Annotated in this window: 57 protein-coding genes and 2 pseudogenes (2 of these 59 cut by a window edge); 28 read left to right on the forward strand and 31 right to left on the reverse strand. The window is 63.0% G+C overall.

Annotated elements, in window-relative coordinates; genetic code table 11:
• The 7 genes from NKJ73_RS09405 to NKJ73_RS09435 form a co-directional block, all read right to left on the reverse strand.
• Window positions 1-170, reverse strand: partial view of a BA14K family protein gene (locus tag NKJ73_RS09405; RefSeq protein WP_352569134.1) — the 5' portion only. Its footprint begins 466 nt before the window's first position; only the first 170 of its 636 coding nucleotides appear in the window; the start codon lies at window positions 168-170; the stop codon falls past the left edge of the window.
• Window positions 171-331: 161 nt separating this feature from the next.
• Window positions 332-1,093, reverse strand: coding sequence for an ABC transporter ATP-binding protein (locus tag NKJ73_RS09410; protein WP_352458208.1), 762 nt, complete (start codon window positions 1,091-1,093; stop codon window positions 332-334).
• A gap of 41 nt (window positions 1,094-1,134) precedes the next feature.
• Window positions 1,135-2,133: an ABC transporter substrate-binding protein gene (locus tag NKJ73_RS09415; protein WP_352569135.1), complete on the reverse strand. Its 999-nt coding sequence runs from the start codon at window positions 2,131-2,133 to the stop codon at window positions 1,135-1,137.
• Window positions 2,134-2,191: 58 nt separating this feature from the next.
• Window positions 2,192-3,040, reverse strand: coding sequence for an ABC transporter permease (locus tag NKJ73_RS09420; protein ID WP_352569136.1), 849 nt, complete (start codon window positions 3,038-3,040; stop codon window positions 2,192-2,194).
• Between the two features lie 40 nt (window positions 3,041-3,080).
• Complete coding sequence (locus NKJ73_RS09425; protein ID WP_352569137.1) at window positions 3,081-4,445, reverse strand: LLM class flavin-dependent oxidoreductase; 1,365 nt, start codon at window positions 4,443-4,445, stop codon at window positions 3,081-3,083.
• 52 nt (window positions 4,446-4,497) lie between these two features.
• Window positions 4,498-5,055 (reverse strand): FMN reductase, encoded by a 558-nt coding sequence (gene msuE / locus NKJ73_RS09430; protein ID WP_352569138.1) that lies wholly within the window; start codon window positions 5,053-5,055, stop codon window positions 4,498-4,500.
• A 575-nt stretch (window positions 5,056-5,630) separates the two neighbouring features.
• Window positions 5,631-6,923, reverse strand: a complete 1,293-nt coding sequence (locus NKJ73_RS09435; RefSeq protein ID WP_352569139.1) for an Nramp family divalent metal transporter — start codon at window positions 6,921-6,923, stop codon at window positions 5,631-5,633.
• Between the two features lie 236 nt (window positions 6,924-7,159).
• On the opposite strand from NKJ73_RS09435, the gene NKJ73_RS09440 reads away from it, so the two are divergent.
• Window positions 7,160-7,465: a hypothetical protein gene (locus NKJ73_RS09440; protein ID WP_023677305.1), complete on the forward strand. Its 306-nt coding sequence runs from the start codon at window positions 7,160-7,162 to the stop codon at window positions 7,463-7,465.
• A 238-nt stretch (window positions 7,466-7,703) separates the two neighbouring features.
• Here NKJ73_RS09440 and NKJ73_RS09445 read toward each other — a convergent pair whose 3' ends face one another.
• Window positions 7,704-8,558 (reverse strand): aldo/keto reductase, encoded by an 855-nt coding sequence (locus tag NKJ73_RS09445; RefSeq protein ID WP_352569140.1) that lies wholly within the window; start codon window positions 8,556-8,558, stop codon window positions 7,704-7,706.
• 229 nt (window positions 8,559-8,787) lie between these two features.
• Here NKJ73_RS09445 and NKJ73_RS09450 point away from each other — a divergent pair, with 229 nt between their 5' ends.
• The 4 genes from NKJ73_RS09450 (at window position 8,788) to NKJ73_RS09465 (ending at window position 11,165) form a co-directional block, all read left to right on the forward strand.
• Window positions 8,788-9,423: an ankyrin repeat domain-containing protein gene (locus NKJ73_RS09450; RefSeq protein ID WP_352569141.1), complete on the forward strand. Its 636-nt coding sequence runs from the start codon at window positions 8,788-8,790 to the stop codon at window positions 9,421-9,423.
• Between the two features lie 145 nt (window positions 9,424-9,568).
• A complete protein-coding gene (locus NKJ73_RS09455; RefSeq protein ID WP_352569142.1) occupies window positions 9,569-9,958 on the forward strand; it encodes an ArsR/SmtB family transcription factor in 390 nt (129 codons plus the stop codon).
• Window positions 9,955-10,488 (forward strand): SRPBCC family protein, encoded by a 534-nt coding sequence (locus NKJ73_RS09460; protein WP_352569144.1) that lies wholly within the window; start codon window positions 9,955-9,957, stop codon window positions 10,486-10,488. Before NKJ73_RS09455 ends, NKJ73_RS09460 begins: the two co-directional genes overlap by 4 nt.
• Before the next feature lie 101 nt (window positions 10,489-10,589).
• A complete protein-coding gene (locus tag NKJ73_RS09465) occupies window positions 10,590-11,165 on the forward strand; it encodes a dihydrofolate reductase family protein (protein WP_352569145.1) in 576 nt (191 codons plus the stop codon).
• 64 nt (window positions 11,166-11,229) lie between these two features.
• Here the strand turns inward: NKJ73_RS09465 and NKJ73_RS09470 are convergent, their stop codons facing one another.
• From NKJ73_RS09470 to NKJ73_RS09495, 6 genes are all read right to left on the reverse strand, one after another.
• Window positions 11,230-12,030 (reverse strand): class I SAM-dependent methyltransferase, encoded by an 801-nt coding sequence (locus NKJ73_RS09470; protein ID WP_352569146.1) that lies wholly within the window; start codon window positions 12,028-12,030, stop codon window positions 11,230-11,232.
• A 152-nt stretch (window positions 12,031-12,182) separates the two neighbouring features.
• Complete coding sequence (locus NKJ73_RS09475; protein ID WP_352569147.1) at window positions 12,183-13,094, reverse strand: DUF930 domain-containing protein; 912 nt, start codon at window positions 13,092-13,094, stop codon at window positions 12,183-12,185.
• 183 nt (window positions 13,095-13,277) lie between these two features.
• Entirely contained in the window at window positions 13,278-14,027 is a 750-nt protein-coding gene (locus tag NKJ73_RS09480) for a glucose 1-dehydrogenase (RefSeq protein WP_352451446.1), read from the reverse strand.
• Between the two features lie 47 nt (window positions 14,028-14,074).
• The gene (locus NKJ73_RS09485; RefSeq protein ID WP_352489989.1) at window positions 14,075-15,079 is read right to left on the reverse strand and encodes a sugar-binding protein; all 1,005 of its coding nucleotides are present in this window, start codon (window positions 15,077-15,079) and stop codon (window positions 14,075-14,077) included.
• A gap of 51 nt (window positions 15,080-15,130) precedes the next feature.
• Window positions 15,131-16,192, reverse strand: coding sequence for an ABC transporter permease (locus tag NKJ73_RS09490; protein ID WP_023677317.1), 1,062 nt, complete (start codon window positions 16,190-16,192; stop codon window positions 15,131-15,133).
• 55 nt (window positions 16,193-16,247) lie between these two features.
• Window positions 16,248-16,988 (reverse strand): ATP-binding cassette domain-containing protein, encoded by a 741-nt coding sequence (locus NKJ73_RS09495; protein ID WP_023677318.1) that lies wholly within the window; start codon window positions 16,986-16,988, stop codon window positions 16,248-16,250.
• 443 nt (window positions 16,989-17,431) lie between these two features.
• Here NKJ73_RS09495 and NKJ73_RS09500 point away from each other — a divergent pair, with 443 nt between their 5' ends.
• The 3 genes from NKJ73_RS09500 to NKJ73_RS09510 all read left to right on the forward strand — a co-directional run bounded on the left by NKJ73_RS09500 (window position 17,432) and on the right by NKJ73_RS09510 (window position 21,136).
• Window positions 17,432-18,865, forward strand: coding sequence for a coiled-coil domain-containing protein (locus NKJ73_RS09500; RefSeq protein ID WP_352569148.1), 1,434 nt, complete (start codon window positions 17,432-17,434; stop codon window positions 18,863-18,865).
• A 132-nt stretch (window positions 18,866-18,997) separates the two neighbouring features.
• Window positions 18,998-20,560: a serine hydrolase gene (locus NKJ73_RS09505; protein WP_352569149.1), complete on the forward strand. Its 1,563-nt coding sequence runs from the start codon at window positions 18,998-19,000 to the stop codon at window positions 20,558-20,560.
• A 255-nt stretch (window positions 20,561-20,815) separates the two neighbouring features.
• On the forward strand, window positions 20,816-21,136 hold the full coding sequence (locus NKJ73_RS09510) for a hypothetical protein (protein WP_352569150.1): 321 nt from the start codon (window positions 20,816-20,818) through the stop codon (window positions 21,134-21,136).
• Window positions 21,137-21,182: 46 nt separating this feature from the next.
• Here the strand turns inward: NKJ73_RS09510 and NKJ73_RS09515 are convergent, their stop codons facing one another.
• Entirely contained in the window at window positions 21,183-22,124 is a 942-nt protein-coding gene (locus NKJ73_RS09515; RefSeq protein WP_352569151.1) for a hypothetical protein, read from the reverse strand.
• Window positions 22,125-22,389: 265 nt separating this feature from the next.
• Here NKJ73_RS09515 and NKJ73_RS09520 point away from each other — a divergent pair, with 265 nt between their 5' ends.
• Complete coding sequence (locus NKJ73_RS09520) at window positions 22,390-22,830, forward strand: lipid-binding SYLF domain-containing protein (protein WP_352451439.1); 441 nt, start codon at window positions 22,390-22,392, stop codon at window positions 22,828-22,830.
• 18 nt (window positions 22,831-22,848) lie between these two features.
• Here NKJ73_RS09520 and NKJ73_RS09525 read toward each other — a convergent pair whose 3' ends face one another.
• A complete protein-coding gene (locus tag NKJ73_RS09525) occupies window positions 22,849-23,481 on the reverse strand; it encodes a TetR/AcrR family transcriptional regulator (RefSeq protein ID WP_023677324.1) in 633 nt (210 codons plus the stop codon).
• A 721-nt stretch (window positions 23,482-24,202) separates the two neighbouring features.
• Here NKJ73_RS09525 and NKJ73_RS09530 point away from each other — a divergent pair.
• From NKJ73_RS09530 to NKJ73_RS09540, 3 genes are read left to right on the forward strand one after another with little or no spacing between them, the layout of a single operon-like run.
• Window positions 24,203-24,688: a (2Fe-2S)-binding protein gene (locus tag NKJ73_RS09530; protein ID WP_031211962.1), complete on the forward strand. Its 486-nt coding sequence runs from the start codon at window positions 24,203-24,205 to the stop codon at window positions 24,686-24,688.
• On the forward strand, window positions 24,685-25,668 hold the full coding sequence (locus tag NKJ73_RS09535; RefSeq protein ID WP_352569152.1) for an FAD binding domain-containing protein: 984 nt from the start codon (window positions 24,685-24,687) through the stop codon (window positions 25,666-25,668). Before NKJ73_RS09530 ends, NKJ73_RS09535 begins: the two co-directional genes overlap by 4 nt.
• Window positions 25,665-27,986, forward strand: a complete 2,322-nt coding sequence (locus NKJ73_RS09540; RefSeq protein WP_352569153.1) for a xanthine dehydrogenase family protein molybdopterin-binding subunit — start codon at window positions 25,665-25,667, stop codon at window positions 27,984-27,986. Before NKJ73_RS09535 ends, NKJ73_RS09540 begins: the two co-directional genes overlap by 4 nt.
• 109 nt (window positions 27,987-28,095) lie before the next feature.
• Here NKJ73_RS09540 and NKJ73_RS09545 read toward each other — a convergent pair whose 3' ends face one another.
• The gene (locus NKJ73_RS09545) at window positions 28,096-29,106 is read right to left on the reverse strand and encodes a zinc-dependent alcohol dehydrogenase family protein (protein ID WP_352569154.1); all 1,011 of its coding nucleotides are present in this window, start codon (window positions 29,104-29,106) and stop codon (window positions 28,096-28,098) included.
• Between the two features lie 105 nt (window positions 29,107-29,211).
• On the opposite strand from NKJ73_RS09545, the gene NKJ73_RS09550 reads away from it, so the two are divergent.
• Window positions 29,212-30,141 carry a LysR family transcriptional regulator gene (locus NKJ73_RS09550; protein WP_352569155.1) on the forward strand — a complete coding sequence of 310 codons (930 nt, stop codon included), beginning with the start codon at window positions 29,212-29,214 and terminating at the stop codon, window positions 30,139-30,141.
• Between the two features lie 171 nt (window positions 30,142-30,312).
• Here NKJ73_RS09550 and NKJ73_RS09555 read toward each other — a convergent pair whose 3' ends face one another.
• The gene (locus NKJ73_RS09555) at window positions 30,313-31,083 is read right to left on the reverse strand and encodes a slipin family protein (RefSeq protein WP_352569156.1); all 771 of its coding nucleotides are present in this window, start codon (window positions 31,081-31,083) and stop codon (window positions 30,313-30,315) included.
• Complete coding sequence (locus tag NKJ73_RS09560; RefSeq protein WP_352457345.1) at window positions 31,080-32,474, reverse strand: NfeD family protein; 1,395 nt, start codon at window positions 32,472-32,474, stop codon at window positions 31,080-31,082. The genes NKJ73_RS09555 and NKJ73_RS09560 overlap by 4 nt, the downstream gene beginning before the upstream one ends.
• A 201-nt stretch (window positions 32,475-32,675) precedes the next feature.
• Between NKJ73_RS09560 and NKJ73_RS34220 the strand changes: the two are divergent.
• Window positions 32,676-33,151, forward strand: a pseudogene (locus NKJ73_RS34220) (hypothetical protein).
• Window positions 33,152-33,227: 76 nt separating this feature from the next.
• On the opposite strand, the gene NKJ73_RS09580 reads toward NKJ73_RS34220, so the two are convergent.
• The 4 genes and pseudogenes from NKJ73_RS09580 to NKJ73_RS09595 form a co-directional block, all read right to left on the reverse strand.
• Window positions 33,228-33,515 carry a hypothetical protein gene (locus tag NKJ73_RS09580; RefSeq protein ID WP_352569200.1) on the reverse strand — a complete coding sequence of 96 codons (288 nt, stop codon included), beginning with the start codon at window positions 33,513-33,515 and terminating at the stop codon, window positions 33,228-33,230.
• A gap of 70 nt (window positions 33,516-33,585) precedes the next feature.
• A complete protein-coding gene (locus NKJ73_RS09585; protein WP_352569157.1) occupies window positions 33,586-34,176 on the reverse strand; it encodes an RES family NAD+ phosphorylase in 591 nt (196 codons plus the stop codon).
• Window positions 34,177-34,524 (reverse strand): antitoxin Xre/MbcA/ParS toxin-binding domain-containing protein, encoded by a 348-nt coding sequence (locus tag NKJ73_RS09590; protein ID WP_023680350.1) that lies wholly within the window; start codon window positions 34,522-34,524, stop codon window positions 34,177-34,179.
• A 145-nt stretch (window positions 34,525-34,669) separates the two neighbouring features.
• A pseudogene (locus NKJ73_RS09595) lies at window positions 34,670-34,864 on the reverse strand (pseudouridine synthase); the annotation flags it as partial.
• 140 nt (window positions 34,865-35,004) lie between these two features.
• On the opposite strand from NKJ73_RS09595, the gene NKJ73_RS09600 reads away from it, so the two are divergent.
• Genes NKJ73_RS09600 through NKJ73_RS09610 form a run of 3 tightly spaced genes read left to right on the forward strand, consistent with a single transcriptional unit; the run spans window position 35,005 to window position 37,562 of the window.
• Entirely contained in the window at window positions 35,005-35,514 is a 510-nt protein-coding gene (locus NKJ73_RS09600) for a hypothetical protein (RefSeq protein ID WP_245274855.1), read from the forward strand.
• On the forward strand, window positions 35,504-36,832 hold the full coding sequence (locus tag NKJ73_RS09605) for a tetratricopeptide repeat protein (RefSeq protein WP_023680353.1): 1,329 nt from the start codon (window positions 35,504-35,506) through the stop codon (window positions 36,830-36,832). The genes NKJ73_RS09600 and NKJ73_RS09605 overlap by 11 nt, the downstream gene beginning before the upstream one ends.
• 10 nt (window positions 36,833-36,842) lie before the next feature.
• Window positions 36,843-37,562 carry a hypothetical protein gene (locus NKJ73_RS09610; protein ID WP_156937484.1) on the forward strand — a complete coding sequence of 240 codons (720 nt, stop codon included), beginning with the start codon at window positions 36,843-36,845 and terminating at the stop codon, window positions 37,560-37,562.
• Window positions 37,563-37,716: 154 nt separating this feature from the next.
• Here NKJ73_RS09610 and NKJ73_RS09615 read toward each other — a convergent pair whose 3' ends face one another.
• Window positions 37,717-38,481 carry a pseudouridine synthase gene (locus NKJ73_RS09615; protein WP_352569158.1) on the reverse strand — a complete coding sequence of 255 codons (765 nt, stop codon included), beginning with the start codon at window positions 38,479-38,481 and terminating at the stop codon, window positions 37,717-37,719.
• A gap of 115 nt (window positions 38,482-38,596) precedes the next feature.
• Between NKJ73_RS09615 and NKJ73_RS09620 the strand changes: the two genes are divergently transcribed.
• The gene (locus NKJ73_RS09620; RefSeq protein ID WP_352569159.1) at window positions 38,597-39,187 is read left to right on the forward strand and encodes a DUF922 domain-containing Zn-dependent protease; all 591 of its coding nucleotides are present in this window, start codon (window positions 38,597-38,599) and stop codon (window positions 39,185-39,187) included.
• A 46-nt stretch (window positions 39,188-39,233) separates the two neighbouring features.
• Here the strand turns inward: NKJ73_RS09620 and NKJ73_RS09625 are convergent, their stop codons facing one another.
• On the reverse strand, window positions 39,234-39,977 hold the full coding sequence (locus NKJ73_RS09625; protein ID WP_352569160.1) for an SDR family oxidoreductase: 744 nt from the start codon (window positions 39,975-39,977) through the stop codon (window positions 39,234-39,236).
• A gap of 264 nt (window positions 39,978-40,241) precedes the next feature.
• Here NKJ73_RS09625 and NKJ73_RS09630 point away from each other — a divergent pair, with 264 nt between their 5' ends.
• From NKJ73_RS09630 to NKJ73_RS09660, 7 genes are all read left to right on the forward strand, one after another.
• Window positions 40,242-40,865 (forward strand): NAD(P)H-dependent oxidoreductase, encoded by a 624-nt coding sequence (locus NKJ73_RS09630; protein ID WP_352569161.1) that lies wholly within the window; start codon window positions 40,242-40,244, stop codon window positions 40,863-40,865.
• Window positions 40,866-41,238: 373 nt separating this feature from the next.
• Entirely contained in the window at window positions 41,239-41,571 is a 333-nt protein-coding gene (locus NKJ73_RS09635; RefSeq protein WP_352457336.1) for an ArsR/SmtB family transcription factor, read from the forward strand.
• 12 nt (window positions 41,572-41,583) lie between these two features.
• Window positions 41,584-42,270: an aquaporin gene (locus NKJ73_RS09640; protein WP_352569163.1), complete on the forward strand. Its 687-nt coding sequence runs from the start codon at window positions 41,584-41,586 to the stop codon at window positions 42,268-42,270.
• Window positions 42,267-42,689 carry an arsenate reductase (glutaredoxin) gene (arsC, locus tag NKJ73_RS09645; protein WP_352457334.1) on the forward strand — a complete coding sequence of 141 codons (423 nt, stop codon included), beginning with the start codon at window positions 42,267-42,269 and terminating at the stop codon, window positions 42,687-42,689. Before NKJ73_RS09640 ends, arsC begins: the two co-directional genes overlap by 4 nt.
• Before the next feature lie 69 nt (window positions 42,690-42,758).
• Window positions 42,759-43,091 (forward strand): ArsR/SmtB family transcription factor, encoded by a 333-nt coding sequence (locus NKJ73_RS09650; RefSeq protein WP_023680363.1) that lies wholly within the window; start codon window positions 42,759-42,761, stop codon window positions 43,089-43,091.
• 50 nt (window positions 43,092-43,141) lie between these two features.
• Window positions 43,142-44,518, forward strand: a complete 1,377-nt coding sequence (locus NKJ73_RS09655) for an NAD(P)-binding domain-containing protein (RefSeq protein WP_502896712.1) — start codon at window positions 43,142-43,144, stop codon at window positions 44,516-44,518.
• On the forward strand, window positions 44,515-45,738 hold the full coding sequence (locus NKJ73_RS09660; RefSeq protein WP_352569165.1) for an MFS transporter: 1,224 nt from the start codon (window positions 44,515-44,517) through the stop codon (window positions 45,736-45,738). The genes NKJ73_RS09655 and NKJ73_RS09660 overlap by 4 nt, the downstream gene beginning before the upstream one ends.
• Window positions 45,739-45,762: 24 nt before the next feature.
• On the opposite strand, the gene NKJ73_RS09665 is transcribed toward NKJ73_RS09660, so the two are convergent.
• Both NKJ73_RS09665 and NKJ73_RS09670 read right to left on the reverse strand, forming a co-directional pair.
• Window positions 45,763-45,987 carry a hypothetical protein gene (locus tag NKJ73_RS09665; RefSeq protein ID WP_031213090.1) on the reverse strand — a complete coding sequence of 75 codons (225 nt, stop codon included), beginning with the start codon at window positions 45,985-45,987 and terminating at the stop codon, window positions 45,763-45,765.
• Between the two features lie 229 nt (window positions 45,988-46,216).
• Window positions 46,217-46,582, reverse strand: a complete 366-nt coding sequence (locus NKJ73_RS09670) for a VOC family protein (protein ID WP_352569166.1) — start codon at window positions 46,580-46,582, stop codon at window positions 46,217-46,219.
• A gap of 144 nt (window positions 46,583-46,726) precedes the next feature.
• On the opposite strand from NKJ73_RS09670, the gene NKJ73_RS09675 reads away from it, so the two are divergent.
• Together NKJ73_RS09675 and NKJ73_RS09680 are read left to right on the forward strand one after the other, a co-directional pair.
• Complete coding sequence (locus NKJ73_RS09675; RefSeq protein ID WP_352569167.1) at window positions 46,727-47,038, forward strand: hypothetical protein; 312 nt, start codon at window positions 46,727-46,729, stop codon at window positions 47,036-47,038.
• Window positions 47,039-47,046: 8 nt separating this feature from the next.
• Window positions 47,047-47,958, forward strand: coding sequence for a sigma-70 family RNA polymerase sigma factor (locus tag NKJ73_RS09680; RefSeq protein WP_352569168.1), 912 nt, complete (start codon window positions 47,047-47,049; stop codon window positions 47,956-47,958).
• Between the two features lie 188 nt (window positions 47,959-48,146).
• On the opposite strand, the gene NKJ73_RS09685 is transcribed toward NKJ73_RS09680, so the two are convergent.
• From NKJ73_RS09685 to NKJ73_RS09700, 4 genes are all read right to left on the reverse strand, one after another.
• Entirely contained in the window at window positions 48,147-49,304 is a 1,158-nt protein-coding gene (locus tag NKJ73_RS09685; protein WP_352569169.1) for a sulfite oxidase, read from the reverse strand.
• Between the two features lie 654 nt (window positions 49,305-49,958).
• A complete protein-coding gene (locus NKJ73_RS09690) occupies window positions 49,959-50,603 on the reverse strand; it encodes a hypothetical protein (RefSeq protein ID WP_352569170.1) in 645 nt (214 codons plus the stop codon).
• Between the two features lie 170 nt (window positions 50,604-50,773).
• A complete protein-coding gene (dinB, locus tag NKJ73_RS09695; RefSeq protein WP_352569171.1) occupies window positions 50,774-52,015 on the reverse strand; it encodes a DNA polymerase IV in 1,242 nt (413 codons plus the stop codon).
• A gap of 331 nt (window positions 52,016-52,346) precedes the next feature.
• Entirely contained in the window at window positions 52,347-52,805 is a 459-nt protein-coding gene (locus NKJ73_RS09700; RefSeq protein ID WP_352569172.1) for a GNAT family N-acetyltransferase, read from the reverse strand.
• A 119-nt stretch (window positions 52,806-52,924) separates the two neighbouring features.
• On the opposite strand from NKJ73_RS09700, the gene NKJ73_RS09705 reads away from it, so the two are divergent.
• Window positions 52,925-53,118 carry the beginning of a hypothetical protein gene (locus NKJ73_RS09705; protein ID WP_023675649.1) on the forward strand. 256 nt of this gene lie beyond the right edge of the window, so the window shows 194 of its 450 coding nt (coding positions 1-194); the start codon lies at window positions 52,925-52,927; its stop codon lies beyond the right edge, outside the window.

Below are 53,118 nucleotides of genomic sequence, written 5' to 3' on the forward strand. Positions count from 1 at the left end.
GCCGGGTTCACCGGTCGCGGGTCCTTGGCCCACAGTTCGGCGACGCTGGAGACCGGGGCGGCCGGCCGTACCGGCTTGGCTATTAGAAGCCAGGTGGCGAAGGCGAGGCCGCTGGCGAATACGGCAAGCGTCAGCACGAAGCCGCCAAAGATTGCGAACAAAGCTTTCATGCCGCGCTCCTTCGCCTCCCGGTTAAGGAAATGCGGGGGCGGGGAATCCGGTTCCAGGAAAGCGCGGGGCAGGGGCACTCAAAGAGCCTCTCCGTCTCGCCTACACCGCGACACCTCTCACCGCTTCGCGGAGCGAGGAACCAAGGCCTCTTAGGCGGCTTTCAGTGCAGGCCGAATTCGCGCAGCAGTTCCTCGCGGTAGCGTACGAAACGGCTTTCGCTGCGCTCGCGCGGGCGGGGCAGGTCGATGTCGATCAGCCGCGCCGCGCCGCCTTTCTCCTTGGGCAGGATCAGCACCCGGTCGGCAAGGTAGATCGCTTCCTCGAGGTCGTGTGTCACCATCACCATGGTGACGTTCTCCTCGCTCCAGATGCGCGCCAGTTCCTCCTGCATGCCGATCTTGGTCATGGCGTCGAGCGCGCCCAGCGGCTCGTCAAGCAGCAGGATTTCCGGCTGCACGGTCAGCGCGCGGGCAATGCCGACGCGCTGCGCCATGCCGCCCGACAGCTGCCTTGGAAACGCATCGCTGAATTCGGCGAGGCCGACGAGCGCGATATAGAAGCGCGCCCGTTCCTCGGCCTCGGCCTTGGGCACGCCGCGCACTTCGAGGCCGAAGGCGACATTGCCGAGCACCGTCAGCCAGGGCAGCAGGCGCGGTTCCTGGAAAATCACCGCACGCTCGGCACCGACGCCGTGCACTGGCTTGCCGTCGATGGCGACGCCGCCGCTGTCGGCAGCCTCCAGCCCCGCAAGTATGCGCAGCAGCGTGGTCTTGCCCGATCCGCTGGCGCCGACGATGACAAGGCATTCGCCCGAGCGGATGTCGAGGTTGAGGGTCCTCAGCACGGCAAGCGAGCGCCCGCCGATGCTGAAGGATTTGGACAGGCCGCGTATGCTGACCTCACCGCCGCTTGTGCCGCTCATCGCGCTAGCCTCCCACCTGATTGTCTTGCCGGTTGGCTTTGTCAGTTGGTCTTGGTTTCGCCGGGCCGGTAGAGGATGTCCGCTGCCTTCAGCTTACCCTTTGGCAGGCGGCCGTCGCGCTCGAGCACGCTGACCCAGAAGTCGATGTCGCGATCCGTCGCCTTGGCCCCTTGGCGCAGCCCGAAGCCGGTCCAGTAGCGCGCCAGCTCGCCGTTTTCGCCGCGCTTGTCGAGGATGTTTGCCAGCACCTTGCGCGCTTCGTCGGGGTTCTGCAGCGACCAGTCAGAGGCGCGCGCCGATTGCTCGACGAAATTGCGGGCGGCATCGGGATGCGCGGCGATGAAGTCGCGCCTGAGCACGACGAAGCCGCCGGCCAGCTCGCCCAGCACGTCGGTGTCGTTGAACACGCCACGCACACCGCCATTGTCGACGAGGGCGCCGGCAAACGTCGCCTGCCAGTAGCCCAGCGCCGCGATGTCGACCTGGCGGGAGCGCAAGGTCTGCTCGAGCTGCGGTCCGGGCACGACGACGAGATTGGCGGCGTCCGGCGACAGGCCGACGCTGTGCAGCGCCTCGCGCACGGTGTAGTCGAGATGGGCGCCGAGCGTGTTGACGGCGATGGTCTTGCCGGCAATGTCGGCGATCGATTTGATCGGGCTGTCGTCGAGCACGTAGAAGACGCTGCGCACCTTGCTGTTGATGCCGTTGCTCGGATAGACGGCGACGAAGTCGTTGCCGCCGGAGATCGAATTGATCACGGCTGCGGTTGCAGCCGAGCCGATATCGACGCTGCCGGAGGCCAGCGCAAACAATGATTCCGGGCCGCCGCCGGAATAGCCGACATTCTCGACCTCGATACCGAGGCCTTTGAAATAGCCGAGCTCGCCGGCCAACTCATGCGGAGAGATGCTGCCACGGCTGGCGAGGGAGCGGAACTTCACTGGTGCCGCTTCGGCAAAGGCGAAGCGCGGCAGGCCGGCGGTGAGAAGGCCGGCGGCGAAGGGCGCGCCGGCAAGCAGGGAACGGCGGGTGATTTTCATGGTCCGGGTCTTTCCTGATTTGAGTTCTGGCCTGGTTGAGATTGGTAAGGGCGGGTGGTCAGTCGACGGCATTGCTCCAGCGGCAGAGCCGGCGCTGCAGGCTGACCAGCGCCTGGTTGGCGATCAGGCCGAGACCGGCGAGGATGACGATTGCCGCAAACATCAGCGGGATCTGGAAGTTGTACTGCGCGTTCATCACCTGAAAGCCGATGCCCTTGTTGGCGCCGATCATTTCGGAGGCGATCAACAGCAGTAGCGCCGTGGTGGCGCTGAGCCTCAGTCCGACGAAGATCGAGGGCACAGCGCCGGGCAGCACGACGCGGCGGAAGACGGTGAGCTGCCTGGCGCCATAGACGCGGGCCATCTCCAGCAGTTTCGGATCGACCTGCTTGACGCCGCCGATGGTGTTGAGCAGCAGCGGGAACAGCGTCGCCCAGAAGATGACGAACACCTTGGAGGCTTCGCCGAGCCCAAGCAGCAGGATGAACACCGGATAGAGCGCCAGCGCCGAGGTCTGGCGGAAGACCTGCAGGATGGGATCGAGAGCGGTCTCGACGGCGCGCACCTGGCCCATGAACAGGCCAAGCGGGATGGCGACCAGCACGGCGGCCGCGAAAGCGAGACCGGCGCGCTGCAGGCTGATGGCGATGTCGCCGAGCAGAGTGCCGCCGGCCAGCCCCTTCCAAAGTGCTGCGACAATCATGTCGATCGGCGGCAGCACGGCCGCGTTGACCCAGCCGGCGCTGCTCGACACTTGCCAGATTGCGAGGAAAGCGATGAGGACGCCGTAGCGTGACAGGAAGCGGATGCCCGCCCGGCCACCGAGGCGCAGGAAGTCGGTGCCGAGGCTCGTCGTGCTGTCACGCGTGCCGAGGCTGGCGGCCTGTTCGATGTGCTGCAAGGTCATCGTCTTGCCTCTCGCTTCGAGGGTAGTGGGCTTCTCGGGATTATTCGGCGGCCAGCACCGCCGAGCGGGCGGCGGTCCAGGGGTTTTCCGGCCGCCTGAGGCCGAGGTTCTCGCGCAGGGTCCTGCCTTCATAGGCGGTGCGGAACAGGCCTCGGCGCTGCAGTTCGGGGATCACCAGCTCGACGAAGTCGTCGAGCCCGCCGGGCAGCCAGGGCGGCAGGATGTTGAAGCCGTCGGCGGCTTCGTCGCCGAACCATTCCTCCAGCCGATCGGCGACCTGCGTGGCGCTGCCGATGACGGTATAATGGCCGCGGGCCGTTGCCACCCATTGGTAGAGCTGTCGGATGGTGAAGTTGTGCTCGTCGGCAATCTGGCGGATCAGCGCTTGGCGGCTCTTCATGCCTTCGGTCTCCTTGCTCGGCGGCAGCGGTCCATCGAGCGGATAGCCGGTGATGTCGAGCGTCTGGCCGGCCAGCCCGTTGAGCAGGGCGACGCCGTCTTCGGGCAGGATGAGATCGTTCAGCTGCTGGTACTTGGCGCGCGCTTCTTCTTCGGTGCGGCCGACGAAGGGTGCCACGCCCGGCATGATCAGCACCTGCTCGCGATCGCGGCCGACGGCCGTCACGCGCGCCTTGATATCGCGATAGAATTCCTGCGCCGACGCCAGGTTCTGATGGGCGGTGAAGATGACTTCCGCCGAGTGGGCGGCGAGCTTGCGACCGTCTTCCGATTGCCCCGCCTGCACCACGACCGGATGCCCCTGCACCGGGCGCGGCACGTTGAGCGGCCCTTTCACGCTGAAATGCGCGCCCTTGTGGTCGATGTCGTGGAGCTTGTCCTTGTCGTAGAAGCGCCCCGATTTCTTGTCGCGGATGAAGGCATCGTCCTCCCAGCTGTCCCACAGCGCCTTGACCGTCTCGACGTGCTCATGCGCGCGGGCATAGCGCTCGGCGTGGGCAGGCTGCGTCTCGCGATTGAAGTTGCGCGCGGTTTCGTCGCCGGCCGAGGTGACGACGTTCCAGCCGGCGCGGCCATTCGACAGATGATCGAGCGAGGCGAATTTGCGGGCGAGCGTGTAGGGCTCCTCGTAGGTGGTCGAGGCGGTAGCGATGAAGCCGAGATGCGTGGTGAGCGGCGCCAGCGCTGCAAACAGCGTCACTGGCTCGAAGCCGGCGATCTTGGCATTGCCGCCTTCGCGGGCGCCGAGCCCGACCGTCAGATTGTCGGCGAGGAAATAGGCATCGAACAGGCCGCGCTCGGCGGTCAGGGCGAGCTGCTTGTGGAACTCGAAATTGGTGGCGCCGTCGGCCGGCGCCTCGGGGTGGCGCCAGGCGGCGATATGTTGTCCGCCGCCGGGCAGGAAAGCGCCCAGTTTGATTTGCCTGGATTTGGTGGATCTGGTCATCGCGGCGTGCTCCTGGACGGATCGGAAAGGGGATCTCGGGTCAGTGGTGCGTTCAGGCGGCAAGGCCGACGCCGTAGGGCACTCCGGTTACACGGCATGCCTCGGCGACCGCCTGCCGGGCGCGGGCGTGGATCGGTTCCGACACCAGAACACCATTGGCAAAGTCCTTGTCGGAGGCGTAGATCGCGGTCGGTACGGTCAGCGCCTCGAAGAAGCCGAACAGCGGCCGCAACTGGTGCTCGACGATCAGCGAATGGCGCTCGCCGCCGCCGGTCGCGGCGAGAATGACGGGCTTGCCCCTCAGCGATGACGGATCGAGCAGGTCGAAGAAGTGCTTGAAAAGCCCGGTATAGCTGCCTTTGAAAGTCGGCGAGCCGGCCACCAGGATGTCGGCGCCCAGCAGCCGTTCGACGATGTTGCGCGCCGCCGGGTCGAGGTCGCCGAGGCGCCTTGCCTGCGGCAGAGACGCGCCGAGATCCTCGATGTCGAAGACGGCCGAGGCCGCGCCGATGCTTTCGGCGGCCTGCCCGACAATGTGGCTGACGAACGCCTTGGTCTTCGATGGCCGGGTCAAATTGCCCGACAGCCCCACTACGAGCTTTTTCGACATTCCTGGCTCCCTCTCAAGCGCTCTATTTTAAGATCTTGGTTCTAGCGATCTATTTTAAGTCTAGAGAGTTTGTAGAATTAAAAGAGCGAGAAAATTTCAAAAGCAGCGCGGTGAGCGAACTGAGTTTGCGGAACACCGCCCGTTATTGGTTCATTCAACGCGGCGTACCGCGCCGGCGCAGTGCATCGACCAGCGATGCAAAGGCCTGCCAGCACCTTGTCCCTCGGGCTACGGTGAGTCAGGCCAATTTGATTCAAATCCGGCTGTGGATATTTGCTTTTAGCTAAATCGAGGCGGTCATCTTGCCGGCGGGCGGGCAACAGGGAGATGCCTATGACAAGCGACTTTGCCGCCGCACACCTGCACCTTGAACGAGCCTGCCACTATTTGAGCGGCGAGGACGAGACGAGCCGCACGGCTCGTGCGGCTCTGGATCTCCTGATCGATGCAATTGTCGCAGCGCAATACAAGCGGCCGGTGGGAGATGTTGTGGAGTTTCCAAGGCCGGCAAAGCTGGGGCAATCCGCAAGCGGGAACGGGTAGTCCAACTGGCGGCGTCCCTTGTCCTGCCGGATTTACATGAACCAGGTGGCCACCAGGCCGATCGTCGCCGAGAAGATAGCGGCGGTCGTTGCCCAACCGAGTATGTTGGTGCTGCGGCTGTTCACCTGCTCCCCCATGATCCTGCGGCTGTTCGTCATCAGCATGATGAGCAGCAGCAAGGGCGGCGTCGAGAAGCCCTGAACGATGCCGGACCAGACCAGCGCCTTCATCGGATTGAAGCCGAGGAAGTTGAGGCCGGCGGCGATCGCCGTAAAAAATCCGATGGCGAGATAAAATTTGGGCGCCTCTCGAGCCCGGGCGTGCAGGCTGTTTTTCCAGCCGATGGCTTGTGCCACATCATAGGCAGCGCCGGTGGTCATGATAGGAACCGCTAGGAAACCGACGCCGATCACGCCTGCGGCGAACAGGACGCTTGCGGCCTGGCCGGCGAGCGGCCGCAGCGCCTCCGCGGCTTGCGCGGCCGTGTCGATATCGTGGTGGCCCGCCTTGTAGAGCGTAGCACCCGTCGACAGGATGATGAAATACATGATGAGATTTGAAAACATCATGCCGATGAGGATGTCCCGGCGAGAGCGACGGAGTTCGCCGGCGGTGGCGCCCTTCCTTTGCCTGAGCGTCGTTCGCCCCTGGGCAATCTCCTCCTCGACCTCCTCATTGGACTGCCACGTGTAGAGATAGGCGGACAGCGTCGTGCCGATGATAGCGACCAGGATCGACAGGAACTCGCGATTGAATTCGATCCTGGGAAGCAGCGTCCCGCGCAGCACCGCCGCGGCGTCCGGCTTGGCCAGAATGGCGGCACCGACATAGGCGAGCAGCGCCAGCGCCAGCCAGCGAAAGATGTTGCGGATCAAAGTATAGGAGCCGAAGACCTGGAGGGCGAAGATGAGGACGGCGACGAACAGCACGATCAGCGGAATGGGAAGCGGCACGAACATATTGATCGCCGCGGCCATTCCGCCGAGATCGGCCGCTGCCTCGATGGTGTTGCCGACGAGCACACCCAACAGCACCGACCAGAGCAGCCACCGCGGGTAGAAGTCCTTGATGACGTGGAACAATCCGCGCCCCGACACCTGGCCGAGCTTCGACGACAGGTAGACGACCGCGTACATCATCGGCAACGTTACCGGAGCCGTCCAGAGCAGGTCGGGTCCGAAACGGGCGCCGGCACTGGCATAGGTGCCTATCGCGGAACAATCGTCGTCGGCCGCCCCTGTTATCAGGCCGAGGCCGAGCGCTCGTCCTATGCCGCCTTTGCCCTCCTTCGGTGGGATGGAATGATCGGAACCGGCCTGCCTCATTGCGACCGGACCGGGTTGCGAACGAAAGACGCGGCCTGCCATGCAATAATGGTAAGGATCGGTCGCGGCGCTGGTCTCATTTTGCTTCCTTCCACAACTTGCCCAAACCCGGCGTGCCATGACTTGTTCCGCGACGACCGGACAGGGGTTTTGGCTCAGGCAAAAAAGTTCGGGTTGACCGCTTCCGAACGCGAAGCGACTATCCGTTCGAGGCGAAGATCGCAGGAGGAAATGCAATGGACGAGCCCGGTCAGTGGCGCCACATGTCGAGCGCGCCGAGGGACGGCAGCAGAATCCTTGTCACGGTTCGGCCGTCCGAACAGGGTCCGGCCGAGGTCGACATGGCTTACTGGGCCCGCGCCGATCAGTTCGGCAGCGAAGGCTGGCGCGCCTCCGACTCGTCTCCAGGACGCATCGTCGAATATGCCGAACCCGAGCTGAAGTGCTGGATGCCGCTGCCGTCGGCCAATCTCAGCAAGGGATCGATGCCGAGCCCCTGGGAGGGCGAAGATGTGCCGCTGGTGGATGGCTCCGGGATATGAGCTAGCGGGAAGGGTAGTTTTGATCGCTGGCGGGACAGCGCCCCGGACAGCGCCCCCCTCTGTCCTGCCGGACATCTCCCCCACAAGGGGGGGATTGGCCCTCATCTCGGCTTTCGCTAGTCTCCAACGTTGCAAGAATGGCGCTGCCGTTGAAGCTGCCAATCTCCCCCTTGAGGAGATGTCCGGCAGGGCAGAGGGGGGTGTGAAGGAATGCAAACGTCCCGGTTGGCCCGCCTCGTTAGAACAGGAATGCGGCCGTGGCGGGGTTCGGGCCGGTGCGGCCGTCGGACGAATCCATGCCCCGGATAAGCTCGAGGTCCTTCGCTTCCAACTCGAAATCGAAGACATCGAAATTGGCGGCGATGCGGTCCTGGTGGATCGACTTTGGAATGACGATCAGCCCTTCCTGAAGGTGCCACCTGACGATCGTCTGCGCCACCGACTTGCCGTGTTTCCTGGCGATGCTTTCAAGCGTCGGATCGCTCAACAGCCGGCCGCTGCCCAGCGGGCTCCAGCTCTCAATGCGGATGTTGTGCCTGTCGTGGAATTCACGTTTGTCACGCTGCTGGAAGCGGGGGTGGAGCTCGATCTGGTTGACGGTCGGCGTGACGCCGGTCTCGCCGATGATCCGTTCGAGGTGGTCCTGGTTGAAGTTCGAAACGCCGATCGACTTGATCCGGCCTGATTGCCTGAGTTCGATCAGCGTCTTCCAGGCCTCGACATATCTGTCCTGGCTGGGCACCGGCCAGTGGATCAGGAACAGGTCGATCTGTTCGATGCCGAGCTTGCTCATCGTCTCGTCGAAGGCGCGCAAGGCGGCGTCGCGCTGATGTGCGCCGTTGCGCAGTTTCGAGGTGATGAACAACTCGCTTCTCGGCACGCCGGCCGAGCGGATCGCCTGCCCGACACCTTCCTCGTTCTGATAGCCTTCGGCGGTGTCGATCAGCCTGTAGCCGGCCTCGATCCCCCAGCGCACCACCTTGGCGGTGATGGCTGGATCGACCTGCCACACGCCGAGGCCGATTTGCGGAATGGCGGAGGCGTCGTTCAATCTGATTTGTTCAGGTCTATTCAGGGTAATCTGTTCAGGCATGTTCAGGTCCTTCTGCATCGCTCCGCCCGGCGCAGGCTCTATCTAGTCTGAATGGCCGCCAAAGCCAGTCGATATCAGGAGAATGTGAGGAGACGGACGTGAAGCGCTGATCCTCCGCTTCGGGCCGACAGCTCTCTGTGACCCACGGGCTCCAGGGAACTCTATACAGGACGACCCCACTATCGCGGATTCTGTGGTATTCTGTGGACTATCCGAGGAGGCGACTGCGTTGACCAACAGCTTGGAAGCCGAAGGGGCAAGAGACTGGTCGCCCCTGCTGGTCGCGGCAGAACAAGGCGATGCGGAGGCGGTTCGATCGGAATTGGCGGCTGGCGCCGACATCAATCAGTCGGACGACGGCGGCTGGTCTGCACTTCACCTTTCAGCCCTCAATGACCGCACAGCTGTGGTGGAGGCCCTGATCGAAGACCCGGAAATCGACGTGAATTCCAGAAACAAGTGGAAGAGCACGCCCTTGAGCCTTGCGTCGGCCAAGGGACATTACGCGTGTATCTCAGTCCTCGTGAGACACCCCCAAATAGAGATCAACGCGCGAGCTGACTACTACGGCCGAACGGCTCTTATCGAGGCGGCGAAGAACGGGCATCTCGAAGTCGTCAAGTTGCTCGTGGAGAATGGCGCGGAAGTAAATCTGACCGACAAGACGGGGAGAAACAACGCGCTCATCGAGGCTATCAAGGGGCGGCACTACGAGATCGCGGAATACCTGCTGGATTCTGGGAAAGTGAGCTTTATCAACAAAGAGATGAGGCTAAACGCCCTGATCTGGGCTGGCAGCTGCCACAACCCTCAGCTTATCGAAAAGCTGGAAGCCGCGATCCACAGTTTCTTCAACGGCAAATAAGGGCCTCGCCCTTACTGTCGCGGGGCGCGTCCGTATCTCCCGTCACGTCGACACGCTTGATGGCGCAAACGGCCCCGCGGCGCTTCACAAAAATTATTCAACCAAACGGTTGACTATCTCAAAGCGTGCGTCTATATTCAACTACATGGTTGAATTAGAGACACCCCAGATGGACGCGGTTTTTCACGCCCTTGGCGACGCCACCCGGCGGCACATGCTTCGCGATCTCGCCGATGGCGAGAAAACGGTAAGCCAGCTGGCGGAACCCTTCGCGATGTCGCTCGCGGCGGCCTCCAAGCACATCAAGGCGCTGGAGAACGCAGGGCTTATTCGTCGAGAGGTGAGGGGTCGCACGCATCTGTGCCGACTAGCCCCTGGACCGCTGGCCAGCGCCCATCAGTGGCTCAGCTTCTACGAGCGCTTCTGGACCGGTCGTCTCGATGTTCTCGAACGCCTTCTTCGCGAAGAGGACGCACGCAAAGCCCAGGATGAGTCCAGGAAATCGCCCAACCCGAAAGAAGGAGACGAGCAATGAACCAGATGAGAACCATCGACGCCTATGGCGAGCTGAGCGAGCCCGCCACGTTCACCATCCAGCGCCTCTTGCCCGGCCCCATCGAGCGCGTCTGGGCCTATCTCACCGAGAGTGACTTGCGCCGGCAATGGATGGCCGCGGGCCAGATGGAAATGAAGGCCGGCAACTCGTTCGAATTGGTCTGGCGTAACGACGAGCTGACGGACCCGCCTGGCCAGCGCCCCGCGGGCTTTCCCGAAGAGCATCGGATGGAGGGCCGGATCACCGAACTCGATCCGCCGCGCAAGCTTTCCATCACCTGGGGAAACACCGGCGGCGTCTCCTTCTTGCTGGAGGCGAAGGGTAGCGATGTGCTGCTCACCGTCGTTCATCGCCGCCTGCCGGAACGTGCAATCCAGCTCAACATCACCGCCGGCTGGCACATACACCTCGACCTGCTGGCCGCCCGCCTGGCGGGCAAGACACCGACCTCGTTCTGGGACGGCTGGAACCGCCTGCGGGAAGAATACGACAGCCGCCTGCCGGCCTGATGTAACTCGCGGCGGCCATCCCTGAGGTCGCCGCCAGCAACACGAAGCAACGATGAACCGATGAAACGTGCTTGCATCCCGCAAGCCTGATGGAGGAAGTCATGCGCAAATTGATCGCTGGAATGAAGATTTCCGTCGACGGCAAGATGGAGGGACCCGAGGGTTACGCCGATTGGGTCGACGCGTGGTCGGACGAATACGGCCTGACGCCGCAAATCGACGCTTGCCTGCTTGGCAGCGTCATGTATGCCGGCTACGAGCGCTACTGGAGCGCCATCCAGAACGAGCCCGACAAGCCGCTGCCGATGACCGGCAAATTGCCGAAGCCGGCCGAGCTCGAATGGGCCCGCTTCGCCGCGCAGACCCCGCATTATGTGCTGTCGAACACAATGACTTCGGCGGCCTGGCCAAAGACGCGCTTCGTGCGGAATTTCGAGGATATCGCTGCACTGAAACAGCAGCCCGGCAAGGACATCTACCTTATGGGCGGCGCCCGAATTACCGCGAGCCTTATCGATGCCGGGCTGGTCGATGAGCTCAGGCTCATCGTCTATCCGCTGCTCGCCGGTGAAGGAAAGCCGCTGTTTGCGACGGCGAGAAATCGTCGTGGGCTCGAACTGCGCAAGGTCGAACAGCTTTCGGACGGCCGCGTCGGGCTGGTCTATGGGATCGGCTAAAGCGCTTCGCGTTCGATCGGCCTCATGCGACGCGCTTTTTGCGCGGCATGCATTAGCGCCAAGGTCAGGCAACGACGCCGCGGCAGGCCCAGGCGACATTGGCAAAGGACCTCGGGCCGTCGGGCCGGCCGGCCTCATAGGCGTCGCGCATGGCGGCGTCGGTGCGCGCCCGCTCTTCCGGGTCGAGCGCGGCCACATACTTGCCGAGCGGCCCTTCGCCGGCGGCAATCGGCGCCCAGTAATCATCGAAATTTTGGTAGTCCATGCGGATCATCAACTGGGTTTCCGTAACGTCGCGGAGACCCTGTTCGACAAAGGTCCGTTTCATTTCACCCGGCTGCATCATCGGCTGCGTGCAATAGCGGGCACGCAGCTGGCGTCCGCCTTCACTGAGCACCGCCACCGTGTCGATCATCATGCGCATCCCCGGCATGCCGCCGAGATGGTCCCATACCGTCGCCGCGACGACGCCGCCCGGCCGCACGACGCGGCGCATCTCGGCGACTGCCTTGGCGGCTTCCGGCACGAAATGGAGCACGAGCAGGGCCAGGGCACGGTCGAACGCGCCATCCTCAAAGGGCAGGGCGCAGGCATCCGCCTGACGGATTTTTATCCGCGGATCGGTGTTGCGCCGGATTGCCTCCTCGACGAAAACGGCCGAAAAGTCGATCGCCGCGACCTCACCGAGGTCAGCGGCCTTGACGAGCGCGAAGGTCAGACTGCCGGTGCCGCATCCGACGTCGAGGATCTTTTCGCCGTCCTTGAGGCCCGCGAAGCCGATGAACAGCGGCGCGAGCTTTTGGCTCCAGCGGCCCATAAGCTGCTCATAGCCGGCAGCATGGTGAACGTTGAAACTTGAAGTCATCGAAGCCTCCTCCCAAAGCCGTATGCTAGACTTCGGCAGCCGCTGACGAAAGCCACTTTTGGCGCGTGTTGGTTCGGCAGCCCGGAGCGCGCGAAGACATCGCCGGCCGGATTTGATGGCGCCGGCCAGCCAGCCTCCGTGGCCTCGACCACCTATTCGGCGGGCAACCCGCGGCGCTTCCATTCGCTGCGCGGCACCGGATTTCCAACACGAAAGGCAAACGACACGACTCTCGTCGCGTCCGGATCGACCTCGCAGCGAAAGCTCAGATCGTACCACTGCCCGTTTGCAGGGAACGGCGCACTGGCGACTTTCATGACCGTGCCGGCCTTCAGCCGATACTCAAGCAGGCTGTTTGGGAAATAGGGGGGCGACGCGTGCACCAATTGCTGTGCGAGTTCCGTGTTGCAGAGCTGACCGATCCGCACGGCGCGCGGCACATTTTTCATCGCGGATGTCGCTACCGGATCACCGGTTGCTGATTTCGAGAACAATCTCTTCGCTTCCTGAAGCTTCAAGGGCCTTTGCACTTTGGCGACATCCGCTGGCTTGGGCTTCGGCGGCGGTGATGCGCCAGGCGACGGAGCCTGGTCTTTCCCCTCGACCGCTGTCACGGCAGGTGGCTGTGCAAGATCCTGGTTACTGGGAACTTGCGGCGCTGGCGGTTGTTCCGAACCATCCTCCGCACTGTTGCCGTCCAGAGACTTGCGAGGACCGGCGTCCTTCTCACCGAATTGGAAGACAGGTCTCTGCGCGGCGACCTCACGGCTCGCCGGGGTCTCGACCTTGGCTTCCGGCTGCTTTTCCGGCTTGGGCGGTTCAGCGGGGGACGGAGGTTTGGTTTTTTCCGGCGGTTTAGGCGGCGGCACGATATCCACTGCGATGGCCTGCTCCTTCTTCGGCTGCGGGGGCGACAGCGGCAGTGCGGACAAAAGAAGCGCGGCGGCGAGCAAATGCACGACCGCGGAGGCAGGCAAGGCCCACCCGAATACCCGGCGCTGATCCCGTATGTCGTCCTTCATCGTAACCGGTGTGTGGAATGAAATATTGGCGGCATCAAGCATCGATGCCGCCGGACGTCGAAATAACCCGTTGCGAATCGAAAGTCGGCGGCTGCAACACGGCGCGGCATCCAATCGTGTGGCGTCGGCGTCCGCGCAGGGGACCGGGCCAGCAGCGCATGCAGCAAGTCGTTATTTCAGGCGGCTAGCAGGCACGCCCTGCCGGCACGGTGTCGCCGGTTGAAATCACAGGGAAACCGATAGCCCGCCGTCAACCGCCAGCACGTGCCCGTTGACGTAAGCGGCAGCGTCGGAGGCGAGAAACACCACGGCTCCGCCGAGCTCCTCAGGCTGGGCCCAGCGGCCCGCGGGGGTTCGTGCCTCGACCCATTTGGTGAAGGCCTCGTCGCGCATAAGTGCGGTGTTGAGCTCGGTGGCGAAATAGCCGGGGGCGATCGCGTTGACGGTGATGCCGTGACGGCCCAGCTCAGCGGCAGTGGAGCGTGTCAGCCCGTGCAGGCCCGCCTTTGCCGCCACATAGGCGTGAATGGTGGGACGGCCAAGGATCGCTGCGACCGATCCGGTGTTTATTATGCGCCCGAACTTGTTTGGCAGCATCAGGCGCACGGCGTCGCGCATCATGCGGAAGCAAGCCGACAGATTGACGGCAACCACATGGTTGAAATCCTCGTCCTGCCATTCGACCAGCGGTTTCCGATGCTGGATGCCGGCGTTGTTGACCAGAATATCGAGGCGGCCGTGGCGTTCGACGATTCCTTCGAGCGACGCCCTTGAGATCGCCGCGTCGGTGACATCGAACGGCAGGGCTTCTGCACCGATCCTTTCGGCGGCCGCGGAAAGGGCGGCCATGTCGCGCGCATTGACGATCACCGTCGCGCCGTTTTCCGCAAGTGCCTTGGCCATGGCAAAACCAAGACCACGCGAGGCACCCGTGACCAATGCGACACGGCCCTTGAGCGAGAACAATTCCGGCATTGAGATCCCCTATGAAAAGGGCGGGAGTTTCCTCCCGCCCAAAAGCACTATTTGGCGACGCAGGTGTCGGCTGTCTCCGGAGTGCAGACATCGAGGCCCGTGTAGGTGGGGTCGGCCGGCGGAGCCTTGCCCTCCTTCATGTCCTTCAGCGCCATCATCGTCTTGTAGCCCATCTCGAACGGCCGCTGGCCGACCTGGCCAAGGGAGAAACCTTCCTTCATCTGGTCGATCTGTACCGGAAGCGTGTCGGCAACGACAAGGGCCAGGGCTTTCGAGGCGATCTTGTCCTTGTACGGTGCGACCGCGGCGCGGTTGGCGTCGGGAATGAACTGCGGGAAGCCACCGGTTGGGACGAATGCGTCGAGGTTCGGGTTTTTCGCCATGATATCCTCGAACTGTTGCACCGAAAGCGGGAAATCATCGTTGGTGTAGAGCGGACAGCCTTCGATTTCGGTCCAGCCGTTCTGGCCCGTCAGCCGATCCCCGGGCGAGGCCGCCGATTTGGTGCCCGAAAGTGTATCGCGAATGCCCTGCATGCGCTCGTTGTGGTTGGCCGCCGCGGCGCCGCCGGACTGGATGCAGATCGTGCCGCCTTTGGGCTTGATCTGCATGACAAGCTTGGCGAGGTTCTCGCCGATCTCATAATTGTGCGTGCCGATATAGGCGACGCGCAGATCCTTGTTTTCGGGCAGGAGGTCGGAATCCCAGGTGAGGACCGGGATGCCGGCTTCCTTGGCGGCCTGCAGCGCAACCGCCATCGCCGCGGCGTTCGATGGCGACACGGCGATGCCGTCCACCTTCTTGGCCACGAGATCCTGTACGATCTGTACCTGCTCGTCGCCGCCGCCATGCTCGCCGGGGCCAATATACATGCACTCCACGGCGCCATTGGATTCGGCTTCGGCCTTCTTGCAGCCGTCGCGTGCCTGGTCGAAGAAAGGATTGTTCATGTTCTTCGGCACCAGGGCGAAGGTGTATTTCGCCTGGGCGCCGGAAACGGCGAGCACCATTGCGCCAAGCGCCACGGCGGCCGTCAGCAGATGTTTTTTCATGTGACGTTCTCCTCCTGGGTGTGATCCCGCAAGCCTCCCGCCGGCGGGTTTCTAGCGGCGTTTTTTGGGCATCAAGACTGCCAGCGACGCGGCGAGAATCGATTTGCCGCCGGTTTGCATGCCCAAAAGAACCGCAAGAACGATGAAGGCGCCGACGAAGGCACCCTGCCAGTTTGAATCGATGCCGGCCATCAGCAGCGCATTCCTGATCACCTCGAGGAAGGCCGAACCGATGATCGCACCGAAGGCCGTGCCGGCGCCGCCCATGAGGCTGGCGCCGCCAATGACTGTCGCGGCGATAACGCGCAGCTCGTAGCCTTGGCCCATGGCATTGATGGCCGAGCCGTTATAGCCGAGGAGCAGGAGCGAGGCGAGCGCGGCGGTGAAAGCCGAGAAGACATAGGCCTGGAATTTAATCCAGTTGACCGGAACGCCGGTGAGCCGTGCCGCCTCCTCATTGCCGCCGATGGCGAAGAGATGCCGGGCCCAGGCTGTGAAGTTGAATACGAAGCCGACAATCAGGGCCAAGATCACCATGGTCCAGAATTGTGACGACAGTTCTGGTATCCAATGCGGTGCCCAGTCGTTCGGACCATGCCGCGGCCATTTCCACTGACCGATTGCCTTCACGATCGGAGCATCGGGCCCGAACTGGTAGAGCATCTGGTTGGCCGAGAATACGACCGCCAGCGAGCGCGCGACGGACAGCATACCGAGGGTGACCACAAAGGACGGCATCCCGACATAGGCGACAAAGAATCCGTTGACCGCGCCACAGGCCAGACCGGAGAAAAGGCCCATGGCGAAGGCGACGTACCAGGGATAATGCCAGGTGAGGAACAGGCCGGCGACGATGACCACGAGACCCATGACGGAGCCGACCGACAGATCGATACCGCCGGTGATGATGACGATCGTCATGCCGAGGGCCATGATGCCGAAAGGTGCGAAATTGCGCGTCACATTGGCGACGTTTTCAGAGGTGCCGAAGCTCGGCTCCATCGCAGTCATCAACATGACGAGCGCGATGAGCGCGATCGTCACCCAGAAGGGCTGACTTGAAATCACACGTTGGAGAACTGTTTTTTCCTTGGTCGGGACGAAATCCGACATGGCCGGCCGGCCATGTTCTTCGACTGAGCCCTGAACGCCAACTGACTCCTGAACACTATTCGCCACGGATGGCCCCCGTTATCAGTCCAGTGATTTCCTCGGGCGATGTTTTGTCAGCTGGCTTGTCGGCAACTTTCGAGCCCCGCCTGAGGACGATAATGCGATCTGCCACGGCGAACACGTCAGGCATTCGGTGACTGATCAGCATGACGCCGACTCCTTGTGCTTTGAGGCGTCGGATCAGTTCGAGTACTTCCGCCACCTGGCGCACGGAGATGGCGGCCGTTGGTTCGTCCATCAGCACCAGCTTAGCATTTGAAAGCCGGGTCCGCGCGATGGCGACCGCCTGGCGCTGCCCACCCGACATCTTCCTGACGAGGTCGCGCGGCCGGGTTTCCGATTTGAGTTCCTTGAACAGCGCTGCCGAGCGATCGATCATCGCCTGCTTGTCAAGAATCCTGATCGGCCAGAAGCCTTTCTTGATCTCGCGCCCCAGAAAGACGTTCTGCGCGGCCGTCAGATTATCGGCGAGCGCCAGGTCCTGATAAACAACTTCGATCCCCTTGGCGCGGGCCTGCACGGGCTGGTGGAAGTGGCACACCTCGCCCTCGACTACAATTTCGCCGTCGCTCGGAGGAAAATTCCCGGCCACAGCCTTGACTATCGTCGACTTGCCGGCCCCGTTATCCCCCATCAGACCAACGACTTCGCCTCGCTCCACCTGGAAGCTGACGTCAGTCAGGGCCTGGATAGCCCCGAAATTCTTGGAGACGTGGCGAACCTCAAGCACCGGCATCGCGGTCCTCCCGGGACAACATTTATCGGTCTTGTCCCTGGTCAATGCACAGCAGCTAATCAGCGAAACGTATTCAACACAATCATTTATTAGGTCAGGCCTCCCGGCCGTAACGCGCCTCGTCCGAGTGTGACTTGTAGCTGCTGCAGAGCACCGAGGCGCTCGGCCGATCCTTACAACAGTCACCAGGCGATCCTCAGGCTTGCGCCGCTTCATATCCGTTTCGGGTGAAATGAGTGGGCATTTTGCGAGCGGTGCCAACGCCTCGGGTATGGAGCGCGGCAGAACATGTCATTCAAACACACGAGGACAGTGGCCAAGCCTGTCCCTAGCGTGCGTCGGCCAGAGCGCACGTCAGGAGATGAACCCGCATTCGGGGGAGGCGAGGGTCAAGTGTTGAAAGTCCGCTCCTTAACGGCGCTGCACGAGAGGGATATTCGGTCATGAATTTCAAGGGTTTGATCAAGCGTGCCGAGACTGTGGAGAGAGCGTTCAAGGAGCTCGAAACCGATTTGGCGGATGCGTTTAGCGAATGTCTCAACGTGGACGATCAGTCGCCGTTGAACGACGTCACTGTGCCGGATGAGACTGTATCGGATGAGAATCTCCCGGCAACGGATGACAGCTCGCAGCTCGAGGCCAATGCGGACGCCTTCGAGACCGCACGGCGGCTGACCCCCCATACGCAAACCCGGCTGGCTGCCTTAAGTGCGGTCGATGGGCTCTTTCACGACGCGCAGGAGTATCTGGGGGAGATCAATGCGAAACTGTCGGAGATCGCGACCTCGCATCATCTGACAGGCGAATTCCTGAAACTCCTCCACGGCGACATTCTTCGCGCCAACGAATTGGAGCTGGCAAATACCGGCCTGACCGCGCAGCAAAGAGTGCTGTCCGAACAGCTCCACGAAGCGACCAGAAAGCAGCGCGAGCGCGACAGCGCTATCGAGGCCCTGCAGCAGCACGAGGCGAGCCTGGTCGAGGACAAGGAAGCACTTCGCGGCGCGCTGGCTGCAGCAAGGCTGGAACTCGTCGTGGCAGGCAATGCGAGCGCAAAACGCGAAGCCGAGTTCGGCGAGCTTGTCAAAACGCTCTCGGCCAGAGCGGTCGAGGCCAACAGACGCTCGCGCGAGAACGAGATGCTGCGGGAGAAGCATGTCAGTCTGTCGATCGATCTCGACAAGGCGCTGAAACGGGAGGCCGAGGCGCGGCACAGGCTGGACGAACTCTCGACTATCCATGCCAATGACGCCGCGCAGGTTTCGGAACTGCTGGCCGCGCTTGGCAAGAGCGAGAAAGAGGAAATGCGGCTGCAGAAATCGCTCGATATGGCGCAGACGAAGCTGTCGGAAATGACGGAAGCGGCCCGCATCAGGGACGGTGACAGGGAAGCCGAACTTGCACGCGGTGTCGCGGAGATGACCGGCTTGCGTTCTGAAATCGAGGACCTTCGATCGCGGCTGGAGGCCGCCTCCAACCAGAACAGCGAAGCCGCCAGCGAGATCGCCAGGCTCAAGGCCCAAGCGAGCGACGCGGTGGCCGAAAAGCAAATTGTCGAGCAAAAATTGTCCGCTCTCACGAAGGAGAGCGAAAACGACAAGATGACCCTTTCCGCGGTCAGCGCGAATTTTTCGCAGCTTTCCCTGCAGCAGGCTTCCGAACAGATACAGTTCGACGTCCAGAGGCAGGAATGCGAGGATCTGCGAGCCGAAGTCGCGTCGCTTCAAGCCCGGGTCAAGGAACTGTTGCCCTACGAGCGGCTCCACAAGGTCACCAACGCCAGACCGCGTGAAGACGGCGTGGTCGAGATCACCGCCGCGGTGGCGGAGAAGGCCCGCGCCAGCAGACGGCGCCTCCGCATGCGTGCCGCATCCTAGCTCAGGCGCGGCTGTCTGAATTTCGACTGGTGTGAAGCGGACATCCGTCAATGGATGGCGGGTCGAGCGTGAGGCTGGCCTTCCCTGCGTCGGCCTGCGATAGTGCACGCCGGTGAAGCGGAGGGGCTGAGCATGCGGCTGTTCACAAACCGGAATCACCTCCGGTGGAGGATGTTGGCCTTCATCGCAATCATGGTGCTTTTGCCGAAGGCGGCGTCGGCCGATACCATTCCACCCGACAGGATCGCCACGGCCCTTGCGAAGCTCGAATTGCTTGCCGAAGGCGTCGTCGCGGATGATAGCGTGCCCGGTCTGGCCATCGGCGTCGTGCACGGCGACGAGGTGATCTTCCTCAAGGGATTCGGGCATCGCGAAGCCGGAAAACCGGAGATCGTCGACGCTGACACAGTCTTCCAGATTGCCTCGCTCTCCAAGCCGGTCTCCGCCACCGTCGTGGCGGCGCTGGTCAGCGACGGGATCGCTTCGTGGGATTCCAAGATCGCCGACCTCGATCCGGCTTTCCGGCTCGCCCAGCCCTATCCGACCAGCGAACTCACGGTCCGCGACCTGTTTGCGCACCGCAGCGGGCTTCCCGGCACCGCCGGCGACGACCTCGAGGACATCGGCTATGACCGCGCGGAGATCCTGCGCCGGCTGCGGTTCGTGTTGCCGTCATCGAGCTTTCGTGCCGGCTATTCCTACAGCAATTTCGGACTGACCGAGGGTGCCGTCGCGGCCGCGAAGCCGACGGGCAAATCATGGGAAGAGGTCGCCGAAGAGAAGCTCTACCGTCCGCTTGGAATGGCCTCGACCAGCTCCCGTCATTCGGACTTCATCAAGCACGCCAACCGCGCCGAGCTTCACGCCAAAATCGATGGCGCCTGGACCGCGAAAGTCCAGCGCTATCCGGATGCGCAGGCGCCAGCAGGCGGCGTCAGTTCCACCGCACGCGACCTCTCGCAATGGATGCGCCTTGTGCTCGGCAACGGGGTCTATGCCGGCAAGAGACTCATTGCCGCCGATGCGCTGGACCAGACACATATTCCCTTGACGGCTCGCGGCAAGAATCCCGTCTCCGGAGGCGAGGCCTTCTACGGCCTCGGCTGGAATATCGAATTCGGCCGGCACGGGCCGATCTGGGGTCACGCGGGCGCCTTCAGCGCCGGCGCACGCAGCCTGGTGATGCTCTTCCCCGAGGAGAAGCTTGGCATCGTCGTCGTCGCCAACGCCTTTCCGACAGGCGTGCCGGAGGGGCTGTCCGACAGCTTCGCCGATCTCGTTTTCGACGGAACGCTGGGGAAGGATAAGGTAAAGGCATGGAATAATATCTATGCGAGCATGTTCGGCCCGGTGATTGCGGCGGCCAAGGCCACCTATGCCGCGCCGCCCTCTCCAGCAAGTCCCGTCGAGCCGGCCAGGGCCTATGCAGGCCGTTACTTCAACGACTTCTTCGGCGAAGCTATTGTATCGGGCGAAGGAGACACTCTTGTCCTCAAGGTCGGGCCTGCCGGTGCGCGGTCCTATTCCCTGAAGCATTTCGACCGCGAGCTCTTCGTGACCTTCCCTGATGCCGAGATGCCGGACAGGCCCTCGGCCGTCAGCTTTGCGGTCGGCCCCGACGGCAAGGCGTCGGCCATGACCGTCGAATTTCTCGACGACAATCATCTCGGCACGCTGCGGCGCGTGGGAGACTAGAGCAATTCCAGGAAAGTGCGGAGCGGCTTTCCGTCCATAATTGCGTAAAAACAGATATTTGGAGCGGGTCAGCGACTATCAAAAGCTGAACCGCTTTAGGTCAAAATTCAATCAGCTGGCTGCCGCCAACAGCCGAGATGGTCAAAAAGCAGTCAAGCTTATTATGGTAGGAATCGCCGATAGCGGATTCGACAAATCATGCAAAGACCGACTAACGAGACCAGTCGGCTTTCGTCCCAAATTGGAGACCAGCAGGTGGCCTGGGTGCAGAATTGGGTCTGGCTAGTTAATTGGAACCCGCTGATCGATGAACTCGGTCACATGGCTGGCGAGGCCCTTGATGTCGGATTGCGTAGGATTCTCGAAGACGAGCTCAAAGAAACCGATACAGATGCATCTCCACAGCGATGGGCATCGTGCCATTTCGATGGTCCCCGACCGATTGCCGCTTTGTTCGGAATTGATCAAGGAACAGACATTTTACTCGTTCGGATCGAGGTGCCAGACAACCTTTCTGTACGCGCCGAGACAACACTTGATCTGATGAAGTCATACGCGTTTGTGGCGCCTGACTGATCGTCCGCAATGGGTCGAACCTGGTCGTTGAGTGTTTGGCTCGTTCTCAACTCAAAGACGCCGGGCCGTACTGAAGCAATTTGAAGCAATCGCCGCTGCCCGATGTCGCCTTCGTCAGGAAGGGTTTCGACCGGTCGAGCCATTCCTGGTGCGATCTGGCATCGGCTTCGATTTCATTGGCCGGTGCAAGCTTGACGAAGCCGCGCCCGTTGCTGAAAAGCCAGCACGCGCGGCCGAGAAACCGCCTGCTGCGCTGGCGCAGCAGATCGGCATCATAAAAGACGTCGAGCACCTCCCGCTTGATCTTCCGCTCCTTTTCGGGATTGGCGATCGCAACCTCGATCGGCTCGCCGCCGATCGCATCCTGCAGGTCCTTGTAATCCAGGGCGATCTGGGTAGTGGCATATTTGATGTCGCTCTCGTCCCGGACGATGTTGAACCATAGCATTGGGTTGAGCTCGTTGACGACGAACGATGCTTCGAAATCGCGTGACAGATTGAGAATATCGAACCCCTGAACATCGACGTCGCGCTCGACCAGAAGGATCTGCGAAACCTGCTTGGCGAGCGCCGTTCCGTGGGCGCTGACGGCGGCATTGTTTCCGCCGTGTTCCGGACTGACATAGGCGCCGCCATCATCCAGCAGCGCGTCGAATTCGCCGAGGGCCTCCACGACAGCGCTGCCGCGGGCAACACGCGCCGCCAGTTTGGCGAGAACCTGCTGGAGCTCCGTTTCGCGTTTGCGCTGGTCCTGATAATTCTGCTGAAAAAAGAAGATGAACAGGGACACGCCAATCCCGATCAGGATCACGCCCAGCTGCGAAAAGATATTGCGATAATATTCCAGCAGCTTTTCACGATGGCGTACGTCGTCACGCACACTGTGCGCCACGCGAAGATTGACGATCAGCGAAACGACCAGGAGCCCGGCACCGACCAGGATCAGGCCACCGATCAGCAGGTAGCCATGTCGTGAGTTGAAGTCCATTCCTTTGCCGCGCTCCCGAAACCCCAGACAGCGCAGACTAATACCATTCCGCCTCAACACCTACGATCATCCCCACCATTCGGCCACTGTTCTTACAGCCAGGACTATGCTCGCCATCCGCCTCGTTTCGTGGCGGTCTTCTCGCAGCCGGATTCAGGCCGCGTGCTTGGAACCAATGACGGGCGAGACTGTTCAGCTATGACTTTGATACGACGCCGACGTGCCCGGCCGGCTGGGCATGCGGCGATCTTGAGGAGTTCTCATCATGAAGATTTCGTCCAGATTTCGTTCAGTCGCAGTTGCCGTCATCGCTGCGGCGGCAGTTAGCTTTGCCAGCGTCGCGCATGCCGACAGCGGTACGATCCGCTTCGCCGTCTACAAGGCGGCCTTTTTCATCGGCGGCTCCGGAGGCGAGGGCACACTGACCTTCCATGGTCGCCGATATCCCATCTCGGTCGGCGGCATCTCGGGCGGCCTCGCCTTCGGCGCCTCCAAGACCTATTTCAAAGGTACCGTGCGCCACATACGCCGCGCCCGGGATGTGACGGGGGTGTACGGTGCAGCGGGCGGTGGCGGCGCGCTCGGCAAAGGAGCCCAGGTGATCGTCATGACCAATGACAAGGGTGCCCAACTCGAACTCACGGGCAGGCAGGTAGGCCTGCAAGTCAATGCCGATCTCAGCGGTATGAGCATCTCGCTGAAATAAGGACAGTCACTGCATTCGTTATTCCTTGGATGGGCCGGATTTGGCCGCTCCAAACCGCAGCCCATCCATCAGCAGCGACACCAATCGGCGCGAGCGGTCGCGCCAGTCCTTGGTGTCCGGGGCCGAATAGATGCCGCCCAGCGCATGCAGCACGTCGGAGGCATCGACATCGCCGCGGATCGAGCCGTCGGCGACCGCGGCATCGATCAGCCGCCGCAAGGCGAGCGTCACCCTGCCGGAAACGTCGGAGAACAGGGTTGAGTTGGTCGTGAGCAGGATGCGCAGGCTTGTCGACAGCCCGCGCTTGGTGGCGATGTAGTCGACGAAGCGCTGCATCCATTGTTCGAGCGCCATGTCGGGCGCATGATCGCGGGCGAGTTCGTCGGCCGCCTGGCACAGTCCTTCCACTTCGCGCCGATAAACCACCTCGACCAGGTGCTCGCGGGTTGGGAAATGCCGGTAGAGCGTGCCGATGCCGACGCCGGCCTGGCGCGCAATCTCCTCCAGCGAGGCATCGACACCTTGCGCGGCAAAGGCTTTTGCCGCGACCTCGACCAGCGCATCGCGGTTGCGCTGCGCGTCGGCGCGCAGCGGTTTTGCAACGGCGGCTTCGGTTTTGTCTCCAGAAATGACGGGCGGCTCCGCGGCCAATTTTTTCTCCAGTGTTGATCCGAAGCATAACCGGACAGGCAGGCCCCGTCTCAAGAACGCAGACGCTTCCACCTTCGTTACGTCTCCGACAAATATAATCGCAAGTAAATATAATCACAGGATCGAGTCTGGGCCGGCGTTCCGGCAGGCGGAGGCATCTTGCCCGCCTCCGGTGCACGGCCGGTGGATGACGTCCGGTGGATGACGACGGAGGATATTTCCTCGCGGCCGGCACTCGTCATCTGTTCGGCCGATGCCGTGGGGCAAAAATGAGCCCACGTTGAGCACGATCCCCTCAGGATCATTGGACTGTCCTGCCCCTACAGACAGTTCAGAGAGCACCACCGGCTTGGGCCGGTGGTGCTTTTTTGTCTCCAGGCATGACGGCCGGCTGCCCTGCCAATTTCCTCCAATTTTGATCATTTTCGATCCTGGGCTTGAACAGGGCGGAGCAGGCCCTTAGGTAATAAGCGGAGGCGCCTCCGATTGTGGAGCGCCTTTCTCATGTAATCACGGGATCGGGTATGTCACGTCTTTCGACCTCGCAAGCCGCAGCCTTCCCGGAGCTCGCGCCAAGTCGAACCGACCCCCCTCTGCCCTGCCGGGCATCTCCCCCGCAAGGGGGGAGATTAGCTCACCTAGCCATAAGCTGATCTTGCCGCTCGCTGGCCGGGCACCAGATTATCCCCTCCCGCGTCAAGCAACTGGAGCCAGACGCCCCATGACAAGCAAAACCCGAACTCCAATCCAACTTCGAATCAACGGACATCGACATGAGCTGGAGGTCGAACCGCGCGTTACCCTGCTCGACGCCTTGCGCGACCATCTCGGCCTGACCGGCACCAAGAAGGGCTGCGACCAGGGCCAGTGCGGCGCCTGCACCGTTCATATCGACGGCCAACGCGTGCTGGCCTGCCTGACGCTTGCCACTCAGGCTGAAAGCAGGGACATCACCACCATCGAAGGGCTTGCCGGGGAGGATGGCACGCTGCATGCGGTGCAGGCCGCCTTCCTCGAACAGGATGCCTTCCAGTGCGGCTATTGCACGCCGGGCCAGATCATGTCGGCGGTCGCCTGCATTCGCGAAGGCCATGCCGGCTCGGATGAGGAGATCCGCGAATACATGGCCGGCAATCTCTGCCGCTGCGGCGCCTATCCGCATATCGTCGCCGCCGTGCGCCAGGCGGCCGTGGAGGCCGCGTCATGAGGGACTTTTCGTATCTCCGCGCCGGCTCCGTCGATGCAGCCCGTGAGGCAGCAGCACTTCCCGGCGCCATGCTTCTGGCCGGCGGCACGACGCTTGTCGATCTCGCGAAATGCGGCGTTGCCGAACCCGAGACCGTGGTCGACATCACCCATCTCAAGGGACTGGACACGATTGCCGTTGATGACCGGGGCGCCACGATCGGCGCGCTGGCCAGGATGAGCCGCGTCGCCGACCATGCCGATATCAAGAGTCGGTTCCCCGCAGTCTCGGAAGCATTGTGGCAGGCGGCGTCGGCTCAGCTGCGCAACATGGCGACGATCGGCGGCAATCTGATGCAGCGTACGCGCTGCCCCTATTTCCGCGATCCGGCGAATTTCCCCGCTTGCAACAAGCGCTCGCCCGGCAGCGGCTGCTCGGCGATCGGCGGCGTCACCCGCGGCCATGCCGTGCTCGGCACCAGCGAGGCCTGTATCGCCACCTATCCCGGCGACCTGGCGGTTGCACTCGTCGCCTTCGACGCGATCGTCCATCTCGGCGACCGTCAGGTCGCCGTCGATGATTTTTTCCTGTTGCCTGGCAGCACGCCCGAAAGGGAACATGCGATCGAGCCCGGCGAGATGATCACCGCGATCAGCATTCCCGTTTCGGCCGCCGCCCGCGGCTCGACCTATCTCAAGGTCCGCGACCGCCAGTCCTATGAATTCGCCGCGGCAAGTGCTGCGGTCGGCATTGAATTCGAGGCCGACGGAAGGACAATTCGCGATCTGCGCGTCGCGCTTGGCGGCGTTGCCACCAAGCCATGGCGCGCCCTTGCCGTCGAAGAGGCGCTGAAAGGCAAAGTGCTCGAGCCGGAGGTCGTCAGGCAAGCCAGCCTGCTCGCCGTCGAGGGCGCCGTCGACCATGGCGCCAACCACTACAAGATCGAACTGGCGCCACGCGTCGTCGCCCGCGCCATCCTCAAAATGGGAGAAACGGCATGACCGTTCACGAGTTGAGAACAAGACCCGGCGATGCCAAACGCGGCGACGCTTCGGACGGTGCCGTCCTCGCCGATCAGGTCGGCGGCCGGCTGTCGCGCGTCGACGGCCCGGCCAAGATCACCGGTGCCGCCAAATACGCCGTCGAGCAGCAGCTCGAGGGGCTTACCCATGCGGTGCTGGTCGAGAGCACCATTGCCGCCGGCCGGGTGCGTTCGATCGACACGACCGCGGCCAAGGCGTCGCCCGGCGTGCTGCTGGTGCTGACGCCCGACAACATCCTGCCGCTGAGAACCGCAACGGACTGGCTGGGCACGCCGCCGCCGGACGTCGCCTATTGCCCGCTGGCGCGCGACATCACCTTCAGCGGCCAGCATGTCGCGGCGGTGGTGGCAGAGAGTTTCGAGCAGGCGGTCGCCGCCGCGACGCTGGTCAAGATCGCCTATGACGAGGCGCCGGCGATCGTCGACCTCAGCGATCCAAAGGCCGGCGACGGCATCCCGGTCGATGCGATGACCAAGGAATGGGGCGAGGCGGAGACAGCGTTCGCCTCGGCTCCGGTCAGGATCTGCAACGCCTACAACACGCCGCGCGAATACCAGGCGCCGATGGAGCCGCATGGCCTGATCGCAAAGTGGCAGGGCGACCAGCTGACGGTCTGGGAGCCGAGCCAATGGCTCGACGGCATGGCGCGGACCTATGCCGAATGGTTCGGCGTGCCGTTCGAGAATGTACGACTGGTCTCGCCCTATATTGGCGGCGGCTTCGGCTCCAAGGCGTTTGCCTATGGCTACGGCGCTGTAGCGGCAGTCGCCGCGAAAATGCTGGGACGGCCGGTGAAGCTGGCGGTCACCAGGCCGCAGACCTTCACCGCCTATGGCGGACGGGCGGCGACGCGCCAGACCGTGGCGCTCGGCGCCAACGCTGAGGGTCAGATCCAGTCGATCGTGCATCGAGGCGTCAACGAGACCTCGGTCGACGGCATGTGGGTCGAGCCGCTCGGCTCGGTCACCTCGGTCATGTACGCGACGCCGAATTTCTCGTCGCGGCAGAACGTCGTGCGAGTCAACACGGTGGTGCCGGGGGCATTGCGCGCGCCGGGCGAGAACCCGAGCGCCTTCGGCATCGAAAGCGCCATCGACGAGCTCGCCTATGAGGTCGGTATCGACCCGCTGGAAATCCGTCTCAGGAACTATGCCGAGCAGGATCCGCATGCGAAGAAGCCGTGGTCGACACGGCAGCTGCGTGAGGCCTTCGCGGCCGGCGCCGAAGCCTTTGGCTGGTCGAAGCGGAACCCCCGGCCGCGTTCGATGCGCGACGGCAACCAGCTGATCGGCTGGGGTGTCGCGGCAGGCACCTACCCGGTGCGGCGCGCCTATGGCGAGGCGGTCGTGCGCATTCTCGCCGACGGCTCGGTCGAGGTCGAAAGCTCATCGATCGACATGGGGCAGGGCACCTACACGATCCTGGCGCAGACCGCCGCCGAGGTGGTGGGCGTGCCGGCGGAAAACGTCGTCGTCAAGCTTGGCGATTCCCGCTATGCCCGTGCCGGCGTCACCGGCGGTTCGCGGCTGGCCGGGGTGATGACCGGCGCCGTCCACAAGGCGGCGAGTGCCGCGCTCGACCAACTGATCGGGCTCGCCATCAGCGATCCGGCTTCGCCGTTCCATGCACTGCAGGCCAATACGCTCGTCGTCGCCAATGGCCGCATCGCTTCACCGCGCGGCAACGGCCCTGAAGTTTCCATCGCCGAACTGCTCAGGAGCGTCGGGCGCGAGCATATCGAGGCGAAGGGCGACACCATGCCGGCCAATTCGACGGTCGAGGACCGCTACAAGAACTACACCACCATAGCCATGGCGCTGCCACACACCGAGGGCGACTATTCCCGCCACAGCTGGTGCGCGCATTTCATCGAAGTCCGCGTCGACGAGGACTTTGGCACGGTTCGCGTCTCCCGCGTGGTGTCGGCGCTGGATTCGGGCCGGCTCTACAATCCCAAGCTCGCCGAAAGCCAGTGGAAGGGCGGCATCATCATGGGCATCGGCCAGGCGCTGCTCGAGGAAGGCATCGTCGACCGCCGCCACGGCCGCATCGTCAACAACAACCTCGCCGACTATCTCATCGCCACCAATGCAGACATTCCCGACATCGAGGTGATCTCGGTCGGTATTCCCGATCCGCATTCCTCGGTGCTGGGCGGCAAGGGGGTCGGCGAGCTGGGCATCGTCGGCGTGGCGCCGGCGATCGCCAACGCGGTATTCCACGCCACCGGGAAAAGGGTGCGGGACCTGCCGATCACGCTGGAGAAGCTGATTTAGGCGGAGGTTGGGACTGTCGGCGCGTTGGCGATTGGCGAAAGCCGAGGTGACGACCGATCTCCCCACGAGAGGGGAGATCGGCAGCTTCAACGCTCTGCCTTTTTCAGGCTCACCACGACAGACTGAACGCGAGCTTGCCGAAATGCCGGCCGCCGGCCGCCATGTGGGCGTAGGCCTCGGTCGCCTGGTGCTGGCCGTAGACCGTGTCGATGACCGGATCGATACGGGCGGCGCCGATGGCGCGCGCCGCGTCGCGCAGGTCGGATACTGAACCGGTGTTGTTGCCCACCACCTTGAGTGCCTTGATGATGATCGGCAGCAGGTTCGTGGTGGCCTCGGCGCCGGTGACGAAGCCGATGGCGAACACCGTGCCGCCGGGCGCCGCGGCATTGATAGAGCGGGCGAAGGTCGCCGCGCCGCCGGTTTCGACGATCAGGTCGGCGCCGAGCCCGTCGGTCAATTCGAGCACCTTGGCGTCCCAGTCCGTTGTTTCGCGGTAATTGATGAGGTGATCAGCACCCAAAGCCTTGGCGCGGGCCAGCTTTTCGTCCGACGACGAGGTGATGATGACCGTGGCGCCGGCTGCCTTGGCCAGCTGCAGGGTCAGGATCGAGACACCGCCGGTACCGAGCAGGACGACGACCGACCCCGGCCCGGCATCGGCGGCGCGAAGCGCATTCCACGCGGTGGTGCCGGCGATCGGCAGCGTCGCTGCCGCTTCGAAGGACAAATGCGCAGGCATCGGCACGACGGCATTGGCCGGCAGCGCGACATACTCGGCGAGCGAGCCGGGGAGCGTCAGGCCGCGCATCTCTCTGGTCTCGTAAGGCCGCGGACGGCCGCCGATCCAGCGCGGTTTTGCATGGGCGATGACGCGGTCGTTGATGGCGAGCTTCGACACGCCCTCGCCGATGCCGACGATCTCGCCGGCGCCGTCGACGACGGGAATGAGCGGAAAGCTCGGACCTGGATAGTTGCCGCTCGCTATCGCGACATCGACAAAATTGAGGCTTGCGGCGCGCAGGCGGATCAGCACTTCGCCGCGCTGCGGTTCAGGCGTGGGAACGGTGGCCGCGCGAAACGCGTCCAGTCTCGGGGCAGCCAGTTCGATCGCTTTCATGTCTCACTCCGGTTGATGGCCGATTGACGGGCCGGGATTGAGTGAAACTAGCTGCTGCGTTATTGGTATATAATCCTTGGCTTTTACATTTGAGCTCTGCGCCTGATGCAGCAATCGCACGAACCGGCAGCATTGGTCGAAATGACCGCCTTCGCGGCAATCGCCGAAGCACGCTCCTTCACCAAGGCGGCTGCTCGCATCGGCCGCGACGCGACGATCCTGTCGCGGCGCCTTGCCTCGCTGGAAGAGCGGTTGGGCGTGCGCCTGCTGCACCGGACGACGCGAAGCGTGTCGCTGACCGAGGCGGGTTCGGAATTTCTCGTCCGGGTCCGCGCCATCCTGGCTGCGGTCGACGAGGCCGAGGCTGCCGCGTCGGCGCATGCCGGCGGCGGACCGCGCGGCGTGCTGCGGCTGGCGCTGCCCGGCTCGTTCGGGCGCATGTGGATCGGCCCGCTGCTGCCGCAGTTTCTCGCCGAATTTCCCGACGTTCGTATCGAGGCCGAGTTCTCCAACCACTTCGTCGATCTCGTCGCCGAGAATTTCGATGTCGCCGTGCGTCTCGGCGCGCTGGAGGATTCGCGGCTGGTGGCGCGTAAGGTCGCTACACGGCGGCGGCTGCTGTGCGCCGCGCCGTCCTACCTCGCCCGCCGGGGCACACCGACTGCGCCGGAGGCGCTGCTGGAACACAGCTGCCTGGGCTTCTCGGGTTTCCAGACCTTTCCGGCCTGGGAGATGACCGGCAGCACGGGTCGCCGCGTCAGTATCGAGGTCTCCGGGCCGCTGGTCACCGACGATGCCGAGGTGCTGGTCGAAGCCGCCGTGCAAGGCGTCGGACTGATGATGAGCACGGATTGGCTGGTCGGACGCGAACTCGCCGACGGCCGGCTGGTGCCAGTGCTGGAGGACTGGACACTCGCCGATGAAGGCGCGGTCTATGTCGTCATGCCTTCGGCCAAGGGGCAAGCCGCCAAGACACGTGCCTTCGCCGACTGGATCGGCAAACGCTTTGCGCCGGTCCCGCCGTGGCGGAGGTGAGGGTGCTGATCTCCCCCCTTGAGGGGGAGATGTCGCCGCAGGCGACAGAGGGGGTCGCGGCGCGTGGAGCGTCAGCGCCGTCTCTCGTAGAAGAAGGCGTCGGCGATCTATGTGAGACGACCCCCTCTGGCCGCTTCGCGGCCATCTCCCCCTCGAGGGGGGATTGCGCGCTCAGCCGCCTCCGCCTCGACCACCCTGCTTGATGAAATGACCGAGCAGATCCATCGGCACCGGAAACACGACCGTCGACGAGCGCTCACCGGCGATGTCATGGAGAGCCTCGAAGTAGCGTAGCTGCATGGCCTGCGGTGCTTCGGCCAGCATCTTGCCGGCCTCGACGAGCTTTGCCGCCGCCTGCTGTTCGCCGTCGGCATTGATCACTTTCGCACGCCGCAGCCGTTCGGCCTCGGCCTGCTTGGCGATGGCGCGGACCATGTTCTCGTTGAGGTCCACATGCTTGATCTCGACATCGGAGACCTTGATGCCCCAGGCATCGGTGCGCTGATCGAGAATCTCCTGGATATCGCTGTTGAGCTTGTCACGTTCGGCCAGCATTTCGTCGAGCTCATGCTTGCCGAGCACCGAGCGCAACGTGGTCTGTGCCAGCTGGTTGGTGGCGGTCATGAAGTCTTCAACCTGGATCACCGCCCGCTCGGCGTCGACGATACGAAAATACAGCACCGCGTTGACCTTCACCGAGACGTTGTCGCGCGAGATCACGTCCTGCGGCGGGACGTCCTGGACCACCACTCGCAGGTCGACCTTCACCATCTGCTGCACGAAGGGGATGAGGATGATAAGGCCGGGGCCTTTGACCCCGGTGAAGCGGCCGAGCGTGAAGACCACGCCGCGCTCATATTCCCGCAGGATGCGAATGGCCGCGGATAGGAACATGACCACGACGAGCGCTGCTGCCAGATAGGCCACATAACCGATGATCATTGCCTTGCTCCATCGCTTCTCACATTGCGGCGCCGTATCGTCAGCACAAGATCCCTGACATCGGCCACCTCGACGCTGTCGCCCACTGCAAGCGGTTCGTCGGCTTTTGCCCGCCAGCGCTCGCCCCGGGCGAGCACGTGGCCCTCGCTGCCCTGCCAGTCGAGGACCTCCGCCGGCAGCCCCTGCATGGCCTGTGCGCCAACACGCGGAACGTTCTTGCGGGCCGCCCACAGATAGCTGCCGGTCAACAGCGCCAGGCCGAGCGTCAGGACGGCGGCGGTGCCGATAACGGCCCACGACATCTCGAAGCCGGGCCCCTCGATCCTGAGCAGCATGGCTGCGCCCAGCAGAAACGCAGCCACGCCTCCCAGCCCAAGGACCACAGTCGGGTTCAAGGCTTCGACGACCAGGAAGATGATGCCAAGCAGCATCAAGGCAAGGCCGGCATAGCTGATCGGCAGGAGATTGAGCGCATAGAGTCCGAGCAGAAGGCAAATCGTGCCGATCACGCCGGGCGCGACAGCGCCCGGGCTCGTGAATTCGAAGACGAGGCCATAGACGCCGACCAGCATCAGGATGACGGCGATGTTCGGGTCCGTGATCACGGCGAGAAGCCGGATGAGCCAGCCTGGCTCGAGCGTTTCGACCGGCAGTCCTTTCGTCGCCATTGCCTCTTTTTTGCCGACGATCTCGACTGTCCGGCCGTCGGCCAGTTGAAGCAGTTCGGTGGTGTCGCGGGCGACGAAGTCGATGACATGCTGCTGCAGTGCCGCGCCGGCCGACAGGCTGGCCGCCTCGCGCACGGCCTTTTCTCCCCATTCGGCATTGCGCCCGCGCAATTCAGCCAGGCTGCGGATCAGGGCAACGGCATCGTTCGTCGCCTTGGCGATCATCGCATCGCCCGCGGGCGCGTTCTTCTTGTCCTTGTCCGCCTCGGGGCCATCGTTCTTGCCGCCGTCGGGAAACGATGGCAGCGGCCCGCCCATCTCGATCGGCGTTGCCGCGCCCAGATTGGTGCCGGGCGCCATCGCCGCTACATGGGTGGCGTAGAGGATATAGGTTCCGGCGCTCGCCGCATGCCCGCCGGCGGGCGCGACATAGCCGATGACGGGAACCGGCGAGGCGAGAATGCCGGCGATCATCTCGCGCATGCTGGTGACCAGCCCGCCGGGCGTGTCCATCTGCAGGATGAGAGCCTGGGCATTTCGGTCCGCGGCCACCGCCAGCGCTTCCTCGAGCTGCCTGGCACTCGCCGGACCGATGGCGCCGTCTATCTCGACGCGCAACACAATTTTCTCCCGGCCGTCCGCCTCTCCGGTTGCGGAAGAGGGACAAACGGCCGCAACAGCCACGAAAGCCGCGGCAAGCAGGACCGCACGCGCGAGTTTCACGCTCAAAGCTCCACATCTAGGAATATGGGCTGGATTTTGCCGAAATCCATGACGCTTCGCGCACACATTGCGCCGGCCCGGCAGGGCGCACAACTCGGCAGCGAGGATGGATCGATCCTCGGGTTTGTGGCGGTACTAGCCGGCCTGTGCGGTCAGCTCGCGCTACATCCGACCAATCGAAAAGCATCCAGGAGAAAAACGATGCGTATGCAACCCGCTTTCCTGTTCGATCTCGACGGCACGTTGGTCGACAGCGTCTACCAGCATTTGCTGGCCTGGAAGGAGGCGCTCGACGAGGAGGATATCGAGCTGTCGGTCTGGCGCATCCACCGCAAGATCGGCATGAGTGGCGGGCTGTTCACCAACCAGCTTGCTGCGCGAAACCGACATTGAGATCAGCACCGAGCGCGTCGACCGGCTGCGGCGGCGCCGTGTCCATGCGCCCGCTGGTGGCGATCGCCCACGGTATGCCCGCCTCCGTCAGCCAGACCAGCAATTCGCGCGCACCGGGGAGCGGAGGATGTGGCTCGCCTGGCGCTGATAGGCTTCGGCATGGCGTCGGCCTGCTCAGCGGCGGCTACGGCACCGAGGAGCTCCGCCAATCGGGCGCGTTTCGCGTCTATGAAGATACCGACGACATGCTGCGCCATGCCGACGAAGTCGGCGGCCGCACATGAAGGCGACCGGCGGGCTGTCGTCGTCATTCGATCACACCTATGTCTCTTGCGCATTGGAGCCATCTCTAGCGGGCTTCTATTGCGCGGCGTCCTCCTGGATTGTCTGTTCCTGGATTCGGGCGGGTGCCCCGAGACACTGATCGTAGCCGATGGTGCAATTATTCAGACATTCGTTGCGTCCGTTGATGGATCTGACGCTATTGTAGTCGATCGGCACAGCCTGGCATTTCTTCTGGCACGCCTGGTCCTTCTCGGCGCAATTCGTGCCGTGGCCCTTGGGGTACTTCTTCGTGGTCGCTTCAGCGTTCAATGGCATGACGGCCAGCAGCGCCAGCAGCGTCGGTATCAGTCGGAGCATACGCATGGATCCTCCCTTGCGCGTTAGACGCTCTACACTTGGAGGCAATGTTAGCGCGCCACTTCCGCTGGCCGCATCACCCGTGCGGGGGATGGACGGCAGCGGGGCCGCCGCTAGCCCAGGCAATTTCCCCGTGATCGGTTCTAATCGTCATCGCTCCGGCCGGCAGCCGATCACAAAACGCGACGACGTTCAGGCAGTCATATCGCGCGCTGGGCACGATCAGACCGTCATAATCGAGGAAATGCGCGGCCTCGCCGATGTCTTGCGACCTCGGATATTCGGCGTGCTTTTCCTGATACGAAAGCTGCCCGTAGCGCGAGGTGTCGAGGCCAAGGGTCTGCAAGGCTGCCAGGTCGAGCAGTCTGAGCGTCCGGTCCAAAGCAAGATCGATCTCGAAGAGATTGTATCTGACGCGCGAAGGGATCACTGGCTGCCCCCGCGTCAAGTGGAATCTCATCTCGCTCAAGGCACCTTCGCGCTCTTGCGAGGTGTAGAGCACGTCGAATGTTCCATCGTCCCAACGGCCGCCGGAGCTCGAGCACTGGATCAGGCTGCGGCCCTGGCGCACCACACGCCAAACCGTTCCGGAGTATTCGACCGGAACTATTGCCTCGATAGCGTCGATGAGCCGGCTATCGCGTCGTTTCCGCCCGGCGATCGCCAACTAGAGAAAGACCTCGTTCTCAAGCCGATCGATGACTTTGAGCACGTCGAGAGCACGGTCGTCGTGAATGAGATCGATTGCTCTTTCGCCGTTCAATTGCGGGTGGCGAGCGTAAAGCCAGGTGCGGATATCGCTTGGCTCGTAGAATTCCTGCAGTCGGCCGACGATATAGTGCAGGTCCGACAGAATGAGCTCGCTGCGCGGCTGGGGCTTGATGTCGCCGGCCTTCCACCTCGAAACCGTGGCCTTGGACACGTCGGTGATGTTTGCAATATCGGTTCCCTTGAGGCCGCCAAACGTACCCAATTCGTCCAGGAACCTGGGGACCGCCCGCAACGCCGTGCTCATGCTTTTCTCTCCGGCTGCCGAGCCACTTCGCGTCGGACCAGCCCTTCAATTGCGCTTCGCATTTCGGTTTCATAAAAGGAAAATATGAAACAGGAATGTTAATGTCAATCACCCGTTCGGTGCGAAGGCCCCTGGAGCCAGCACTTCAGGCCTGAAGTAGCGCCAGCTCTTCCGCGCTCAGATGGCGTGCCTTGCCTTTGGCAAGCTCGCCGAGCTGCAATTGGCCGATCGCCACCCGCACCAGGCGCAGCACCTCGATATCGTAGGCGCCAAGCAGCCGGCGGATGTGGCGGTTGCGGCCCTCGTCGAGCACGATCTCCAGCCAGGCGGTGCTGGTGCCGCTTCCACTCGATCGAAAATCAATCGCCTGAATTGCTACAGCGCCCTGGTGTCGCCGGTAATGCCACGGGACAATTTGTTTTGTATAGTCCTTGATGCCACGTGGCCGACGATGGTTCGATGACTTGGGAAGGGAAGATCATGCGAAGCGGATTGGCGAAATTCGTCGTGGCGGGTTGCGTCGCCGCTCAGGTCGTCCTGCAAGCGGCGCAGCCGGCGTTTGCCGCGCCGTGCGGCTGGACGGCGAAACTGGAGGAAGAGGAGGGCGGCAAAGTGCTGATGGCGTCGGTCTGCGGCGGATCGAATGGCGGCGCCCAGCTGACGCTGGCCTGTTTCGGCAAGCCGACGCTGAGCTATGATTTGGGCGACAGCGGTCCGCAACTGGAACCCGGCATCGCTTCGTTCGCGTTCAAGGCCGGCGGCAAGGCGGTGACCAAGACGCTTCAACTCGAAGAAATGTACAACACCTTCACCGTGGAATTGAGCAGCACCGACCCGCTGTTGGCCCTGCTGCGCTCCAAGGGCGAGGTCACGGTCGCCTCGGGCAAATATGGCGAGAACAGCTTTCCGCTTGCCGGCTCATCCGCCGCCATCGGCAAGGTGCTGGCCCAGTGCGGCAAAGCCAAGGCTTCTTCCGACAATGACAACTGATGAACCCCTTACATTTCAATTTGAATCGCGCGAGACGTTGGTTGCGAAGATAGAGCGTGATCCCGCTAACCTCGATCCCTGGACAGGGCTTGTCGAACTGGAGGCCGAGGAAAGCAGCCTGGACACCGCGGTGTCGGTTCTCTTGCGGGCAATTGATGCTGTATCCGACAGGGAACAGCTTTGGCGATTTGTCGACAATTTTGTCTGGTTTTGCGGAGTTGCCGAAGGGCCGACTATGGCTTTGAGCGAAGCGAGCGTCCATGCCTTCTACGAGCGGTGGAAAATCGATACGCACCGTAGCGCGCAGACGAGCCTTTTCTTCGCTCAGCAGTTCAAGAAGCTCAATCTCCCTGACTTATGTGCCGAGAACGTTACGCGCGCAGAGGGCGAGGTGCACACCGGGCGGGACTATATCCTGCTTGCCTTGTTCCTGCGCGACAAAATGGAAACGCCGCAGCTGGCTTTGGCCGCCTTGCAACGGGGAATAGCCGCGCACCCGCGCAACGCGATCATCTGGGATTGCGTTGCCGACACACACCGCCTTGGGAACTCGGCGTGGGAGATCGCGGAATCCACCTATCAGTCATTCAAGCAATGCCGCCTCGATGCAACCACAGAAGATGCCTGCGTCGCCTGGGCATCGTTTGGGCTAATGCTCGATGAAATCGGCAACTATTTGTCGGCTGAAAAGGCCTATCGCCGGGCAATAGAAATCGATCCACGCTACCGCTGGGCGACAGGGAAGTTGTCGGGACTGCTCCGTCGCCGGTTCGCCCGCTACCATGAAGCTGAGAAACTTGCGCTGCGGTGCGTTGAAATCGATCCGGAGCACGCATGGTCGTGGTTCAATCTCGGCTTTGTTTATCATCATCATCTGGCCCGTTTCGCCGACGCCAAAAAGGCGTATCAGCGCGCGATCAAACTCAAGCCGGACTATGTTAAGGTGTGGGAGAATCTGGCCGCTCTGATGGCGTTCGAAACAGACGCGCCCATAGAGGCTCAAAAGGCGTTCGACAAGGTGTTCGGACTCTCGGGTGTTTCAGCTTGGACCTATAATCAATACGGTATTTTTCTTCGCGAATTGACAGACCGGTACGACGAGTCAGAAAAGGCCTTGCTGCACGCAATTGAAATGGAGCCAGCAGACTGGTGCCATCGGTTGGCGTTGGCGGTTCTGTATGAGAAGCGCTTGCTGCGGTTCGAGGAGGCTCGCAAATTTCTGCTCGAAGCAAAGGAGTGTGGCGCTCCGATTGACAATATCGATTATCGCTTGGCCTTGATTGCACAACGCCGTCGCCCTCTGAAGGTAGTCAAGTAAAGGAACGGCCGTGAAACGTTTGGTGTGGTCGATTTTTGCCATCCTATTTTCGACATGGGCTCACGCCCATGTTCCACCAACAGGCTCGGCTTATGCGAAGGATTTGTTCGCCAAGTTGGATGAACTTTTGCAGCAGCGCCGGATTGAAGGCAAATTGCCAAATCTTGAAGATCCAACGGACCGGGATCTACTGCACAAGATTTGGGACGGCGGGGCTTTGATAGGTTCGCCGCCATACGATGAGGGCGACCTGGTAGCACTGTCTTTCGTAATGGACAGAAGTCGGTCGCTACTCGCGCTCTATAGCCAAAATAGCTCATTGCCTCTGCAGGATGAAGCTACGCAGACATTCGCGCTTTTGATTCGGGCTGCTGCCGCTTCGCAGATAGCTTTCAATGATTTCCTAGCGCACCAACCTAACGCTGCCGAAATGTTGCGCCCCAACGGAGCCAAAGCTCGAGGAGGCATAGAGAAAATGTTTCGTGGCGCCTCGATTTTTCTGGCTGACCCGGCTCTGAAGGAGGGAAACAAGATAGTTCTTGTTGAATCGCTGAGAGCAGATGGTCCCTATCTCGCGCAGAGCATCTCTCCAGACCATCGCCAGGCCCTGATCGATTTGTTTGTCCCGTTGGTTGGCCAGCTTCCCATGCCTGCCCAAGAATCGCTCAAGATTTTTATGCAGGAAATCAACGCCGCCGGCTGCGATCTGTGGTGTGCTGACGGAATGTAATACCGATAGACATTGATATCGGTCGAACCCGTGTGAGCGGTCGGTCAGGAATATCCGCCAGGAGTCGAAAGCGACTCTTGTCCGCCCGCGCTGCTTGCTGCGTCACGTGGGCTTCGACTGGCAGCTGCCTGACTATCGAGTCGCCGCCAGCCGGCTAGGCCTGAAGCATCGCCAGCTCTTCCGCGCTCAGATGGCGTGCCTTGCCTTTGGCAAGCTCCCCGAGCTGCAATTGGCCGATCGCCACCCGCACCAGGCGCAGCACCTCGACATCGTGGGCGGCGAGCAGCCGGCGGATATGGCGGTTGCGGCCCTCGTCGAGCACGATCTCCAGCCAGGCGGTGCTGGTGCCGCCGCGCAGCAATTCGATCGAGCGGGCCGTCAGCAATTCGCCGTCGACTGTCGCGCCGGCGCGCAACCGCGCCAGCATGGCCTCGTCGGGCAGCGCGCCGATCTGCACGTGATAGGTCTTGGCGACATGCGAGGCGGGATCGAGCAGGCGCTGCGCGAAGCGCGTGTCGTTAGTGATCAACAGCAGGCCTTCGCTGGCCTTGTCGAGGCGGCCGACCGGCGAGACGAAAGGCAGGTCGAGCCCTGCCAGGCAATCATAGACGGTGCCGCGGTCCTGCGGGTCGTCGCGAGTGGTGACCAGCCCGCGCGGCTTGTTGAGCATCAGATAGACCTTGCGCTCGGCGGCGACGCGGCGGCCGTCGACCTCGATGCGGTCGCGGCCGGGATCGACGCGCATCGAGCCGTTGCGCACGATCTTGCCGGCAACCCGCACGCGCCCCTCGGCAACCAGAAGCTCGGCCTGCTTGCGCGAGCACAGGCCAAGCTTCGACAGCGCGCGACAGAGGCTGACGCCGGGAGGCTGGGCCCGGGGGGCAGGGCGTTGCCGGGCAATGTTCGGTCGCGGCGACATGATGTTGCCTGTGGATTCTTGTATACGAGCATCCCACTATAGCCGGCCGCCGGCTATGTCCACGGAAGGGAACTGCATATCGTTTGAGTCGTGCGCAGCGGCTGCGAGGACTTGCATGAAAACAGCCATTCGCCTTTGCCTGCTGCTCGCCTTCCTGCCGACATCGCCGGCGCATGCCGGCTGGCAGGCGGTCGAGAAGGTCGAGACCTATGCCATCTCAGGGCAATCCGGGCCGGAGCTCTACGCCTCGATCGGCGGGCGCGGGCCGCTGCTCGGCGAACGCCGCGTCATCGCGCATACCAATTTCAAGCTGACCTGGGTGAGGGACTACCAGCCGCAAGGCGACGCCTGCGTGCTGGTGTCGGCGCAGCCGAAGCTGATCATCACCTACACCTTGCCGAAGCCGGCCGCGCGGCTGCCGGGCGCAATCCAGAAGAACTGGGAGGTTTTCGCAGCTGGCCTCGCCGCCCACGAGAAGGTGCACGGCGCCAGCATCGTCGACATGGTGCACAAGATCGAGGCGGCCACCATTGGCCTGACCGTCGCCGATGACCGTGGCTGCAGCAAGATCAGGATCGAAGTGACGAGACGGCTCGCCGGAATCTCGCAGGCACAACGGCAGGCGAGCCGCGATTTCGACCGGGTCGAATTCGGCCCGGGCGGCAAGTTGCGGCAGCTTGTGTTCACGCTGATGATCGGCGGATGATGCTGCAGGGCTGCGGGGGCGGCGCAGGGTACCACCTTTGCGGCCCTCACGCCTGCTCGGTCGGATAGAGCGTCAGGATGTTGACGTTGACCCGTGGCGGCTGGCTCACCGCATAAAGGATGGCGGCGGCGATGTCCTCGCTTTCCAGCTGCTCCATGTCGCCCAGCCTTTGCTCGACCGCCTGGCGCACATCGGCGCGCATATTCTGGGTGAACTCGGTCTTGACGGCGCCGGGCTCGATGCAGGTGACGCGGATGCCATCTTTGCCGATCTCGCGACGCAGCGATTCCGCCATCGCGCTCACCGCGTGCTTGGTGCCGGAATAGACCACCGAAGGGTGGATGTAACGGCCGGTGCCGGACGAGACCACGACGATGTGGCCGGCGCCTTGCCGCTGCATCGACGGCAGTGCTGCATGGATCGGATAAAGCAGGCCCAGGATGTTGACGTCGACCATCCGGCGGTATTCTTCCGGCGTCGTGTTGCGGAACGGCGCGGCGACGCCGACGCCGGCAACCGCAAGCAGCATGTCGAGCCGGCCGTACTCCTGCTGGACCCGCTCGACCATCGCCGTGGCTTGCGTTTCGTCGGTGACGTCGACGGCAATCGGCAGTGCCGCGCTGCCGGTTTCACGGATCCGCCTCGCCAGGTCGTCCAGGCGCTCGGCGCGCCGCGCGGCAATCACCAGCGTGGCGCCCTCGGCCGCCAGCGCCAAGGCGGTGGCCTCGCCGATGCCGGAAGAGGCGCCCGTCACCAAGGCGATCTTGCCGCTCAGTTTTCCTGCGTGCATGTTTTCTCTCCTGACGCTTTGGACACGCCGTGAAGCTAGGGCGCAGGCTTTCTGGAACAATGCTGATCGAAAACCGAATCCACTGTTAGGTTTTGGCCCCAGCAAGCCCACGTCTGCGCACGAACGGGCCTTGACGCGACCGGAGCTGTTGCGTCTTGATACCGGGGCTGCGGGGCTTCACATGAAAACAGCTGATCGACTACGTCTGCGGGTGGCTTGTTTGCATGCGACGCGCTTGCATGCACTCTCGCGACCGAGCGCAAGATGAAGGTCCTCGTCGTTTATTGCCATCCCTGCACCGACAGCTTCAACGGCGCCGTGCGCGACACGGTGCTGGAGACGCTTGCCGAAAGCGGCCATCAGGTCCACCTGCTCGACCTTTATGCGACCGGCTTCGATCCAGTCATGCGCACGCGGGAATGGCGCGGTTACCACGACAAGGCGGCGAACCTGCAACCGGTGCACGAACATGCGCAGGAGCTGCTCTGGGCGGAGGCGGTCGTCTTCATCTATCCGACCTGGTGGTATGGCCTTCCGGCGATGCTGAAAGGCTGGCTGGAGCGTGTGCTGGTGCCGGGCTTCGCTTTCGAGATGCCGACGGAACGACGCGGCCCGCGGCCCAAATTGCGGCACATACGCCGGGTGATCGCAATGACCACATGTGGCGCCACGCCGCTGATGTCGTGGATCATGGGACAGCCCGGCCGGCGGACCCTGCTGCGCGGCTTCCGCTCCGTCTGCCATCCGCTGTGCCGGACCAAATTCCTGGCGCTCTACCGGATGGACAGCGTCTCGGCCGCAGGACGCCAGGCGCATTTGCAGCGGGTCAGAAAAGCGGTTGCCGGCCTTGGTCGCGCTGATGCGGTCGCCGCCACAGTGCCTGGCTGATCAGCCGGGGTGGGCCGTCGCCGGCGCGGGGCAATCGCTTTGGACAGGCGATTGCGCCAGGTTGGTGTTGGAGACGGCCAATTATCGAAGTCGGCGCCGCCCCTCATCGCCCTGCCGGGCACTTCTCCCCGTATAGGGACGGGGAGAAGGGGCTGACCGCGGCCTCGGCGCCCTTCTCGCAATGCTGGCGATTGGCGAAAGCAGCGACGAGAGCACCCCTCTCCCCGTCACTATACGGGGAGAGGGTGCCGGCAGGCAGGTGAGGGGCAGCGCCAACGCTCAGAGCAGAGGGCGACTTCAAACCTCGAGCGATTGCATTGCGCCACCGACACCGCGCGTTGACTCTATTCCCCATTTCTGGAAATCTGGAAACATGGATAAGACGCTCGCCCTTTCGGCACTTGCCGCGCTCGGCCAGGAGACCCGGCTGGACGTTTTTCGCCTTTTGGTGCGGGCCGGCGCCGAGGGCGTGGCTGCGGGCGAGATCGCCTCACGGCTCGCCGCGTTCCCGAATACGATGTCGGCCCATCTCAAGATCCTGTCGCATGCCGGCCTGGTGCGGACCGAACGAGAGGGCCGCAGCGTGCGCTACTTCGCCGACATGACCAGGTTTCGCGATCTGCTGGCCTACCTCATGGAGGATTGCTGCAATGGCGCGCCGGAACTTTGCCAGCCTGTCATCCAGGCTGTGACCTGCAACTGCTAGGGGAGGTTCGTCTTGGCCAACCTCTCCCGCCGCCTTGTTGCCGAAGCCCTCGGCACGGCTCTTCTGGTCGCCACCGTGGTCGGTTCCGGTATCATGGCCGATAAGCTGACCGACGAGGTCGCACTCACCTTGCTCGGCAACACCTTGCCGACCGGGGCGATCCTGGTCGTGCTCATCACCATATTCGGACCGATATCCGGAGCGCACTTCAACCCGGCGGTGACGCTGGTATTCGCGCTTCGACGCGAGATCGAAACGAACGCAGCGCTGGCTTACGTCGCCGCCCAGATTGCCGGCGGCATCGCTGGAACGTTGCTCGCGCATGCGATGTTCGAACTGCCGATCCTGCAAGTGTCGGCGACGGTGCGGACCGGAAGCGGGCAATGGATTGCGGAGCTGGTCGCCGCATTCGGGCTGGTCTTCACCATCCTTGCCGGCCTGCGTTCCCGTCCGGATTCGATCCCCTGGCTGGTCGGGCTCTATATCACCGCCGCCTACTGGTTCACCGCATCGACATCCTTCGCCAATCCGGCCGTCGCCATCGCCCGTGCGTTCTCCAACACTTTTGCCGGGATCCGCCCCGCCGATCTGCCGGGCTTCATCGGCGCCGAACTTTTGGGCGCGTTGCTCGCCATGACATTGGCAGGGTGGCTGCTCGCCCAACCGAAACCAGCCGGACAGATGAAAGCTGCGCAATGACCATCACCATCTATCACAACCCCGATTGCGGCACCTCGCGCAACACGCTGGCCATGATCAGGCAGTCCGGCGAGGAGCCTGAGGTGGTCGAATATCTGAAAAATCCGCCGTCGCGCGAAAAGCTCGTCGAGCTGATCGCAGCGATGGGCATGACGCCGCGCCAATTGCTGCGCGAAAAGGGCACGCCCTATGCCGAACCTGGCCTGGGCGAGCCGCAGTGGAGCGACGACGAGATCCTCGATTTCATGCTGGCGCATCCGATCCTGATCAACCGGCCGATCGTGGTGACGCCGCTCGGCACCATGCTCGCCCGACCATCCGAAGCCGTGCTCGATATCCTGCCCAATCCGGATATCGGCCCGTTCACCAAGGAGGACGGCGAGGTGGTCATCGACGCCAGCGGCAAGCGCGTCGTCTAGATATCGCCTTATTTCGATCTTTGTCGAAATTCTCTTGACGTGCAGCGATTCTGGAAATAGCTTATTTCCATGAAACTCGAAAAAGCAGCCTCGCAACTTGAAGCCCTCGGCAGCCCGACGCGGTTGCAGCTCTATCGGACGCTGGTGCGGGCGGGCGATGAGGGGCTGCCGGTCGGACGCGTCCAGGACAGGCTCGGCATCGCCGCCTCGACGCTGTCGCATCACCTAAAGCGGCTGGTCGACACCGGCCTGGTGACACAGGAGCGCCAGGCGACGACGCTGATCTGCCGGGCCAACTATCCCGCCATGAACGGGCTCATCGGATACCTCGCAGACGAATGCTGCGCCGACGCCACCTGTGCGCCGGCATCGGCGGAAGCGACGGCCAAGACGGCGGCGTGATTTTTTTGGCAGTATAATTCGAAACTACCGGAAGGATAGAAGATATGGAGATGATCGAAAAGCTCCCCGTTGCGGTGATCGGCGCCGGGCCGGTCGGCCTGGCGGCAGCGGTCCACCTCATCGCGCGGGGCATTCCTGTCAAAGTCTACGAAGCCGGCAATGCGGTTGCATCCAATCTCAGGGATTGGGGCCATGTCCGGGTGTTCACGCCCTGGCGCTATTGCGTCGATCAGGTGGCTAGAAACCTGCTCGAGGTGCATGGCTGGCGGATGCCGGAGCCCGAGGCATTCCCGACCGCAAACGACCTCGTCGCGGATTATCTCGAGCCGCTGGCAAAGCTTCCGCAATTGTCGCCGTCGATCGAAACCGGCGCCCGCGTCGTTGGCATTTCGCGCTGGGGCGCCGACAAGGTCTCGAGCAAGGAACGCGAAACCCGGCCGTTCATGCTGGTGGTCGAAACCGCCAGCGGCACGCGGCGCGACAGCGCCCGCGCCGTCATAGATGCGTCGGGAACCTGGCAGATGCCGAACCCGCTCGGCGCCGGCGGAATTCATGCCGTAGGCGAAGCGCAATTTGCCGACCGCATAGCCTACGGCATCCCCGATATTCTCGGCCGCGACCGCAGCCTTTATGCGGGGAAGACGACGCTGGTCGCCGGCTCCGGCCATTCGGCCGCCAATGCCTTGCTGGATCTCGCCAGGCTGGCGGAGGTGGAGCCCGGCACGGCTTTCATCTGGACGACGCGCGGCACCGACCTGGTGCGCATCTATGGTGGCGGTGATGCCGACCAATTGCCGGCACGCGGCGAACTCGGCGCCGAAGTGCGCGAACTCGCCGAGAGCGGCGGCGTCAGGCTGGTGACGGGCTTTGCGGCTGTTTCGATCCGCGATGCCAACGGCCGGCTGGTCGTCGAAGGCCAGACCAGGGACGGTTTGCAGGCGCTTGGCCCGGTCGACCGCATCATCGCCGCGACCGGACAACGCCCGGATCTGTCGCTGACCCGTGAGCTTCGGCTCGAGCTCGATCCATGGCTGGAAAGCGTCAAGGCACTGGGACCGTTGATCGATCCCAACGAGCACTCCTGCGGCGACGTGCCGCCGCACGGCCACCGTGAGCTCAGCCATCCCGAGCACGGGTTCTACACAGTCGGCATCAAGAGTTATGGCCGCGCGCCGACCTTCCTGCTGCTGACCGGTTATGAGCAGGTCCGCTCGGTCGCGGCGGCGATCGCCGGCGACATGGTGGCGGCCGACAATGTCCAGCTCGTGCTGCCCGAGACCGGCGTCTGCACCGTGCCGCGGATCGGCGTGGCCGACAAGGGGTGCTGCGGCGGTCCGGCGCCGGCAGCGGTGGATGCGTGCTGTGTCGCCGACGCCAAGGCGAAGGCGGTCGGCAAAGGCGGCTGTGGCTGCAGCGTCGCGGCATGAGTCTTTCGCCGCCTTCGCCGGCCATCCTGCGCAGCCGCGGCGCGATCATCACCGCGCTTGGCCTGACGCAGATCATGGCGTGGGGTTCTTCCTACTATCTTCCCGCGGTCATCGCGCCGGCAGTCTCCTCCGATACCGGCTGGCCGCTTGCATGGGTTGTCGGCGGCCTGTCCCTTGGCTTGCTTGTGGCCGGATTGATCTCTCCGCGCGTCGGGTCGTCGATCGAGCGGCGTGGCGGCCGCAATGTCCTGGCGTTCAGCGCTGGATGCATCGGGGTCGGCCAGGTTGGGCTGGCCGTTGCCCCCAACCTTGTGGCCTATATCGCTGCCTGGCTGATCGTCGGCCTGGGCATGGGGGCGGGGCTCTACGATGCCGCTTTCGCAACGCTTGGCCGCCACTATGGCCACGGCGCGCGCTCCGCCATCACCATGCTGACGCTGTTCGGCGGCCTTGCGAGCACCATCTGCTGGCCGATCTCAGCCTTGCTGCTGGGGGAGGTCGGCTGGCGCGGCACCTGCCTGGTCTACGCCGCCTTTCAGCTGGCAATTGCGCTTCCGCTCTATCTGGTGATCCTGCCCCGGGAGCCGCCGCAACCGGCAGTCAAACCAGGATTGAAGGAGGCGGCACCCATTCTCGACAACCAAGCCGATCCGTCGATCGTGATCGTTCTGGCCGCGACCCTGACACTTGCGGCTGTGATCTCCTCGACGCTGTCGGTGCATCTGCTCACCATCCTGCAAGGCAGCGGCATGGCGCTTGCCGCAGCCGTCGGGCTCGGCGTGCTGGTTGGCCCGTCCCAGGTGGCGGCCCGCGCGATCGAGATGATGATCGCGCGCTACCACCATCCGATTTTCACCAAGTTTGCCTCGGTTACGTTTGTGGCGATCGGCGTTTCGACGCTCTGGGCCGGCATGCCGATCATCCCGCTGGCGCTCGGCTTCTACGGCGCGGGCATCGGCCTCGAATCCATCGCCCGGGGAACGCTGCCGCTCGCGCTGTTCGGCTCGAACGGCTATGCGAAGCTGATGGGCCGCCTCGCCATGCCGAGCCTGATCGCCCAGGCGGCGGCACCCTCGGCCGGCGCATTGCTGCTGGAGCGCTTCGGCCCGCACGGGACGTTGGCCGCGCTTTCCGGTCTGGCGCTGGCCAACGTCATCCTCGCATGCGGTTTGGGCTGGCGGATGCTCCGCCGGCGGCAATCGCAGGTTCAAACCCGATAGGATTTCGACCTGCGTTCAGCGCCTTCAACTGGAGAGCGGGAGATCTTCCAAGGGATCGACAAGGAAGGACGCGGCGATCAGATCGTCCGCATCGAGGCGCAGTGAGCCTTTGGCGCCGCCCATAATGGCCGCAACCTTTTGAAATGTCTTGATCTCATGCTCGGTAATCTGGGCACTTTGCATTCTGGATTTGAGGTCAGCGACGCGCAGCCCCAAACTGTGGGACATTCCGATTTTACGGTTCGACATGGTAAGATGCTCCTCCCCGGCCCATGTTTGTTTTGCCACCCGCCCTATTCGTATTTCCTCCGCCTGCCTAAATATGAGGCATCGCGATACAGCGCCCGAACGCCCGATGCAAGGGAAGGTTCCGGCGCGCAGAGGTCACGAAATAATAATACGAAGGAAGTACGGCCGATGGTCCGGCCGGAGGTAGGACTTAGGTACGACGCCCCGCCGGACAGAGGGCTCCGGTGCCTTATCGGCTGGCGAGGACCATGCGGTTGCCTTCGCTGTCGCGAAACTCCGCCACCGTGCGCCCCGGCTGCCACGGCGCCTCATGCGCTTCGGTGACGATCTCGACGCCGCCCGCTTTCATGGCTGCGATCATTGCCCCGACATTTTCGTCGACCAGCACCAATACCGGCTCCGCGCCGGGTGCGTCGTCGGCGCGCCTGACAAAATGCAGGTTCGTCACGGCATGCGGAAATGCCAGCTCGATCCAGCGCCAGCCGCCATCACCCATTTTCTGGTCGGCCATGACCTGGCAGGCGAGATGCCTGGTGTAGAACGCCTTGGCGCGGTCCTGCTCGAACACCGGAAGCTCGGCAAACTGGATATGCATGATCGTCTCTCCTGCTTGACGGCTGCCGCGCAGCCGCCCACGCGGGAAAGACGATGCGGGCAACCGAAAAGATTCTTCGGCAAGGAGAATCTTTTCAGCGCAGCCGGTCGTCCTTCGTTCATACCAACCAGTCAGGAGACGACGATGAACTACGCGCTCATTCGATACGGTGTGAAGCAAGCCGACCTGGAAGATAACCGCGTGCTGGTCGAAAAAGTATTTGAAGCGCTGGGCGAGGCGGCACCGCCGACGGTGTGTTATCTCGTGCTCGAGCTGGACGACGGCTCGTTCGTCCACATCGTCGGCCAGGACGGCGATTCGTCGGCGCTGACCGGGCTTGCGGCCTTCAAGGCGTTTACGGAAAACCACGCCGAGCGCCGTTCGACCCCGGCATTGCGATCGCCTGTCAAAGTCATCGGCAATTACCGTATGCTGGCGGATCAGAAAGCCGGGTAGCGCCTGCCATGCCGCTCGCGCAGAAATGGGACGCTACGCCGAAAATGAACAGGGCGACTTTGGAGGTGATGCTCGTCGGGTTGCGGCCAAGGCTGCATCGCTACTGCGCGCGTATGGCCGGCTCGGTGATCGACGGCGAGGACATCGTCCAGGAGGTGCTGATCAAGGCGCTGCAGGCGATCGACGGCGGTGCGATCGTCGAACGTCCCGAGCAATGGCTGTTTCGCATCGCTCACAATGCCGCGCAGGATCATCTGCGGCGGCGCAATCGGGAAAGGTCGCGCATGACCGAGGCCGACATGAGCGTCATCGAGGATCCCTCCGGCAGCGCCGACAGCCGGCTCGCCGCCCAGACCAGCCTGCGCTCCTTCATGCAGCTTTCGGTGCCGCAGCGCAGCGCTGTGATCCTGGTCGACGTGCTCGGCCTCAGCCTGCATGAGACCTGCGAAGTGACCGGCGCGACGCTCGCCGCCACCAAGGCCGCGCTGCATCGCGGGCGGGCGCAGCTCAAGCTGCTGGCGCTGCAGCCCGAGCAGGCGCTCGCGCCGAGGCTCGACGCCGATGACGAGCGCCGGCTGCGGCGCTATGTCGACCTGTTCAACGCGCGCGACTTCGACGCCGTGCGGGCACTGATCGCCGAGGACGTCCGGCTCGACGTCGTCAACCGCGTCCGCCTGCGCGGCAAGGCCGAGGTTTCGACCTATTTCGGCAATTACGATCGTTTGCGCGACTGGACATTGTCGCTCGGCGTGGTCGACGGCCGGCCGGCGATCCTCATCCGCGACCCGCAGGCGGCCGACGGCGCTGTGCGCGGCTTCATGCTGGTCGAATGGAGGGACGATCAGGTCATCCAGATCCGCGATTTCCGCTATGCGCCCTGGTGTCTGGTCGACGCGGAGATTGAAACGGTGGACGGGTGAGTAGAAGGCTGGAATGGTACGGAGATGGCGATCAGGCAGCCTCCTCCTGGGTGACCCAAACGCAATTGCCACATGGCAGCACGTTCTTAGAGCGGTTCCGGTTCTCTTGGAACCGGTAACTCGCTCTAACTATCTGCTTTCCCGCATCTATGCGGACGCCAAATGCTTCCTTTTGGCTGCAAAATGCTCTAGCCGATACGCACGCGGCGCGTCACCTGGCCATTGCTTTCCCAGTATGTGTGCTTCTTGGCAATCAAGGGATCGTCCATCGCCGGTTGAATTTGTCCTGTGGTGCTGACCGCGCGCGAGGTCACCGTGTGTTCTCCAGGAGAGGGATTTGCCCAAGCCAGGGACCAGATTTTCCAAGCGTGTTCTGCCTCCTCACTGTGGTCAATGGTCGCTGGTGTCCAAGGCCCTTGATCGATTTGCACTTCGACCCGGTCGATCGGCGCCCCCCAGGCTGCCCCAACGATGCGGTAATCCGAGTCTTTCCGGGTAACCTTCGCAGGCGCGGACTTTATCAGCGCTCGCCCGACTGACGTCTCGGCCCATACGGTCTCGCCGTTGTGGTCCTCCTCCCGGATGGTGACATAGTCGCGGGCCATCAGAAGGCTCATGAACCGCGTATCGCGAACCTCGATGCGCTTTAGCCACTTGACGTTGGCGATCCCGTACCAGCCTGGCGCAATGAGCCGTACCGGGAAGCCATTGGGCGCCGGCAAGGCGGCCCCGTTCATTTCATAGCAGAGGAGATTGTCCGGGTTCATCGCGTCGGCGAGCGACATGCTGCGAGCGAAGTTCTGCCGCATCTTGACGTCGCGTATCGGGATCTCGCCTGTGTCGGTACCGAAAAAGACGACCTCGATGCCCTTCTCCAGAACGCCGGCTTCCTCGAGGATCGGGGCGAGCGGCGTCCCTGCCCAGCGAGCATTGCCGATGCCGCCGGTGAAAAAGGGAAACCCATGGTTGCCCGAGCATTCCACTGTGAAAACGACCTCCTGCCGCGGTCGCGCCCTGATGTCGGCGAGCGTTAACTCCAGGGGCTTCTTAACCAGGCCTCCGATCTCCATCGACCATGTCTTCTCGTCGATCGTTGGTCGGTTGAAATGCGAGATGCTGAAGAACTTGTCGTTTGGCGTTATCCAGCTATCCAAATCCTCCCAAACAAGCTGCTTCTGGATACCCGCCGGATCGGGATTTTCGGTCGGCTGATCCAGCCATGGAATAACTTCCTCGTTCGGCCGTGTTGGAAAAGCGTAAGCCCGGCGCGAGGTATAGAGAGCAGCAATTGCGGCAAGAGCCGCGCTTCCTTGAACAAGAAGTTCTCTGCGCTGAAAATCAGGCATGTTGTTTACCTCCCAGTTGATCCGGAACGGGCTGCAACGTGCCTTAGGCCGTAGCCTGATCACGGATAGGCGACACAATGTGAGGTCTGCCCACCCGGAAGTATCCGGGTAGGTCAGATAATCACCGACGCAAGTCAAGCATGTGAAGCATTGCACGAAACGCCAGCTCGCGTTTCGCACGCTAAGAGTGCGCCTTTGAGAAGGAACTGTCCACAACTTGGACGGGACATGATGATGATTGCAGCATTCCATGCCGATTTCCTGTCCTGCCAAAATGGTTGCTGCTCGGATCGCTGCCGAACGCCCGCTTCTGGGTCATTTCGGGACCTTCGCGGGTGCGATCGGAAGGGCCGTTCCGACCCAATTTCTGCCGTTCCGATATCGGCCTTGCCAACTCCAGGGCGGATGTTCACCCATTTCGACGAGAAACTGCGTTGGCCTGCCGTCTGTGGGCGCGACAGGATGGCGGTGCGGCCGGCGCAGGTGTATGATGGCGGTCTAATATTTCAAGATCAGGAATTTGCAGGTGGAGGGCGGGCCCGGGCGGCACATCAGAACCAGTCTGCATTACGAGGTGGCCAGCAACCAGGCCGCCTGGCTTGGGCGCGGCAGATCATTCACACGTGAACCATTCGCCAACCGAGCGGGGACACCCTAATTGGTGGTGACTTGCGTCACCGCCACGCCGGTTATCCTGCCGTTCCCGGCTGTGTAGGTGAGCGTCTGCGTGACCGTGGCGTCCTTCTGGTCGGGAGACGAAGGAGGATAAGAGGCGGCGAAGCCGAAATGGCCGTAACGATCGGGCTTGGCGGCGCCAAATTTCGCGGCCACGTCGCTCAGCGGCGCTCCGACGCCGGGCGTATCGAGTTCAACAGCTGTCAGGCTGGCAGGCGCGCCGGCGCATCCTTCCGGCACCTTACCTTCCGGGTTCGGCTGCAGGGCGACGGACAGGACACCGTGGTCGGAGCCGCCCATCTCGCCGGATACGAACCAGAAGATCGACGGCGATCCGCCGGCGTCGGGGCCGGCATAGCAAAGCCAGTGGCGTGAATCTCCGGCGTCACCTTCATCGTGCATGGCTCCGCCGAAGGCTTTTTCGACATCGGCAAGCGTGGTTTCCTCAAGCTTTATCTCCAGCGGCCCAGCCTTGACCTGCTTGAATAGCGGGCTGGCCAGCGGCGAGTTGATATCGCCCAGGGATGGAATCGCCCGGTCCGGGTTGAGCGGCTTGGCCAGCGTCGTTGCATTGGTCACCAGTCCGGCAACGATGAGTGCGAAATATCCGGCGTTCTGTCCCATGCCGATCTCCTGTCGTTCGAAATGAAGGTGCGGAAGGATTTGCGGGCGGGTGCTACCCTGTCTGGCCGATACCCAAACCGGTGCACGACCAACTGGACCGAAGATAAATTCACAAGTCCGCAGCCTTCAACGTCATTCCGGCGACTTGGCAACCAAAGTGTAATCGAGGCTCACAATTCCTTCTCGGCCAGCTCCCGAAATGCGTCGGGAACCGATCGCCGCAGTCCGAGCGCGACCGAGGCGTAGCCGACCGCCTCCCAGCCGAAGCGGTCGCGGATCTTGTCGACGGCGCGATCCGCGGTCCAGCGCGCCGCGCCCTTGCTGGTGCCGGGGCGGCGGCGGTCGTCGTCGAGCCCGAGCGGCAGTTCCAGTTGCAGGCCGGCATGCTGCTCCAGATGCGATACGGCGATCGCCAGCAGCGAGATTGTCTTTTCGTGCGGATGGTCGATGAGCACCTTGCGCACCAGCGCCTCGGCGATCTCGGCCAGCATGGCGGTTGCCGAAATCGGCTGGTCGAGCGTGATCGAGCGCGTCACCGAGCGCAAATCGGCAAAGCGGACGCGAACCGTCACCGTGCGGCCGGGCCGGGATTTCGCCCGCAATCTTGTGGCGACCCTGTCGGCCAGATGCAGCAAAGCGGGCACGAAGACCTGCTCCTCGGCCGGTTTTCGGCCAAGCGCCGACTGCGCACCCGCCGAGCGCGCCCGGCGCTGCGTCTCGAGCTTGCGCGGATCGCGGTTCCACGCCAGCGCGTTGAGTTTCTCTCCCGCCGCCGGCCCGAGCAGGCGCTCAAGCGCCCCACCATTGGTCTTCGCCAGCTCGCCGATGGTGTTGACGCCGATGCCGGCCAGCCGCTGCCTGGTGACCGGGCCGACGCCCCACATCAACTCGACCGGCAGGTGGTGCAGGAACTCCAGCTCGTGGCGCGGATCGACCACCACCAGCCCGTCCGGTTTTGCGACCTGTGAGGCGATCTTGGCCAGATGCTTGGTGCGGGCTACGCCGACCGAGATCGGCAGGCCGAGCTCGGCCCGCACGCGGCCGCGGATCTTGCCGGCGATCTCGGCCGGCGAGCCGAACAAATGGGTGCAGCCGGCGACGTCGGCAAAGGCCTCGTCGATCGAAATCCGCTCGACCACCGGCGTGAAATCGCCGAGCACCTTGATTGCCGCATCGCCCAGCCGCTGATAGTCCTTGAAATGGCCGCCGACGAAGATGAGTTGCGGGCAGAGTTCCCGCGCGCGCCGTCCCGGCATACCGCCGCGCACGCCGAACGCCTTGGCTTCATAGGATGCGGCAAGCACTACCCCGCCGCCGACGGCAATCGGCTTGCCGCGCAAGGCCGGGTCGAGCAACTGTTCGACCGAGGCATAGAAGGCATCCAGATCCGCGTGGAGGATGTTGGCTTCCATCCGGCCCGTTCGCCCGCGGCGGTTCGAACGCCGCATTGTCTCGAGTTGTGATGAGAACATAAAGAGAACATTGTGGGTGAATTGTCAAGCAGCGCGGACGACAGGTGAAGGGGCAATCGCTTCAGGTTGGCGCCGCCCCTCATCGCCCTGCCGGGCACTTCTCCCCGTATAGTGACGGGGAGAAGGACGCTTTCGTCGATGGCTTCGCCAATCACTAACGTTGCAGGAAAGTGCCGAGTTTGCGGACAGCCCCTTCTCCCCGTCGCTATACGGGGAGAAGGTGCCGGCAGGCGGATGAGGGGCAGCGCCGACTTCGGCAATCAGCCGAGCGCTACAGCGCCATCTTGTAGCCGAGATGACTGGCGGTGAAGCCGAGGCGCTCGTAAAAAGCGTGCGCCTCCCGTCGACCTTTGTCCGTGGTGAGCTGGACGAAGCTGCAATTGCGCGAACGGCATGTTTCAATCGCCCATTCGATCATCAGCTTGCCGAGGCCGCGCGAGCGCCATTGCCGGGCGACGCGAACGCCTTCGATCTGGCCGCGCCAGGCGCCTTTTCTCGAAATGCCTGGAAGGAAGCTGAGCTGCAGCGTTCCGACCACTTGCCCGGCGTTGACGGCGACGGCCAGCAACTGGTTGGGATCGGTATCGATTGCGCTGAAGGCATCGAGATAGGACGGCGCAAGCGGCGTGGACGGGTCTTCCCGGTCTGCGCCGAGCACATCGTCGGCAAGCATTGCAACGATCGCCGGCAGGTCGGGCGCCTGCGCGCGACGGAATTCGATCTCGCTCATCGCGTGGAGACATACGGCGCGGATTTGGGGACGACAAGCGTGAAGGGATGCAACTTTGCCGGTCTACTGGAAAGCAGCCGTTGAAAGACCTATGACAGGCGAGATCGGGAGGCTACGATATGGATGTTCCAGCCAGCATGAAGGCTGAATTGGCAGCCTGGAACAATGGGTCCGGCATCGATCTACAAAGCTGGGTCGGGTGCGAGGGCCGATTTGCGCTTGCTGTGGGATACAGCACCATTTTCTGGCCGAAATTCGTGACGTTCGAACGCTACGTTTTGATGGAAGGGTTTAGCGAGGAAGGCCTGCGAAG

Source organism: Mesorhizobium sp. M0074, from assembly GCF_040322975.1.
Lineage (GTDB): Bacteria > Pseudomonadota > Alphaproteobacteria > Rhizobiales > Rhizobiaceae > Mesorhizobium.

What these genes read in the sequence shown, in the direction of transcription:
- NKJ73_RS09410 (WP_352458208.1), bottom strand. Translation starts at nt 1,093, where the DNA reads ATGAGCGGCACAAGCGGCGGTGAGGTCAGCATACGCGGCCTGTCCAAA.
- NKJ73_RS09415 (WP_352569135.1), bottom strand. Translation starts at nt 2,133, where the DNA reads ATGAAAATCACCCGCCGTTCCCTGCTTGCCGGCGCGCCCTTCGCCGCC.
- NKJ73_RS09420 (WP_352569136.1), bottom strand. Translation starts at nt 3,040, where the DNA reads ATGACCTTGCAGCACATCGAACAGGCCGCCAGCCTCGGCACGCGTGAC.
- NKJ73_RS09425 (WP_352569137.1), bottom strand. Translation starts at nt 4,445, where the DNA reads ATGACCAGATCCACCAAATCCAGGCAAATCAAACTGGGCGCTTTCCTG.
- msuE (WP_352569138.1), bottom strand. Translation starts at nt 5,055, where the DNA reads ATGTCGAAAAAGCTCGTAGTGGGGCTGTCGGGCAATTTGACCCGGCCA.
- NKJ73_RS09435 (WP_352569139.1), bottom strand. Translation starts at nt 6,923, where the DNA reads ATGAGGCAGGCCGGTTCCGATCATTCCATCCCACCGAAGGAGGGCAAA.
- NKJ73_RS09440 (WP_023677305.1), top strand. Translation starts at nt 7,160, where the DNA reads ATGGACGAGCCCGGTCAGTGGCGCCACATGTCGAGCGCGCCGAGGGAC.
- NKJ73_RS09445 (WP_352569140.1), bottom strand. Translation starts at nt 8,558, where the DNA reads ATGCCTGAACAGATTACCCTGAATAGACCTGAACAAATCAGATTGAAC.
- NKJ73_RS09455 (WP_352569142.1), top strand. Translation starts at nt 9,569, where the DNA reads ATGGTTGAATTAGAGACACCCCAGATGGACGCGGTTTTTCACGCCCTT.
- NKJ73_RS09460 (WP_352569144.1), top strand. Translation starts at nt 9,955, where the DNA reads ATGAACCAGATGAGAACCATCGACGCCTATGGCGAGCTGAGCGAGCCC.
- NKJ73_RS09465 (WP_352569145.1), top strand. Translation starts at nt 10,590, where the DNA reads ATGCGCAAATTGATCGCTGGAATGAAGATTTCCGTCGACGGCAAGATG.
- NKJ73_RS09470 (WP_352569146.1), bottom strand. Translation starts at nt 12,030, where the DNA reads ATGACTTCAAGTTTCAACGTTCACCATGCTGCCGGCTATGAGCAGCTT.
- NKJ73_RS09475 (WP_352569147.1), bottom strand. Translation starts at nt 13,094, where the DNA reads ATGCTTGATGCCGCCAATATTTCATTCCACACACCGGTTACGATGAAG.
- NKJ73_RS09480 (WP_352451446.1), bottom strand. Translation starts at nt 14,027, where the DNA reads ATGCCGGAATTGTTCTCGCTCAAGGGCCGTGTCGCATTGGTCACGGGT.
- NKJ73_RS09485 (WP_352489989.1), bottom strand. Translation starts at nt 15,079, where the DNA reads ATGAAAAAACATCTGCTGACGGCCGCCGTGGCGCTTGGCGCAATGGTG.
- NKJ73_RS09490 (WP_023677317.1), bottom strand. Translation starts at nt 16,192, where the DNA reads ATGTCGGATTTCGTCCCGACCAAGGAAAAAACAGTTCTCCAACGTGTG.
- NKJ73_RS09495 (WP_023677318.1), bottom strand. Translation starts at nt 16,988, where the DNA reads ATGCCGGTGCTTGAGGTTCGCCACGTCTCCAAGAATTTCGGGGCTATC.
- NKJ73_RS09500 (WP_352569148.1), top strand. Translation starts at nt 17,432, where the DNA reads ATGAATTTCAAGGGTTTGATCAAGCGTGCCGAGACTGTGGAGAGAGCG.
- NKJ73_RS09505 (WP_352569149.1), top strand. Translation starts at nt 18,998, where the DNA reads ATGCGGCTGTTCACAAACCGGAATCACCTCCGGTGGAGGATGTTGGCC.
- NKJ73_RS09515 (WP_352569151.1), bottom strand. Translation starts at nt 22,124, where the DNA reads ATGGACTTCAACTCACGACATGGCTACCTGCTGATCGGTGGCCTGATC.
- NKJ73_RS09520 (WP_352451439.1), top strand. Translation starts at nt 22,390, where the DNA reads ATGAAGATTTCGTCCAGATTTCGTTCAGTCGCAGTTGCCGTCATCGCT.
- NKJ73_RS09530 (WP_031211962.1), top strand. Translation starts at nt 24,203, where the DNA reads ATGACAAGCAAAACCCGAACTCCAATCCAACTTCGAATCAACGGACAT.
- NKJ73_RS09535 (WP_352569152.1), top strand. Translation starts at nt 24,685, where the DNA reads ATGAGGGACTTTTCGTATCTCCGCGCCGGCTCCGTCGATGCAGCCCGT.
- NKJ73_RS09540 (WP_352569153.1), top strand. Translation starts at nt 25,665, where the DNA reads ATGACCGTTCACGAGTTGAGAACAAGACCCGGCGATGCCAAACGCGGC.
- NKJ73_RS09545 (WP_352569154.1), bottom strand. Translation starts at nt 29,106, where the DNA reads ATGAAAGCGATCGAACTGGCTGCCCCGAGACTGGACGCGTTTCGCGCG.
- NKJ73_RS09550 (WP_352569155.1), top strand. Translation starts at nt 29,212, where the DNA reads ATGCAGCAATCGCACGAACCGGCAGCATTGGTCGAAATGACCGCCTTC.
- NKJ73_RS09555 (WP_352569156.1), bottom strand. Translation starts at nt 31,083, where the DNA reads ATGATCATCGGTTATGTGGCCTATCTGGCAGCAGCGCTCGTCGTGGTC.
- NKJ73_RS09580 (WP_352569200.1), bottom strand. Translation starts at nt 33,515, where the DNA reads ATGCGTATGCTCCGACTGATACCGACGCTGCTGGCGCTGCTGGCCGTC.
- NKJ73_RS09590 (WP_023680350.1), bottom strand. Translation starts at nt 34,524, where the DNA reads ATGAGCACGGCGTTGCGGGCGGTCCCCAGGTTCCTGGACGAATTGGGT.
- NKJ73_RS09600 (WP_245274855.1), top strand. Translation starts at nt 35,005, where the DNA reads ATGCGAAGCGGATTGGCGAAATTCGTCGTGGCGGGTTGCGTCGCCGCT.
- NKJ73_RS09605 (WP_023680353.1), top strand. Translation starts at nt 35,504, where the DNA reads ATGACAACTGATGAACCCCTTACATTTCAATTTGAATCGCGCGAGACG.
- NKJ73_RS09615 (WP_352569158.1), bottom strand. Translation starts at nt 38,481, where the DNA reads ATGTCGCCGCGACCGAACATTGCCCGGCAACGCCCTGCCCCCCGGGCC.
- NKJ73_RS09620 (WP_352569159.1), top strand. Translation starts at nt 38,597, where the DNA reads ATGAAAACAGCCATTCGCCTTTGCCTGCTGCTCGCCTTCCTGCCGACA.
- NKJ73_RS09625 (WP_352569160.1), bottom strand. Translation starts at nt 39,977, where the DNA reads ATGCACGCAGGAAAACTGAGCGGCAAGATCGCCTTGGTGACGGGCGCC.
- NKJ73_RS09630 (WP_352569161.1), top strand. Translation starts at nt 40,242, where the DNA reads ATGAAGGTCCTCGTCGTTTATTGCCATCCCTGCACCGACAGCTTCAAC.
- NKJ73_RS09635 (WP_352457336.1), top strand. Translation starts at nt 41,239, where the DNA reads ATGGATAAGACGCTCGCCCTTTCGGCACTTGCCGCGCTCGGCCAGGAG.
- arsC (WP_352457334.1), top strand. Translation starts at nt 42,267, where the DNA reads ATGACCATCACCATCTATCACAACCCCGATTGCGGCACCTCGCGCAAC.
- NKJ73_RS09650 (WP_023680363.1), top strand. Translation starts at nt 42,759, where the DNA reads ATGAAACTCGAAAAAGCAGCCTCGCAACTTGAAGCCCTCGGCAGCCCG.
- NKJ73_RS09655 (WP_502896712.1), top strand. Translation starts at nt 43,142, where the DNA reads ATGATCGAAAAGCTCCCCGTTGCGGTGATCGGCGCCGGGCCGGTCGGC.
- NKJ73_RS09660 (WP_352569165.1), top strand. Translation starts at nt 44,515, where the DNA reads ATGAGTCTTTCGCCGCCTTCGCCGGCCATCCTGCGCAGCCGCGGCGCG.
- NKJ73_RS09665 (WP_031213090.1), bottom strand. Translation starts at nt 45,987, where the DNA reads ATGTCGAACCGTAAAATCGGAATGTCCCACAGTTTGGGGCTGCGCGTC.
- NKJ73_RS09670 (WP_352569166.1), bottom strand. Translation starts at nt 46,582, where the DNA reads ATGCATATCCAGTTTGCCGAGCTTCCGGTGTTCGAGCAGGACCGCGCC.
- NKJ73_RS09675 (WP_352569167.1), top strand. Translation starts at nt 46,727, where the DNA reads ATGAACTACGCGCTCATTCGATACGGTGTGAAGCAAGCCGACCTGGAA.
- NKJ73_RS09680 (WP_352569168.1), top strand. Translation starts at nt 47,047, where the DNA reads ATGCCGCTCGCGCAGAAATGGGACGCTACGCCGAAAATGAACAGGGCG.
- NKJ73_RS09685 (WP_352569169.1), bottom strand. Translation starts at nt 49,304, where the DNA reads ATGCCTGATTTTCAGCGCAGAGAACTTCTTGTTCAAGGAAGCGCGGCT.
- NKJ73_RS09690 (WP_352569170.1), bottom strand. Translation starts at nt 50,603, where the DNA reads ATGGGACAGAACGCCGGATATTTCGCACTCATCGTTGCCGGACTGGTG.
- dinB (WP_352569171.1), bottom strand. Translation starts at nt 52,015, where the DNA reads ATGGAAGCCAACATCCTCCACGCGGATCTGGATGCCTTCTATGCCTCG.
- NKJ73_RS09700 (WP_352569172.1), bottom strand. Translation starts at nt 52,805, where the DNA reads ATGAGCGAGATCGAATTCCGTCGCGCGCAGGCGCCCGACCTGCCGGCG.